This is a genomic window from Mediterranea sp. ET5, assembly GCF_023337025.1.
In the GTDB taxonomy this organism is placed as follows: Bacteria; Bacteroidota; Bacteroidia; order Bacteroidales; family Bacteroidaceae; genus Phocaeicola_A.
The window spans coordinates 1-57,671 of record NZ_JAMBLN010000014.1 but is presented as its reverse complement, the minus strand read 5'-3'; the positions used below and the strand labels follow the sequence as shown (position 1 = coordinate 57,671).

Sequence of the window (57,671 nt, the reverse complement as noted above, 5' to 3'; positions counted from 1 at the left end):
CGTCGGCATAGCCCACGGGGTCAGTCTGGGCAGAAGGCATGTAGGGACCGTACCAGTCGGCACACCACTCCTCGACGTTGCCGCTCATGTCATACAGTCCCCAGGGGTTGGCAGGTGTCTGACCCACTTGCAGCGACACCTGTTTCAAGGTGGTCGCCACTTCCTGGTTCTTCATGTAGGGCTTCAGCAGCTTGTCGCCCATGTAGAAGTTGTAGAGCGTCCCGGCGCGGCAGGCATATTCCCATTCGGCCTCGGTGGGCAGGCGGTAAGTCTTTCCCTCCCGTTCCGAGAGCCAGCGGCAGAATGCCACGGCATCGTCATAGCTCACGAAGACCACCGCTTCGTCGTCCCCCGACGAGAAGCCGCGTTTGCCCCGCAATGCCTTGTGCTCCGGGCGGAACTGTTCATACTGGGCATTGGTCACTTCAGTAATGCCCATACGGAAGGGGCGTGAGATGGTCACGCGGTGCATCGGCGCCTCGTCGTAGTTCTCACCGATGCCCGAACCACCCATGTAGAAGCTTCCGGCGGGAATCTCCACCGTGGGGATGAGCGGCTCCTGCTGTTGCGCATGGAGTCCGGTTGACGCACAGACGACGAGTGCCAGTAAAGGATATTTGATTTGCATGATGATTGTGTTCGTTGGTCAGCGTATCAGTCGAGTGGGTTCCAGGTATCCTGAATGGAGAATACCCGTTCCAGTGTGATTCCGGCAGCCTCCTTGTCGGTGAGCTGACGGCTCCACGGGGCACGTTCTCCGGTAGCGGCACCTGCCCCCGTATTGTGATATTCGGCATAGCGTGCCGTCTGTTCATTGGACGCCTTGCCCCAGTTGTGCCAGCCTTTAGCCACGATGTGCCCGCCCAGTTCGCAGTTCATGAAGAGGGTGTAGGCATACGGACGCCACGGACGTCCGAGGAAGACACGTTTCACCTCCGGCTCAGCCGTCAGCTTGCAATGATTGAACACGTAGCCGTAACGGATTTCCTTCGGGGTGGAGGCAGCCGTGACATAGGAGTCGCGCTTGCTGTGGAGGGTGCAGCGTTCGAACCAGGCGGTCGACGGACCGAAGATGAAGTCGGTAGTCCCGTCGATGTAGCAGTCGGCGAAGTAAAGCCGGGTGCCTGCCACTCCGGTGTAGATGGTGTCCTGATTGCCCAGGATGCGGCAGTTGACGAACTTCAGCCGGTCGCCCTCGGTGTGGAGTGCCACGGCCTGTCCCTTCTGTGCGGCATTGTTCTCGATGGTGATGTTCCTGAAGGTGATGTCACTGCCCTCCACCTTGACCGTGTAGGTACGGAAGGTGCCCATGTTCGTGTCGTGCCCGGCAAGGCGGATGTTGGCGTGGTCGTCATAGGTGATGATGGTCTCGTCGCGGTCCTCGCCGAGTATCTCGATGTTCGTGAGCCAGGACGGTATGATGACTTTCTCCTTGTAGACGCCCTTCTTGACGTAAATCACTTTGTGGTAGTCCATGAAGGCACGGCAGTCCTCGATGGCTTCCCACAGGTTACGGAACTTGCCCGAACCGTCGCGTGCCACGACCAGTGTGTCGGGGGTATCCGTGGCGGCATAACTTGTCACGCCCAGCAGCAGGCCGAGCAATAGCATTCCCAGTTGTTTCATTTTCAGTTGAGGTTTTGAGTTTGTCTTTCTGATTATCTTTTCTCTTTCAGTCTTTCACGTTCCAGGCTGGCGTTGATGAACGGACCTACTGCCTTGGGGTCGTTGGCGCGTACCTTCTCGTGGATGTAGTAGTCATAGTCTCCCGAGCGGTAGGGATTGCCTCCCAGTCCGGCAACGGCACAGGTCTGTGTGAGCGAGACCACTCCGTTCTCGTCGACCTCGATAAAGTGTTTCAGCACACCCTGGTAGCCCTTCTCGGCAACGGCAAGGTAGGTGGGGTCAATCAGTCCCAGACGGACTCCCTTATATAACGTATAGATGAACATGGTCGAGACGGACGACTCCAGGTAGTTGCCTTCGTCGCCGCTGCGGTCGATGACCTGATACCACAAGCCGCTCTCCTTGTCCTGCCAGCGGGCTATCTGGGTCACTACGTTGTCGAGGATGTCCATCACCTCTTCGCGTCCCGGTTCATGCTTGGGGATGAACTCCAGCGCGTCGACCAGTGCCATGGCATACCAGCCCATGGCGCGTCCCCAGGTGTGAGGCGACTGTCCGGTCTTCTTGTCCGCCCAAGGTTGCTTGCGGGCTTCGTCCCAGGCATGGCGGTACAGTCCCGTCGCCGGGTCGTAGGTGTGTCGTGCGCAGACCACAAACTGACGGATGACGTCCTGATAGTCTTCGGGCCGGTTGTTGCGGAACGCATATTCGGCATAGAACGGCGAACCCATGTAGATGCCGTCCAGCCACATCTGGTTCGGGTAGACCAGCTTGTGCCAGAATCCCCCTTCCTTGGTGCGTGGCTGACAGGTGAGCTGTGCACGGAGCATGTCAAGCGCTTTCTTATACTTGATGTCTTTCGTCTGTTCGTAAATACGGAAAAAGATTTTACCAGTGTTGATGCGGTCCAGACTCAGTTCGGAGGGACGGTAGGTCTCGATGCTTCCGTCGTCGTGTACCATCGTGTCGCAGTATTGCAGGGTATAGTCGTAATACCGCTTGTCGCCGTAAGCGTCATACAGGTTGAGAAAAGCCCCCAGCTCCACACCGTGGCAGTAATCCCATTTGAGGCGGGGTTGGAAGTCCAGTTGCCAGGCTTCCGGGCAACGTATCATCTCCGATTCTGCCATACGCACCGACCACGGAGCTTCCGTGTCGACTTTGGGCGATTGGGCAGAAGATGTTAAAGAAAAGAACAGGGCGCAGCCGAGCAGCGCAAATGATTTTAAGTGTTTCATAGTAACGAGTTATGTGATAATAGTTGCAAATTTAGGGATTGCGGCTCATTTCTATGAGAAATCGTATTTAATAAAACAAAAAAGTCGGCATTTTTGTAACCGTTATTCATCAAGAAAATGTACCTTTGGGCGCAAATCTCGAAAAACAATTTAAAACAATAAAACCTAAATTAGTATTATGAGTACATTACGAAATGACAAGATGACCAATTACCGTTGGATCATCTGTGCCATGCTTTTCTTCGCTACGACTGTCAATTACATGGACCGGCAGGTCTTGTCTCTAACGTGGAAGGACTTCATTGCTCCTGAGTTCCACTGGACGGATAGTAACTACGGTGATATCACCGCTATTTTCTCCATCGTATATGCCATTGCCAACTTGTTCGCCGGCCGTTTCATCGACTGGATGGGAACAAAAAAAGGATATTTGTGGGCGATCGGTGTCTGGTCGCTGGGTGCCTGTGCACACGCCCTCTGCGGATGGGCCACGGAACATACCGTAGGCATCCATACCACAACTGAGATGCTTTCCGCTGGCGGCGCTGTCGCTTCGACGATTGCAATTGTCAGTGTTTATTACTTCATTGCCGCACGTATCATCCTGGGTGTGGGTGAAGCCGGAAACTTCCCCGCCGCCATCAAGGTGACTGCCGAATATTTCCCGAAAAAAGACCGTGCCTTCTCTACCTCCATCTTCAATGCAGGTGCCACAGTGGGTGCCCTTGCCGCTCCGGTGAGCATCCCGCCTTTGGCACGTTACTTCCAGGAAATCGGTGTCGGTAACGGTTGGGAGATGGCTTTCATCGTTATCGGTGCGTTGGGCTTCATCTGGATGGGTTTCTGGATGTTCCTCTACAAGAAGCCGCATGAGAACCGCTTCGTCAACAAGGCCGAGCTGGCTTACATCGAGCAGGACCGCGAAGACGAAGAGGCAGCTGCCAAGAGTGCAGCCGAGAACCGCAAGGAAGAGAAGAAGCTCTCTTTCTGGCAGTGCCTGAAGTTCCGTCAGACCTGGGCGTTTGCCGTAGGTAAGTTCATGACCGACGGTGTGTGGTGGTTCTTCCTCTTCTGGACACCGGCTTACATCTCCGACGTATACGGATTCTCATCCGACAGCCCCACGGCACAGTTGCTCATCTTCGTGCTTTATGCCATCACGATGCTCTCCATCTATGGCGGTAAGCTGCCGACCATCATCATCAACCGTACCGGCAAGAATCCATACGCAGCCCGTATGCAGGCGATGTTCATTTTTGCCCTCTTCCCCTTGCTCGCCCTGTTGGCACAACCGTTGGGAAGCTATTCCTACTGGTTCCCGATCATCATTATCGGTATTGCCGGTGCTGCCCACCAGTCCTGGTCGGCTAACATCTTCTCGGTAGTCGGCGACATGTTCCCCAACACTGCCGTGGCTACCATTACCGGTATCGGTGGTATGGCAGGTGGTCTGGGCTCGTTCCTCATCAACAAGTGTTCAGGTACCCTGTTCGACTATTCGGATGCCACCCAGATGGTCTTCATGGGCTTCCAGGGCAAGGAGGCAGGTTACTTCATCATCTTCTGCGTCTGCGCCGTGGCTTACCTCATCGGCTGGTGCATCATGAAGGCACTCGTTCCGAAGTACAGACCGGTTGTTGTGGAATAAGATTCCCTGCAAGCTGAATTGACAGACATTCATTGAATCATAAGAAAGCACCCGATGGAGACGCTCAGCCTTCCATCGGGTGCTTTCTTGTTGTACGAGGTGTCTGCTTCAGAGAATCACATTCAGCAGATTATTTCTCTTTTGCCTGTTGCTTTTTCGCTTTGGCAAGTGCCTTGTCATACTTGGCCCATGCCTTTTCGTTGCCCTGTTTCAGGCGTGCCGTTGCTTCCTGGGCGATGCGCAAGGCTTCGGCTTCAGCTTCAGGAGTGGCATACGCGTGACGATAACCTTTCACATCGTTCCAGTGACCACGTGTGAAGTCGGGGAAGGCGACAGAGGCACAGTTGTTGTCCATCGAGATGCTGCCCAGTTCTGCCAGTGCACACCATTCGGCAAGGTCATACACATCCATGTCGAGGGGAAGGCCATTCTGGAGGCAGTACACGAGCCGGGCATCCATGATGAAGTCCATGCCACCGTGACCACCGACTTCCTTCGCCATTTCACCATATTTCTTCAAGATGGGATGCTGGTATTTGGTTTCGAGAGCCTGACGGTCTTTGTCCGACAGGAAGGAGTGGCTGTTCAGGTTGTCTACCTGCGGCTGTACACCGGCATCCTTCATCTGCGAAGCATCGAGGGCATAGCCTTCAATGGGATATTTGTTGGCGAATCCCCGTGTACCGGTCAGCTGGTAGAGCCGGTTGTAGGGTTGCGGAGTCATCACGTTGTGCTGGATTTCGATGACCTTTCCGTTTTCCGTGCGGATCATGGTGGTCGTGTGGTCTCCGTTGCGGAAGTTCTCACATTTCTCACCCGAATACTTCTCTACGAGTTCCTTACCGTGGACCGACTTCGTGTCCATTGCCACAAGTGTCTTCATGCGGTCTCCGCGGTGGATGTTCAGCACTTGAGCGACGGGTCCCAGGCCGTGCGTGGGGTAGGCATCTCCACGGTGATTCATGTTGTAACGCAGACGCCAGCCGAGTTTGTCATTGGCGTCCGTCTTCCAATAGTAGGGCCAGAAATCATCCAGGTTATGGATGTAAGCTCCCTGCACGCGGAGCACCTCGCCGAAGACACCGTGTTGTGCCATGTTGAGAGAGTTCATTTCAAACCAGTCATAGCAGCAGTTTTCGAGAATCATGCAGTGTTTGCGCGTCTTTTCGCTCAGGTTTACCAGTGCCCAGCATTCCTTGAGGTTCATCGCGGAAGGCACTTCAATCGCTACGTTCTTGCCATTCTCCAGCGCACATTTGGCGATGGGGAAGTGGTGAAGCCAGTCGGCTGCGATGTAGACGAGGTCGATGTCGGGGCGTTTGCACAGTTCCTCGTAGCCTTTTTCACCCGAATAGATGGCAGCGGGAGCGAAATTGGCTTTCCGGAGATAGGACTGACAAGCTTCCGCCCGTGAACGTTCGTAGTCGCAAAGTGCCACGATTTGTGTACCGGGAATATGGGTGAAACGTTCGACGGCACCCGGACCTCTCATGCCGAGTCCGACAAAGCCGACTCTGACTACACCCATCTTGGGGACAGTCAGACCCAGTACGGATTCCTGACCCGCAGGACGTTCAGGTGATTCTACGACGATGGTTCCTTTTTCCCAGTGATAAGGGGTTCCGAATTCCGACACACCCCCGTCGTCCTGCGCGGCGAGGGTCAGGGTGCTGGCACCCATCACAACTCCTAAGAGTACTGATTTCCAATTTTTCATAACAAGGTAGTTTTATAGCATAAAGTAAAAAGTTCTTTTACCGGTACGAAGATGAATTGCCATTCATACGGTCCGGACAAACTTCCATCAAGCTGCGCAGGGCATTGGTGTCCCATGATGTCCGGCATATTGTCCACGAATGTAGGATGATTTTAGGAATAATTCCAACAAACCAGCCTTGTATTTGCTATCTTTTTTCAATCTGATGCGTTTCAATAGAGAATCTTAGTCATTCTTGATGTGGGGTTCTTGTTCGTTTGAAGCGTAAGTTCGGTAGGAAAAGTGTTGTTTTAGGGCAAAAGTTCGGTCGAAAAAATGTGGTTTTGTACAAATATGTAATTTAAATTCCGGACGAGCTGACAAGCATTTCATAAATTCTATCTAGAAATACTGATAAATAATGGTTTTACTGTTTTGTGCGGATGATAAGCCGCAAATTTTGCGGTTAGTTGTCTGCAAAACCGTATATTTGCAAAAAGCAGTGATACCTATGTATATACATGAACATAAAGAATGGCCTTCCTTCTCGTGGAACAAGGAACTTGTAGGTGAGAAACTGAACAAGGTAAACAAGGCTGTCGGTTATCTGATGGGACGCCTCAGTGTAATAGGCTTTAACGACAAGATGTCTGCCGTAGTTGAGTCCATCTCTCATGACATCATTGCATCATCTGAAATTGAAGGAGTGGAATTGAACAGTGAGCAGGTACGTTTATCTGTAGCCCGCAAACTCGGAGTGCAACTACCGAATCCGACCGAATCCTCACGATATATAGACGGAGTCGTTGAAATGGCACTTGACGCAACCGTCAATTTCAACAGTCCGCTTACCCATGAAAGGCTTTTCGGCTGGCACAACTGCCTGTTTCCTACCGGATGGAGTGGTCCAACAAAAATAGATGTAGCCCGATACCGTAGTGGAGAGATGAAAGTTGTTTCTGGAATGTTCGGTCGGGAAAAAGTACATTATGTAGCGCCTGCTCCTGAAAAAATAGGCGAAGAAATGAATCGGTTTCTGGACTGGTTTAATTCAAATGTACATAATGGTTATGTAAAATCAGCGATAGCCCACTTGTGGTTTGTCTGCATTCATCCTTTCGATGATGGAAACGGACGAATCGGACGAGCTATTGCTGATATGGCACTTTCACAGGCTGAAAACTCAAAGATGCGTTTCTTCAGTATTTCCCATCAGATAAACAAGGATAAAAAACAGTATTACAATATACTAGAGAAAACGCAAAAGGGAGATTGCGAGATTACGGAATGGATTATCTGGTATCTTGACTGTTTGCTCCGTTCCATTGAGCAATCCGACGAAACATTGTCGAAGGTTCTTAATAAGGCTATATTCTGGCAAACCCATGCCGAAACAGTTCTGTCTGAACGACAGCGTGAGGTCTTGAATCTATATTTGGACGGTTATCCCGGTAAACTGACGGTTAAGAATTGGGCAAAACGTGTAAAGGTATCACCAGATACAGCAGCACGCGATATAAAAGATCTGGTAGAGAAAGGTATTCTGATACCCCAGCAGGGGCGGGTTCGTGACGTATTCTACGGTATCCGTTGCAGTGAGTCTGTTCTTGTCGTTCCCATGCCTGAAGATTAATAATCATTCATCATACAGGCTTCCATCCTTTTGTCAATTTGTCAAAGTGTCAAACGAATCGCTTGAGAGTGCCCTTCCTTGCACCAAAATAAGGCTTGATGGATTTTTTTGAATTTTCAGGCGATTCGCAAAATGCAGATTGATGCTGATTGGCTTTCTTGAATGTAATTCTGATTGAAATATGGCTTGTGGAATGAAATATTGCTTGTTTGAGATGGATAATATTGGCTGAATGATAGTTCCCACAAGACGTATCCGTCGTACAAACTGGAGGTGAAAGTTTGCAAACAAATGTATTACAAGTATAAAATTGGACTTTGGAGAGGCAAACACAAGTGTTCGGCTGACGAAACAATATTGTTTGGGTCGTCAAACAATATTGTTTCACGTGTCAAACACTTGTGTTTGCTCTCCTCAAACAATATTGTTTGAGTGCATGAATATGCAAGTTTGGGGCTGCTTTGGAATATATATGCGTTCGGAGTTGCATGGATATTCTTAAAATAACCTACTTTGGTCGGTTTTTCAAAAAAGGCGCGTTAGCTGAAAGAGGTACTTTGGGTGATTCTGTCAAGAGAAGAGGCGGGAATGCTGTCATTCTGATATTCTCAGGGTGGGGTGCAGGTATGGTCAATTCAACGGGAATGTCTATTTTTGCGGGAAACAAATACCGACCTTCTATGAAACAAGCAGATGATTCCCGTGCAGCCTTGTGCCTGCAATTCTTACGTGATATAGCCGTACACAACAACCGCGAGTGGTTTCACGAACACCGCGAGGAGTATGATGCCGCCCGTGCAGCCTTCGAGAGTATGGTGGCTGAACTGATTGCCCGCATTACCGTGTTTGACCCGGCTGTGCAATACCTCGGTGTGGGGGATTGTACCTATCGTTTTTACCGTGACACCCGTTTCTCTCCGGACAAGTCTCCCTATAAACGTCATTTTGGCGCTTATATCAATGCCAAGGGGAAGAAGGCGTTCCAGGGTGGCTACTATTTCCACCTGGAGCCTGAAAACTGCATGCTTGCCGGCGGGTCATACTGTCTGCCGTCAGACGTGCTGCGTGCCGTGCGTCAGAGTATCTGTGAGCAGCCCGAGGAATTTCATGCCATCGTCGGGTCTGACCCGTTCCACACGTTGTTCCCCGTCATCGGCGAGACGCATGTGAAAACAGTCCCCAAGGGTTTCCCGAAGGATTTCCCTTATCCGGAGTACATCCGTTGCAAGGACTATTCGTGTTTTCATCCTGTCCCCGAGTCCTTTTTTACTTCTGCGGACTGGCTGGAACGTTCCGCCGAGGTCTTTCAGGTGATGAAGCCCTTCCTGGATTTTGTGAATGCTGCGATTGATGAGGCGGTCTGATGACCGGATAAAAGAAATGACGCAGGACGTCATGGATTTCAGTTCCATGTCATCCTGCGTCAGGTATACAGGGACGGCCCGTCAGTCGGCGAGCCGATGGGAAAGTGTCAGACCTTCTTCGGCGTGTTTGCCAGGGTTGCCACGAGGAAGTCATAGAACTTCTTCACGGTCGGGATCAATACACGTTCGTCGGGTGAGTGGGGTGAACGGAGTGTCGGTCCGAATGAAATCATGTCCAGACCGGGAATGATGGCACCGATGATGCCACACTCCAATCCTGCATGCACGACCTTCACGGCAGGCTCTGCTCCGAACTGCTCTTCGTATGATTTTACCATCGCCTTGAGGATGGGAGACTCTACGTCAGGATTCCAACCGGAGTAGCTTCCGCTCATCTCGACTTTCATGCCTGCCATGGAGAAACAGCTTTCGAGCGAAGTGGCAAGGTATTCCTTCATGGATTCCGAAGAGCTGCGCACCAGGAGGCAGAATTGTGCCTGACCTCCGTCAATGGTAACGATGGAGAGGTTGGACGATGTCTCTACGGTGTCGGGGATGGTCGGAATCATGCGGCAAACACCGTTCTGGCAGGCATAGATGGCATCCACGAGGTTGTCCTGAATCTCTTCGGGCACAACTCCCTTCGGCAATTCTGTACGTTCGGCCTTGAAGGTGATGGGTGTCTCGATGGCATGATATTCTTCGTTGAAGAGTTCTTCATACTCTTTCACCAGCTCCAGCAATTCGTCGACGTTCTCAGCAGGCAGCGTCAGCACGGCATCTGCTTCGCGGGGAATGGCATTGCGCATGTTGCCGCCCTTCCAGCTTGCCAGGCGTGCTTCATATTCAGCGATGGCTTCACGGACGAAACGTACCAGCAACTTGTTGGCATTGGCACGGCCCTGATTGATTTCCAGACCGGAGTGTCCGCCACGCAGCCCTTTGAGGGTCAGTTTGATGGCCACGTCTTCCGGGTCTACCTCAGCTTCCTTGTATTGCAAGGTGGCTGTCACATCCACTCCACCGGCACAACCGATGTAGAGTTCGCCCTCGTCTTCCGAATCCAGGTTCAGGAGAATCTCTCCCTTCAGGCTTCCGGGTTTCAGACCGAATGCACCGAACATGCCGGTTTCCTCATCAGCCGTGATGAGAGCTTCCAACGGACCGTGCTTCAGCGTCTTGTCTTCCATCACGGCCATGATGGCTGCAACACCCATACCGTTGTCCGAACCCAGTGTCGTGCCACGGGCTTTCACCCATTCGCCGTCGATGTAGGTCTCGATCGGGTCTTTCTCAAAATCGTGCACGGTGTCGTTGTTCTTCTGGGGAACCATGTCCATGTGTGCCTGGAGAATCACGCCTTTGCAGTCTTCCATACCGGGAGTGGCAGGCTTGCGCATGATGATGTTGCCGGCTTCATCCTTGACAGCCTCGACACCTGCGCTCTTTGCAAAGTCGAGTAAGAACTGCTGAACCGGTGCTAGGAAACCCGAAGGACGGGGAACACGGGTCAGTCCGTAGAAATGTTTCCACACATTCTGTGGAGCTAATGACAAAATTGTACTCATGTGTTTTAAGGTTTAAATGTATGGCTTGACGAATTGGAGAACTGTCAAAATGATAGCAGACGGTCCTCCTTTCCGCTCGAATTACTTCTTGTTGGTAAACGCAAGTATGGCTAATCCATAAACGCCTAACAAAATTATCAATAAAGTTTGGATTCCATGCACAATCAGTGCAAAAATTCCTGCATTTTCCCAACTTACGCCATAAAGGCTCATCATGGAGATGATGGCAAAGTGCCACGGACCGGCTCCATTGGGGGTAGGTACAAGCACGGCGATACTGCCTGCCACGAACATGGCAAGTCCTGCCACCCAACCCAGGTGGGCGGAAAAGTCGAAACAGTAGAATGCCAGGTAGAAGTGGAGGAAATAGCAGAGCCAGATGGCTGCCGTATAGAAGATGAACAGTGGCAGGTTCTTCACCTTGCGCAGCGAGAGCACTCCCTCCCATACGTTGTACATGATGCCCTTGATGCGTCCGAAGAAAGCCAGCTTGCGCACCAGGAAATAGAGGAGAAGGAGGAAGGCCAGCACCGATACGCCGACTATATATAATATAGGTGAAGAAAGGGCTTCGCTGATGGAGCTGAAGTTGCTGCCCGTCTTGGCAAAGAAGGCATCGAAGATGTGTATGTTGAGCAGCAGGGTAGCCCCGATGATGAGCAGGACGCAGAGCGAGTCGATGAGCCGTTCGGTGACCACTGTCCCCAGGGCTTTGGAGAACGAGACTCCGTCATACTTCGAGAGGATGCCGCAACGCGAAATCTCTCCCAGTCGGGGGATAATCATGTTGCTGGCATAGGACACGAAGATGGCGTTGACACAGTTGTTCATTCGGGCATGTTCCCCCATCGGTTCCAGTGTCTGCCTCCACCGCCATCCGCGCAACACATGGCTCAGGATACCGAAAAGGAGCGAGACTGTCATCCAGAACCAGTCGAGGTTCCACAGGTAATCGCCCACACGGGAAAGGTCAAAGTCGCGGTAAGTACGGTAGAGGATGGCGCCTCCCAGCACGAACGGGAATACAATCTTCAGGCAGGTATTTAGTATCTTTTTCAACAGTTGTTATCTTAATTTTATGTGAATCTATGTACCTTTGCGTGTTGCAAATTGATGCAAAGATATAAGGATAGAGACAAACCACATACAAAACTACCATAAAATAAGGCTATGAGATTGGTGAAACCTAAAAAATTCCTGGGACAGCATTTTCTGAGAGACTTAACCATCGCACAAGATATTGCCGACACGGTCGATGCTTGTCCCGACATTCCCATTCTCGAGGTAGGACCCGGCATGGGCGTGCTGACACAGTTCCTCCTGCCCAAGCAACGACCGGTCAAGGTGGTGGAGCTGGATTATGAGTCGGTGGCTTACCTGCATGAGAACTTTCCGGCGCTGGAGGGCAACATCATCGAGTGTGACTTCCTGAAGATGGATTTGCGGGAACTGTTCGAGGGGCGTCCTTTCGTCCTGACAGGCAACTACCCCTACAACATCTCCAGTCAGATATTTTTCAAGATGCTCGACTACAAGGATCTCATCCCCTGCTGCACAGGCATGATACAGAAAGAGGTCGCAGAGCGCATCGCGGCAGGACCAGGCAGCAAGACCTATGGCATCCTGAGCGTGCTCATCCAGGCATGGTATCGGGTGGAATATCTTTTCACCGTACACGAGCATGTGTTCAATCCGCCTCCCAAGGTGAAGAGTGCCGTCATTCGCATGACGCGCAATGAAACCACCTCGCTGGGATGCGACGAGAGACTCTTCAAACAGATAGTGAAAACGACCTTCAACCAACGCCGCAAGACACTGCGCAACTCCATCAAGCCGATTCTGGGCAAGGACCATCCGCTCTGTGCCGACGAGCTGTTCAACAAGCGTCCCGAGCAGCTGTCCGTAGCCGACTTCATCGGGTTGACCAACCGGGTGGCGCAGGCTTTGGCTGAAACTCCGACGGAGAAAGAAGCATAACCATCATGGAAATAGAGAAAGACTTCATTCACGAAATCAGCGAACTCATCGAGCAGAAAGATGCGGTACAGCTGAAAGAGCGGCTGGCCGACCTTCACCCTGCCGACCTTGCCGAGCTGTGCAGTGAGCTGGATACCGACGAGGCACGTTTCATCTTCCATCAGCTGGACAACGAGAAGGCTGCCGACGTGCTCATCGAGATGGACGAGGACGCCCGTAAGAAATATCTGGACATCCTCCCGTCGGAAACCATTGCCAAGCGTTTCGTCGACTACATGGACTCTGATGATGCCGTCGACATCATCCGCGACATGGACGAAGACAAGCAGGAAGAGGTCCTCTCGCACATTGAGGACATCGAGCAGGCAGGGGACATCGTCGACCTGTTGAAATATGACGAGGACACTGCCGGCGGTCTCATGGGTACGGAGATGGTCACCGTCAACGAGAACTGGAGTATGCCCGAATGTCTGCGTGAGATGAGGCTGCAGGCCGAGGAGATGGACGAGATTTATTATGTCTATGTCATTGACGACGATGAACGCCTGCGCGGTGTGTTCCCACTGAAGAAGATGATTACCAGTCCTTCGGTGTCGAAGGTGAAGCACGTGATGAAGAAGGACCCCGTGTCGGTGCATGTCGACACGCCTGTCGAGGAGGTGGTGCAGATTATCGAGAAGTATGACCTCGTGGCTGTCCCGGTGGTCGACAGCATCGGACGTCTGGTGGGGCGCATCACTGTCGATGACGTCATGGATGAGGTGCGCGAACAGGCGGAACGTGACTACCAGTTGGCTTCCGGTCTCTCGCAGGATGTCGAGACACATGACAGCGTGTTCCGTCAGACTAGTGCCCGTCTTCCCTGGCTGCTCATCGGTATGATTGGAGGTATCTGCAACTCGTTGATACTTGGAAATTTCGACAGCGTGTTTGCTGCCCATCCCGAAATGGCACTTTACATCCCCCTCATCGGTGGTACGGGCGGAAACGTCGGTACACAGTCCTCGGCGCTCGTCGTGCAGGGATTGGCGAACAGTTCGCTCGATGCAGGACGGACATTTGAGCAAATCGCGAAGGAGGCTGTCGTGGCACTGATCAATGCTACCATCATATCCATGCTGGTCTATATCTACAACTTCGTACGGTTCGGAGCCACCAGCACCGTGACCTATTCGGTCTCCATCAGCCTGTTCTGTGTGGTCATGTTCGCCTCCATCTTCGGCACACTTGTCCCCATGACCCTGGAGAAGCTGAAGATTGACCCCGCCATCGCCACCGGGCCCTTCATTTCCATTACAAACGACATCATTGGCATGATGATTTACATGGGAGTGACTGAATTATTGGCCTAAACCGCAAAAAACCTAAGTTTTTGTTATGATATAAAAAGATTATTGCTTTAATTTGTCGTTATTATTCGACTGAAGTTTTGCCTGTGCCCGACAGAGTCGGTTGACAAGCAGCCATCGGACGCTCCAGTTGCCGTCCGTGCAGGTTTGTTGACTGACAGGTTTGAGCACCGGTCAAGCTTAACTAACCACAGTGGGAAGAAGGATCCCGATAACTAAAAACGTTTTTCAACAATGACGGACTCTCTTAATACCAATGCCGCTCTGCAACCAGAGGAATTGGAAGAACACACAAGACAAGCAGCTCCCGAAGAAACTCCCCAAACCGAGAATCTCGACACTGCGGATATGGAAAATGAAAAAGCAGCGACCTATGAACTGAAATCATCCAAAGCCGAAGTGATTGAACGTTTGAAAGAACTGGCTCAGGACATCGAGCATGCCGACAAGGCTGAACTGGACTTCCTGAAACAGAACTTCTACAAACTGCATAAGGCTGAGACTGATGCCGCCCGCAAAGCGTTCGTCGAAAACGGAGGAACGGAAGAGGACTTTGTCCCTGCACCCGACCCCGACGAGGAGACCTACAAGGAGGTGATGAAGGACATCAAGGAGAAACGGAATGCGCTGATGGCACAGCAGGAACAGCTGAAGGAAGAGAACCTTCAGAAGAAGCTTGCCATCATTGAAAAGCTGAAAGAGCTGATAGAGAGTCCTGAAGATGCAAACAAGAGTTATGCAACCTTCAAACAACTGCAACAGGAGTGGAACGACATCAAGCTGGTGCCTGCCAACAAGGTGAATGAACTCTGGCGTAGCTACCAGGTGCAGGTGGAGAAGTTCTATGACATCCTGAAACTGAACAATGAGTTCCGCGAATATGACTTCAAAAAGAATCTCGAAATAAAGACGCACCTCTGTGAGGCTGCCGAACGGCTGGCTGACGAACCGGACGTGGTGTCTGCCTTCCACCAGCTGCAAAAGCTCCATCAGGAGTTCCGCGACACGGGACCTGTGGCGAAAGAGCTGCGGGAGAGTGTCTGGGCACGTTTCAAGGCTGCGTCTACGGCTGTCAACCGTCGGCATCAGCAGCACTTCGAACAGCTGAAGGCCGAAGAACAACACAACCTGGACCAGAAGACGGTCATCTGTGAGATTGTGGAGGCAACGGAGTATGACAAGCTGAAGACTTTCCTCGACTGGGAAAACAAGACCCAGGAAATACTTGCCCTGCAAGCCAAGTGGAAGACCATCGGGTTTGCCCCGCAGAAGATGAACGTCAAAATCTTCGAACGCTTCCGCCGGGCCTGTGATGACTTCTTCAAGCGCAAGGGAGAGTACTTCAAGTTGCTCAAAGAGGAGTTACTCAACAACCTTGCCAAGAAAAAGGCACTCTGCGAACAGGCTGAGGCCTTGAAGGACAGCACTGACTGGAAGGAGACCGGTGACAAGCTGACGCGTCTGCAAAAAGAGTGGAAGACCATCGGTCCCGTACAGAAGAAATATTCGGATGCCGTATGGAAGCGCTTCATCTCTGCCTGTGACTATTTCTTTGAGCAGAAGAAGCGTGCCACCTCGTCCCAGCATTCTGCCGAACTGGATAACCTGGAGACGAAGCGGGGTATCCTGGCACGTCTGAAGGCGCTCGTGGAACAGCCCGATGATGAAAATACGGAAAAGACCGTCCGCGATGCCATCAAGGAATGGAACAATACGGGACATGTGCCTTTCCGTGACAAAGACAAGCTCTACAAGGAGTTCCACAAGCTGGTCGATGAACTGTTTGACCGACTCAACTTGACCGCAGCCCAACGTCGGATGACCAACTTCCGTTCCAACGTGAAGGAAATGGCAGGCAAGGAGGGCAACAGCATGCAGCGCGAGCGCGAGCGGCTGATCCGTCAGTATGAAGCCAAGAAGAGTGAAATACAGACGTATGAAAATAACCTGGGCTTCCTCACGGCAGCGTCCAAGAAGGGCAACAGCCTGGTCAACGAAATCAACCGCAAGGTCGACAAGCTGAAAGCGGACTTGCAGGTACTGGAAGAGCAAATCCGTACCTTGGAAGACTCCATGAACCAATAAGAATCCCATTCGCAATAGTTGTGTCACAGCTCCATCGTTAAGGTGGGGCTGTGTTGCTTTTTTGCTATTCCTCATGAGGGGATGCGCGGTGGTATCGGTGAAAATCCATAACTTTGCACTTCCTAACCAATGAAGGAGGAGATGAGTTATGGACTTTGAATTGGTATCTGATTATCAGCCTACCGGTGACCAGCCGGAGGCTATCGCACAACTGACAGAAGGAGTACTGGAGGGAGCACCTGCACAGACCCTGCTGGGAGTGACCGGCTCGGGCAAGACGTTCACCATTGCCAACGTCATCAAGAATGTCAACAAGCCGACGCTTATCCTGAGTCACAACAAGACCCTTGCCGCACAGCTTTACGGCGAGTTCAAGAACTTCTTCCCGCACAATGCGGTGGAATATTACGTTTCCTATTACGACTATTACCAGCCGGAGGCTTATCTGCCTTCGACGGACACGTATATCGAGAAGGACCTTGCCATCAATGACGAGATAGACAAGTTGCGTCTGGCTGCCACGTCGGCTCTGCTCTCCGGACGGAAGGATGTGGTGGTGGTCTCGTCAGTGTCATGCATCTACGGCATGGGCAACCCGGCAGACTTTTACGACAATGTCATCGATGTACGTCGTGGACAGAAAATCGACCGGAACGTCTTCCTGCGCCGGTTGGTCGACAGCCTCTACGTGCGCAACGACATGGACCTGAACCGCGGCAATTTCCGTGTGAAAGGAGATACGGTAGACATCTTCCTGGCATACAGTGACAACCTGTTGCGGGTCGTATTCTGGGATGATGAGATTGATGCCATCGAGGAAGTAGACCCCGTGAGCGGGCACCGCATCATGGACTATGACGAGTTCCGCATCTATCCGGCAAACCTTTTCATGACAACCAAGGAGAGTACCTTGCGTGCCATCCATCAGATAGAGGACGACCTGACGAAACAGGTGGAATACTTCAAGGAGATAGGCAAGCCTTTCGAAGCCAAACGCCTGTATGAACGTGTGACGTATGACATGGAGATGATTCGTGAGCTGGGTCACTGTTCGGGCATTGAGAACTACTCCCGTTATTTTGACGGACGCGCTGCCGGTACCCGTCCTTACTGTTTGCTGGATTTCTTTCCCGACGACTTCCTCATTGTTATCGATGAGAGCCACGTGAGTGTGCCGCAGATACGTGCCATGTACGGAGGAGACCGTGCCCGTAAGACCAATCTGGTGGATTATGGCTTCCGGCTTCCGGCTGCACTTGACAACCGTCCGCTGAAATTCGAAGAGTTTGAAGAGCTTGCCAAACAAGTCATCTATGTGAGTGCCACTCCGGCAGACTATGAACTGGAGAAGAGCGAGGGCGTCGTGGTGGAGCAGGTAATCCGTCCCACGGGGCTGCTTGACCCGGTCATTGAGGTACGTCCCAGTCTGAACCAGATCGACGACCTGATGGAGGAAATCCAGCAACGCATTGAGAAAAACGAGCGTGTGCTGGTGACCACGCTGACCAAGCGCATGGCGGAGGAACTGACAGACTACCTGGCACGCAACGAGGTACGTTGCAACTATATCCATAGTGATGTCGACACACTGGAACGGGTGAAGATCATGGACGACTTGCGCCAAGGCATCTATGACGTACTTATCGGGGTAAACCTGTTGCGTGAAGGACTGGACCTGCCGGAAGTGTCGCTCGTTGCCATCCTCGATGCGGACAAGGAGGGTTTCCTGCGCAGTCACCGTTCGCTGACGCAGACGGCAGGACGTGCAGCCCGCAATGTCAACGGAAAGGTAATCATGTATGCCGATAAAATCACCGACAGCATGCAACAGACGATTGACGAGACGAATCGTCGGCGTGCCAAGCAGTTGGCATACAATGAGGAACACGGCATCACACCGCAACAAATCAAGAAGGCACGTACCACGGCAGCCCTGTTGGGGGCAGGAGAGGAGACTCAAGCCGATACCCGGGAACCGAAGGCATACGTGGAACCGGACTATGCCAGCATGGCTGCCGACCCTGTGGTGGAGTACATGAGCCGTCCGCAGCTTGAGAAGAGCATCGAGCGTACCCGCAAACTGATGCAGGATGCCGCCAAGAAGCTGGAATTCATCCAGGCAGCCCAATATCGTGACGAACTGCTCAAGCTCGAAGACCTGCTGAAGGAGAAAGCTGACTGAAAGGCCTGAAAACTCCGTCTGCTTCGAAAAAATAGCTTAAAAAAGAAGGGCTTCGTTGGCTTATTCACCGCTTCTCTATAAATTTGCACATTATTTTGAAGTATGATGAAGAAAAGTATAACTGCAATAGCCTTAGTTTCTGCCTGTCTGATGACATCGTGTGGAGATTATAACAAGGTACTCAAGAGCCAGGATTATTCATACCGCTACGAAGCTGCCAAGGAATATTTCTTTAGCGGGCAGTATACCAAAGCCTCTGTGGTGCTGAATGACATGATTGCCATCCTGAAAGGTAGCGGCAAGGCGGAAGAGTCACTCTACATGCTTGCCATGTGTTACTACGGGCAAGGCGACTGGCTGGAGGCTTCTTCAACGTTTAAAAAATACTACACAACGTATCCGCGTGGCGAGTTTGCCGAGCTGGCACGTTTCTACACTTGCAAGTCGCTCTATAATGATACCCCCGAGCCTCGTCTGGACCAGACCAGTACGTTTGAAGCCATCAATGAGATTCAGGTGTTCTGTGAGTATTATCCGAGCAGTGTCTACAAGGATGAGGCACAGCGGATGATGTTCGAGTTGCAGGACAAGCTGGTGGAGAAGGAATATCTCTCGGCGCGTCTGTACTATAACCTGGGCAACTACATGGGCAACAACTACCGTTCGTGTGTCATCACGGCGCAGAATGCCTTGCAGGACTTCCCGTATGCAAAACGTCGCGAGGACCTTTCTTACCTGGTGTTCCTGGCGAAGTACAAAATGGCGAGCGAGAGTGTCGTCGAGAAGCGGGAAGAACGTTATCGCGACGTGGTTGACGAGTATTATGCCTTCAAGAACGAATTCCCTGAAAGCAAGTACCTGAAGGACGTCGACAAGATGTTCAACGAAGCGAACAAACATATCAAAGACTAGTCATTGTATATAATAAGGAATAGAAGAATTATGGATTACAGAAAAACGAATGCGCCCACCACTACGGTGACACGCGACTTGATGGAACTGTGTGAGGACACAGGCAACATTTACGAAACGGTGGTTATCATCGGTAAGCGTGCCAACCAGATTAGTGTTGAAATCAAGAACGACCTTTCGAAGAAGCTTCAGGAGTTTGCTTCTTACAACGACAGCATGGACGAGGTGTCTGAGAACAGGGAGCAGATCGAGATTTCGCGTTACTATGAGAAATTGCCGAAGCCGACGCTGATTGCTACGCAAGAGTATATCGAGGGCAAGGTGTATTTCAGAAATCCTGCTAAGGAGAAAGAGAAACTGCAGTAAGTATGATTCAGCGTATACAAAGTGCTTATCTGTTGCTGGTCGTGGTACTGATGGGTGTGACCATGAGCATGCCGTTGGGGCTTTATGTCGGGCAGGACGGCAGTCTGTCGTCTTTCTATGCTTACGGTCTGGAACTTGCCGGGGCAGGACGTGACGGTTCATGCTGGGGTATCTTTGCCATTGCATTGCTCGCTGCCATCATTGCTTTTGCGACCATCTTTCTGTATAAGAACCGTAAGTTGCAGGTACGTCTGACAATCTTCAACATCTTGGTCACGTTGGGCTGGTATGCGACGTTTGCTGCCTTCCTGATGGCGTACAATGAGCAGTTGGCAGGCGCCACTTTCCATTGTGGTACCGGAGCTGTTCTTCCACTGGTTGCCATTATTCTTGACTTGCTCGCCATCCGTGGCATCCGCAAGGACGAGCGTCTGGTGCGGGCTGCCGACCGTCTGAGGTAATCGGATTATATTAGATAGTATTCAAATAGAGGCTGTGTCACGTTTTTTGTGGCACAGCCTTTTTTGGTTATCGTCCTCTGGACATTTGCGCTTAATCGGACAAATACAAGTCCTTGCCCGATCAAGCTCTTGTGCCTGGCAAATCAATCACTTGTTTTCAATCCGTCGGACAATTGTATTTGCTTGGTGAATGGTCGTCTACCGTGATTTTATATAGTATCGGACGTTTCCGCAAAGATAGTGATTGTCCGGGACCAGGGCATAAAAGAAGCAGGGAAAGAAACCGGGGGTGTCGGCTTCTTTCCCTGCTCAAGTCTCTTACACGTTCACAGAGTAAACCGTATCGGGCTTACCAGATGTTGACCCGCTTGTCCTTCGGGATGTAGAGCGGATCGTTCTCGGTAATGTGGAACGCATCATACCACGCGTCGATGTGCGGCAGCGCACCGTTCACACGCCATTCGCCCAGAGAGTGCGGGTCGCTCTTCGTCAGGTTGCGGATGGCCTCTTCGCGGATGTTGTTCGCCCACAGACGGGCATAAGCCAGGAAGAAACGTTGGTCAGCCGTGAAGCCTTCCTTGTCTGCCAACGGAGCATCCTTCGTTGCATTCTTATAAGCCTGGAAGGCGACGTTCAGACCGCCGTGGTCGGCAATGTTCTCGCCCAATGTCAGCTGTCCGTTTGCCTTCAGGTCGGGGAGGACGTTGATGTTGTTGAAGAAGTCCACCATCACCTGTGCACGGGCATTGAACTTCTCGGCATCACCTTCTGCCCACCAGTCCATGAAGTTGCCGTCCTTGTTGAACTGACGTCCCTGGTCGTCGAACCCGTGAGTCATCTCGTGTCCGATGACTACGCCGATGGCGCCGTAGTTGTAGGCATCGTCGGCTGCCATGTCAAAGAACGGCGGTTGCAGGATGCCGGCAGGGAAACAGATTTCGTTGGTCGTCGGGTTGTAATAGGCATTGATGGTCTGCGGAGTCATCTGCCATTCATCGCGGTCCACCGGTTTGTTATACTTGTCGGCAATCATCTTGCGCCATCCGAACATGCTGGCACGTTGTGCGTTCACCCAGTAGCTGGACGACTTGTCGATGGTCAGGTCGGTGTAGTCCGTCCATTTGTCGGGATAACCAATCTTCACGTAGAAGGCATCGAGCTTCTCGAAAGCACGTGCCTTGGTGCTGTCGCTCATCCACTCCTGGGCCTGGATGCGTTCCTTGAGGGAGGTCTGCAGGTTCTTCACGAGAGCAAGCATGCGCTCTTTGGCTTCCACGGGGAAGTATTTCTTCACGTACATCTGTCCCAAGCCTTCACCCAGACAAGCCTCGACGGTGTTGACCGCACGTTTCCAGCGGGCTGACTGCTCTTGCTGTCCGGACATCGTGCGTCCGAAGAAGTTGAACTGTTCGGCACTGATTTCGTCGCTCAGGCAGTCGGCTGCACTGTTGATGAGCTTCCAGGTCATGTAGGCCTTCTGCTTGTCAAGGTCTACGTTGTTGAGGATGTCTGCCACCTCCTTCAGGAACTTCGGATGGTCGAGGCTCAGCTCTTTCAGTCCCTCGATGCCCAGTGACTTGAAGTGCACGTCCCAGTTGATGCCCGGCACCTCCTTCTTCAGTTCGTCGAGCGTCATCTTGTGGTAGCTGTTGGCAGGGTCGCGGAGTTCGACTGCGCTGAGCGATGCTTTTGCCAGGCGTGTCTCAATCTCCATGACAGCCTCCATCTTCCACTTCGCATTCGCTTCGTCCGTGCCGAAAAGCTTGAAGAGGTTGACGATGTACTGTTTGTATTTCTCCCGGATTTCTTTGGTCTTGTCGTCATTGTCGAGGTAGTATTCCTTCTCGCCCAGTGTGATGCCTCCCTGGCATACGCCCACCAGGTTCATGCTGCTGTTCTTCATGTCAGCACCGATGTAGGTCCCGAAGTATCCCGGTGTACCCTTCATCATCAGCAGGTTCATTGCCGGAAGAATCTGGTCTTTCTCCTTGATGGCAAGGATGGCGCTCATGTCTGAACGGACGGGCTCGATGCCCTCGTTGTTCAGGCGGACGGAGTCCATCACGATGTTGTACAGGTCGCCGATTTTCTGCTCGATGCTTCCCGGCTGGTTCTCTGCTTCAGGAGCAGCGAGGGCGGTGATGATGTCGTGCAGCTGCTTGCGGTTGTTCTCGCGCAGTTCGTTGAACGTGCCGAACTGTGAATACTCTGCCGTGAGCGGATGGTTCTTGATCCAGCCACCGCAGGCATAGTGGTAGAAGTCTGTTCCCGGAGCGATGGTCGTGTCCATGTCGGCGGGATTGATGCCGGCAGTCAGCGGAGCCGGCTTCTTGTCGCAACCGGCCAGGCTCATCATGGCCAGCGTGACGATGGGTAAACAATGTTTTATCTTCATAGCGTAACTAATTGGTTTGTTCTTTCAGTTCGTCCAGTTCCATTGAGGCATTCTCCCATTCCTCGACAGCGGTATCCAGTTCCTTCTTCAGGGCTGTGTGCTGTTCGTAGAGGCTCATGTCCGACGCCCCTTCCGGAGTTGCCATCCGGGTTTCGAGTGCGGCGATGTCCGCTTCCAGCTTTTCGATGCGTGCTTCGCAGTCGGCAACCTGTTTCTCGACCTTGCGGATTTTCTTCGCCAGCTCCTTCTGTGCCTCATAGCTCAGCTTGGCTTCCGAGACTGGAGCCTCTTCCGTCTTGGTGGCAGTCGGTGAAGCCGACAGGGTGGGAGCTGCCAACTGCTGGAGAGAGTCAATCTTCTTCTTTTGCAGGAAGTCGTAGATGCCTCCCAGGTGTTCGCGCACCTGCCCGCCTCCGAACTCATAGACCTTGGTGACCAGTCCGTCGAGGAACTCACGGTCGTGGCTGACGACAATCACCGTGCCGTCAAAGTCGCGGATGGCATCCTTGAGCACATCCTTCGAGCGCATGTCGAGGTGGTTCGTCGGTTCGTCGAGAATCAGGAAGTTCACCGGTTCCAGCAGCAGCTTGATCATGGCGAGGCGGCTGCGTTCACCGCCCGACAGCACCTTCACTTTCTTGTCCGACGCTTCGCCGCCGAACATGAAGGCTCCCAGGATGTCGCGTATCTTCAGACGGACGTCGCCTGTCGCCACGCGGTCTATCGTGTCGAACACGGTGAGGTTCTCATCGAGCAGCTGTGCCTGGTTCTGGGCAAAGTAGCCTATCTGTACGTTGTGTCCGATGGTCAGCTTCCCGTCGAAAGGAATCTCTCCCATGATGCACTTCACGAGCGTAGACTTTCCCTCGCCGTTCTTGCCGACGAACGCCACCTTCTCGCCCCGGTTGATGGTGAGGGTGACATGGTCGAACACCACGTGCTCGCCGTATGCCTTGCGCACATCCTCGCAGATGACGGGGTAGTTGCCGCTGCGCATGGCAGGCGGGAATTTCAGTCTCAGGGCGGAGTTGTCCTCCTCATCCACTTCGATGGGGACAATCTTCTCCAGCTGCTTGATGCGGCTCTGCACCTGTACCGCCTTGGTGGCTTTGTAGCGGAAGCGTTCGATGAATTCTTCGGTGTCCTGTATCTGTTTCTGTTGGTTCTCGTAGGCACGGAGCTGCTGCTCGCGGCGTTCCTTGCGGAGCTTCACGAACTCGTCGTAAGGCACTTTGTAGTCGTAGATGCGTCCGCAGGTGATTTCGATGGTGCGCGTTGTCACGTTGTTGATGAATGCGCGGTCATGACTTACCAGGACGACAGCGTTGCACCGTGTTGCCAGGAAATTCTCCAGCCACTGGATGCTCTCGATGTCGAGGTGGTTCGTCGGCTCGTCGAGCAGGAGCACATCCGGACGGCGCAGCAACAGCTTTGCCAGCTCGATGCGCATCCGCCATCCGCCGCTGAACTCTGACGTCGGACGGTCAAAGTCGGCACGGCTGAAGCCCAGTCCCTGCAAGGTGCGTTCTATTTCTGCCTGATAGTTCGTTCCACCCATCATGAGGAAGCGTTCGTTCTCGCGGGTGAAACGTTCGATGAGTGCGTGGTAACTCTCTGACTCGTAGTCGTTGCGGTCTGCCAGTTCCTGGTTCATCCGTTCCAGGGCTGCCTGCATCTCGGCGATGTGTTCAAATGCCTTTTCCGCCTCTTCCATGACGGTACACTCGTCGCTCAGCACCATGACCTGCGGCAGATAGCCGATGGTTACTTCACGCGGCACGGCAACCACGCCCGATGTGGGTCGTTGCAGCCCTGCCAGAATCTTCAACATGGTGGATTTGCCGGCACCGTTCTTCCCGACCAGGGCGATGCGGTCTTTCTTGTTGATGACGAATGACACGTCGTCGAATAGCGGGGTGACGCCAAACTCCACCTTTAAATTTTCAACTGATATCACTTCTTGGCTGATTCTATAGTTATTAGCAGGGCAAAGATAGCAGTTTGTCATGAACGGACTGCCATCCGCTGCAAGAAATTTCAACAGCAGTACATATACCCCACGGGGAGAGATGAGAGTTCCCACGGCATGGGACTCGCATTCCCAACGGCATGGGACTCGCATTCCCACGGCGTGGAACTCGTATTCCCTACGGCATGGAACTCACATTCCCACGGCGTGGGACTCGCATTCCCACGGCGTGGAACTCACATTTCCACGGCGTGGAACTCGCATTCCCACGGCGTGGAACTCATATTCCCACGGCGTGGGACTTGGATTGCTTCGGTGAGGAATCCGAGAAGAGAGGGATGTCCGTCTGTTTCTCTCTTCCGCTGAAGGAGGTTTCTTCTACGGCAAAGAGGGGTTCCGCCTGGCAGAGGATGGGTACGGAGGAGTGAGGAAATACAAAAACAGGAGGAAAACCAATCTGATTTTCCTCCTGCCTGATTCCTTTGCCACGTGGTCCGCTGCGGCTTGGACGTGTGCAGCGACACTTGCCTTCCTTACTTTCCAAAGGTCGTGTCGATGACCTCGCGTGAGTTGAGCAGCAGTGCGCCCAGCGAGTCGGCATCAAAGGATGCGGCATAGCTGCGCGGCTGCATCTGGAACTCGATGCGTGCAATGCCTTTCTTCAGCTTTTTCAGCACCGACTTCTTGATGTTGTAGTAGGCAAAGCGTTGGTAGGACTGGTAGACGCGGTCCATCTGTACGTCCATGTTCTGCAATACAGCCGTGCCGCCTGATACGCTTTCCAACTCATACTGCTTGCCGTTGGTGAGGGTGAGCACGCACTTGCTGCCGGCAGGGATGGTCACCGAGCTGCCTGAACCCACGACCACTGCCAGTGAATAGAGCACCGTGCCGTCGTAGTTGAAGCCGGCAAGTCCGACATTGACGTCGGTGTCGCCGACAACGCCCAGGTTGATACCTTCACAAATCAGCGTACGTACGCCGTTGCTGCTTGTCTGGTCATAGACTACGGATTGAGCCAGGGCGGGAATCGTGCCCAGCACGAAGGCTACCATGAGCATCCATTTCTTCATCATTGTCATTTCTGTTTTAAGGGTTACACTGTAACAAAGATAGGCAGGTAAAGAGACCGACGATGCTTCGGGTGGCAAATATTTCCTGTTTTTTCAACTTTATTTCAGAATATAATTCTTTCTTTGCAGTGTGACGACGGGCGGACGAGCGTCTGTCCGTGAACGGGAAACATGAAACACCTTATTTATTTATGAAACTGCTCATCATTGAAGACGAAGCCTCCTTGCGCGAACTGATGCAGCGTTCGCTGGAGAAAGAACGATATGTCGTGGAGTGTGCTCCCGACTTCCGGACTGCCATGATGAAAATCGGCACGTACGACTATGACTGTGTCCTGCTGGACATCATGTTGCCGGACGGCAACGGGCTGGCTGTGCTGGAGGAACTGAAGAAGATGCGGAAGAAAGAGAATGTCATCATCATCTCTGCCAAGGACTCCATCGAGGACAAGGTGACGGGACTTGACCTGGGTGCCGACGACTACCTGGCGAAGCCTTTCCATCTGGCGGAGCTGAGTGCACGCATCAAGAGTGTCATCCGCCGGAACCATCATGGGGGAGAGAACCGCATCACCTGCGGCAACATCACCGTGGCACCTGACACCTACCAGGTGTTCGTCGGTGAAAAGGAACTGGAACTGAACCGCAAGGAGTATGACATCCTGCTCTACTTCATGAACCGTCCCGAACGGCTGGTCAACAAGTCCACCCTTGCCGAGTCGGTCTGGGGAGACCACATCGACCAGGTGGATAACTATGACTTCATCTATGCACAAATCAAGAACCTGCGCAAGAAGCTGAAGGCGGCAGGAGCCACTGCCGAAATCAAGGCTGTCTACGGCTTCGGCTATAAATTCACCCGGGAAGCATGAAACTCATATCGCACGTCACACTCCGTCTGTCTGTTGCCGTCACCCTGATACTGTCGGTGTGGGCGGTGCTCTTCTACGTGGCGATGATTGATGAAATCAACGACGAGGTGGACGACTCGCTGGAGGATTACTCGGAGACCATCATCATCCGTGCCTTGAGCGGCGAGCAGCTTCCGTCGAAAGACAATGGCTCGAACAACCAGTACTACCTCGTCCGGGTGGACGGGCACTATGCCATGACACACCCGAGCATCGAGTATGCCGACGAGATGGTCTACATCGAGGAGAAACGGGAGACCGAGCCGGCACGTATCCTGAGGACCATCTTCGAGAATGAGGCGGGGGAATATTTTCAGCTGGTGGTGATGACGCCCACCATCGAGAAGCGTGACGTGATACACTCCATCCTGATATGGACGAGCCTGCTCTATGCCACGTTGCTGGTCATCATCATCGTGCTCAACATCTATGTGTTCTACCGGAGCATGCAGCCGCTCTACCGTCTGCTCGACTGGTTCAGGCATTACCGCGTCGGGCAGAAGAACGAGCCGCTCCCCAACCGGAACACCATCACCGAGTTCCGTACCCTCTATGATGCTGCCAACCTCTATGCCGCCCGCAACGAACAGCTGTTCGAGCAGCAGAAGCGTTTCATCGGCAATGCCTCGCATGAGTTGCAGACGCCGCTTGCCATCTGCCGCAACCGTCTGGAGATGCTGATGGAGGATGAGGACATCACGGAGAGACAGCTGGAGGAGCTGGCAAAGACACACCAGACCCTGGAGCACATCACGAAGCTCAACAAGTCGCTCCTGTTGCTGTCGAAAATCGAGAACGAGCAGTTTGCTGACGTCCGTCCCGTCTGCTTCAACCACATTGTGCGCCGCTACCTGGATGACTACTGCGAGGTCTATGAATACCGGGACATTGCCGTCAGCGTCCGTGAAGAGGCGAGGCTGACGTTTGTCCTCAACGAGACACTCGCCGTGACCCTCGTGACCAACCTGCTGAAGAATGCCTTCGTCCACAACACCGACGGCGGCCGTCTGGTCATCACCCTGACGGCGGATACCTTCTGCATCAGCAACACGGGTGTCCGGCATCCGCTTGACCATACAAAAATCTTCGAACGTTTCTACAAGGGGAGCAAGCAGGAAGGCTCGACCGGACTGGGACTGTCCATTGTCGCCGGTATCTGCAAACTATCGGGGCTGGAGGTGCACTATGAATACCGGGACGAGATGCATCACTTCAGCATCCGTCAGCAGAAGAAGCCCTAGAAAACAATCAACATCCATGCGGGCATAAAGAGAGAGAGGAATGTCATCACGACATCCCTCCCTCAACACAAACACAATCTAAAAAACTATAATCACCTATCAAAAACAGTTTTACTTGTTTTTCCTTCTGACAAAGATAGGATATTTCGATGAAATACAAACGATGTAAGGAAGAAAGTTTGTTTGGTGTGCTGAAAAGTGTGAATGTGGAAACTCACCGGTGTCCGTCTCCGAAAGAGGAAGCTGTCCCTTTTGGTGTTTCTCGGGAAATGATATACTTTTGCTGTGTCAAGTTTTTAAGGAGAATACACATGAACGGATACACTGCCGACTCGTTCAGTCAAATCTATACGAGTCTGTATAAACGGTCTTTCTATTTTACCAAGTCTTACGTGCACGACGATTTGGTGGCGGAAGACATCACCTCGGAGTCGTTGATCGAGTTGTGGGAGAGGCTGAAGGAGAGCCCGGTCGCCCAGGAGGCTGTCCTCCCCTTGTTGCTGACCATCCTGAAGCACAAGTCTCTCGACTATCTGAAACACCGGGAGGTGGAGTTGCGTTCGTGCAGTGAGCTGGAATCCTGGCGGATGCAGGAGCTGTCCATCCGTCTGTCCACCCTCGAAGCCTGCAACCCCGACGAGATTTTCTCCAAAGAGGTGACCCTCATCATCCGCCAGACCTTGTCCTCTCTCCCCGAACAGACCCGTCACATCTTCATGCTCAGCCGCTTTGAGAACCGCAGCAACAAGGAGATCGCCGAAACGGTAGGCCTGTCGGTCAAGAGTGTGGAGTATCATATAGGTAAAGCCCTGAAGGTGCTTCGCGTCAGCTTGAAAGACTATCTGCCGTTGTTCTATTTGTTGTTTTATCATTGAAAGGGGGATTGCCTGCCTTCTTAAACATCAGAGGCGCACTCCTCGCGAGCACGCCTCTGCCTTTTCATGAGCCTTATTTTACCGGAGTGGGTGGTGTGTCGTCCCAACGTCCGGATATACGCAATCTATATAAAACATGATGAGAAATGTCGTTTTTACTTGCGCATCCAAGCCTTGTTCAGGTCCCATGCGCTGTTGTCGGCGCTCACGGCACCACAGTAAGCAGCTGTGGTGAAGAAGGAGTCGGACAAGGTGGCTCCACCGTCGATGACTCCGACGAAGTCATTGGATGCAAACGAGGGAATGTTGGTGGCAGATACGCTGTTGTGGTTGCCCTCGGCAAGGAACATGTCCTGCGTGTAGATGCCTTCAGCCGATGAGAAGTTTTGTCCCAGCACGATGTATTGTAATTTCGAAGTGCCGTCTGCCAATGAACTTTCGGTACCTTCGGTCTCCACAGTCAGACAGTTCGGCTTGCCGGTCACGATGGCATTGTAGATTTCAGCCTGAGTACCCTCACGCAGACGGATGCCGCGGGTGCCTTCCGTGCTGTTGTTGCCAATCAGCGTCAGGTTGGCAAGGATGGGGTGGGCGATAGGAGTGGCAGCGTTGTCGTCTCCGTTGTTGTCCGCCTCGATCAGGCAGTCGCCGTTGTCCTTGGCAGCTGTTGTGCCACGTTGGTCGGCAACGAGGAACTGTGCCTTGCCGTTCCAGCCTTCCGTCCAGTCGAACGAGTCGTCCTCACAGTCGGTCACGATGAGGTATTTCACATTGACGGAGCCTCCGAAGAACTCCACACCGTCGTCCGCACCACGGTATACCTGAATGTGGTCGATGGTCGTGCCATTTCCCACGCCGTAGAGTGTCAGTCCGTTGGCTTCCGTCTCTTCAGAGAATGCATAGCCGGCACACTCCAGGCGGACGTAGCGCATCGTACCCGAATTGTCGTTGTCATTTGCCGTGCTGCTTCCTGAGCCGTAGGGGTAGCCGCCGATTTCAGATTTCGTGCCGGTACCCTTGTTGGTATGTGCCTTTCCACAGATGTGTACCCCACACCAGCCGTTGCCTCCCAGCGAAGCACCTTCGGCAGGATAGTTCTCCACGGTCATCACGATGGGGTTGTCGGCAGTGCCCTGTGCATCGATTTTGCCATCCATGGCGACCATGATATAGTCGGGAGTATCGTCGTCGTTCTGAGCCTTGATGGTCACGCCCGGTTCGATTTTGAGCAGACCGCCGGCCTCCACCAGGTATTCACCGGAGAGCTTGAAGGAGTAGCCTTCTTTGAGGATGACGGTCTGTCCGTTCTTGACACCGCCCGTCAGTGTAGCGCCGTTCTCCATCTCCACGGTGGTTGCGTCGCCTCCGCCGGGGTTCTGGCTGTCGTCATCGCTGTCGCTGCATGCAGTGGCGCAGAGACCCATACTCATTAAGGCTGCCATGGCCCATACGTTTACTTTCATTCCAAAAACATTCAGTTTCATAAGCATTGTAGTTGGTTAGTTTATAGGTTGGTAAGTTTTTAAGTTCATTTCCATGCGGACTCCTACAATGTGTAGCTGATGCCTATTTCGGCATGGGTGCCCGGTTTGTAGGACTCTACGGTGACTTTCTCGCCCGTGTCGGGGACATCCTGACGGAAGCGGGCGGTACTGCCCAGCAGGTCGTTGACTTTCCATTTCAGGGTGAAGTGGTTGTTCATGCGGAAGCTGCCTACGAAGTTGAGCGTGTGGAGTGCATCCTGTTCCACGTCGCCCAGTCCGAAGATGCCGACGGTGTGGATGCGCGGGCCCTGCATGTTGTAGACCAGTGCCAGGCTGAGCTGTTTCTCTTCGCCCCAGCGCGGGGTGTAGCTGACATCGGCATTGAGCAGGTAGGGCGACGCTCCCTGTAACGAACGCTGGTTCTCGGTGTAGATGCCGTCATTGCCCGGCAGCTTTACGTTGGTGTACATGTAGGAGCCGTTGAGTCCCACCCGGAAGCTCTTGAACAGCTCTTTGCGGAACTCCAGTTCGATGCCGGCAGCTATGCCGTTGTCTGCATTGCGGAAGGAGTGGACGGCGTCGCCGCCTTCTGCCTGCTGGATGCGTTCGATAGGGTCCTGGAGATATTTGAAATAGAGCGTGGCGGAGAACATGTCGTTGGAGTTCTTCGGGAAGAAGTCGTAACGGAGGTCCACGTTGTAGTTGTAGCCGTTCTGTATTTCTTCGTTACCGCGCAGGGAGGTGCTCCCATAGCTGGGGCGGTAGAGGAAGGGTGCCATCTCGACGAAGGCAGGACGGGTGACGGTGCGCGAGGCGGAGAAGCGGAAGCTTTGTTCCGGGGTGAGGTCATACTTGACGTTGAGAGCCGGGAAGAAGTCGGTCTTGTTCAGCTCTGCGGTGCGCGGCGTTCCTCCGTCGGTGTAGTAGTCCACACTCTGACGCGAGTTCTCTACGCGCACACCGACGTTGACCATCCAGCTCGTCCACGGGTGCAACTCGATTTCGGCAAATCCGGCAAGGATGTCGTGTGTCGCCTGGTAGGAGTTGCGTGCCTGCATGTTGCGGTCGACCACGATGGAGCCGTTCTGCACGTTGGCATAGTTCAGGTAGCCGTCGGTATCGTAGATGGTGGTGATGTCGGCATCGAGGTTGTCGAGGTTGTAGTAGAAGTTCGCGCTGCGGAAGTCACGTTTCTTGTTCTTGTAGGCAGCTCCGAAGCGCACGAGGTCGTTGTCGTTCCAGCGGTAGCTGCTGCGTACGTCGCCCACCAGCTCGTCTTCTTCCAGTTCACCGAAGTAACGCATGGTCTCCTGTTGGTTGAGCAGGAAGAGGCGTGTCGGTTCATTCGTTTCGGGGTCACGGCGGAACATCACCTGGCGGCGGTCCGGCTCGTCGCTGCGTGTCATGCCATAGGAGGCAGCCCAGTCGAGTGTCCATCGTTCGGCAAAGTCATGATGTCCGGCAAGCTGGTTGTTGAGCAGGCTGTAGGCGTGGAAGACGCTGTTGCTGCCCAGCAGGTCGTTGCCTTCAGAGTCGAAGCCGCTGCGGTTCCGGTATTCGTCTTCGGCATTCCGTGCATAGAGGAAGGTGTAAGACAGGTTGTCCGATTCGCGGAAGGAGTAGCCCAGGCTGAGCAGTCCTGCGAGATTGAGCCTGGAGGTGAAACTGTCGTAGTCGAAGTTGTTCTTGATGTCGCCCTGTTTGTTCATGGTCTTCACGTTGGCATCGTCGAGTATTTGCGACGAGTGGCTGATGCCGAGTGATGCCATCAGGCTGAGAGCATCCCCGCCGACAAAGTCCCATTCCTTGGAGCCGGAGAGTGAGCCGCCGAAGTCGGGCAGTGCTGTCTGACGGTCGATGGCAAAGGAAGTATCGAAGGGGTCTGTGCGCAGCACGTCCGTGTTGAATTCCGTCCGGCTCATGTCCCAGTAGCGGTCGTCGAGCTTGTCGGTAGTGAACATCGTTCCCCGCCGGTCACTCCGATAGAAGTCGCTGCCCAGGGTGTTGAAGGCTCCGCCGACGTTGAAGTCTGCCGTGAGGAAGTCGCGTCCCACACTCTCCTTGGTACCTATATCTATATGTGCTCCCGAGTAGTCGGCGAACGAGCCGACTTCATAAACCTTGCTGACGGTGATGTTCTGCACCGTGGCAGTCGGGAAGATGTCGAGTGGAATAAGCTTGTTGTCCGGGTTGGGCGAGGCGATGGGAAGTCCGTTGAGGGTGGTGGTGCTGTAGCGGTCGCCCAGTCCGCGGACAATCAGCTGTCCGGCATCCGCCACCGATATTCCGGTGATTTTGGTCAGCCCCTCCTGCACGTTGCCAACACCCTTGAGGCTCATCTCCTTGGCACCCATGTTCTCAATGGCGAAGGATGCCTGCTGACGTTCCATCATCAGTGCCTTCTCTCCTTCGAGGTTTTTCCGTGCCGTCACCATGACCTCTCCCAGCTCTTGCGTGTCGGGGTCGAGCTGTATGTCCAGCGAAAGGTCCTTTCCGTCGAGTCGCACGTCGGGCACCTGCAGGGTGCGGTATCCCACATACGTCACTTCCAGGGTATACGTTCCGGCAGGCAGTTGCCGGAGCTGATAGTGTCCGTCGATATCGGTCACTCCGCCCTGGGTCGAGCCTACCACTTTCACGAGTGCTCCGACGAGTGGTTCACCGGTTGTTTTGTCTGAAATTTGTCCTTTGATGTTCTCGGCATGGAGCGCAGTAGCTACGATGCCCATCCCTAAGATACATACACTTCTTGCAAATGTTCTGATTCGCATGTTGTCTCTGTTATACACTAAGATTTTCGCTGCAAAGATGAGGCTATCTTGTGACAGGGACGCTACACCCGTTCTACGTTCCGTTGGCGAAACGGCTACATTTGCGTGACAGGATGTCCTTCTTTTTCTGTTTTACAACAGCTCTTGAACAAAAAGAAAGCAGATTGCTTTGTCATGCGGCAAATACCGCCTAACTTCGGGACATAAACCTTAAAAAGCAGACTTATGGAATTACCTTTTGCTGAATCATGGAAAATCAAGATGGTGGAACCCATCCGTAAAAGCACCCGCGAAGAGCGCGAACAGTGGATTAAGGAAGCGCATTACAACGTGTTCCAGTTGAAAGCCGAACAGGTCTACATAGACCTCATCACCGACTCGGGGACGGGTGCCATGAGCGACCGTCAGTGGGCAGGAATGATGCTGGGCGACGAGAGCTATGCCGGCGCATCTTCTTTCTTCAAACTGAAAGAGACCATCACCCGCCTGACGGGATTTGAATATGTCATCCCGACCCACCAGGGCCGTGCGGCGGAAAATGTGTTGTTTTCTTACCTGGTGCATGAGGGGGACATCGTCCCGGGCAACTCGCACTTCGACACGACAAAGGGACACATCGAGGGACGCAAGGCTACTGCGCTCGACTGTACCATCGACGAGGCAAAGGACACCCAGCTGGAACATCCGTTCAAGGGGAATGTCGACCCGCGCAAACTGGAGCAGGCGTTGCGTGAACATGGCGACCGCATCCCGTTCATCATTGTGACCATCACCAACAACACAGCCGGCGGACAGCCCGTGTCGATGCAGAACCTGCGCGAGGTGCGTGCGTTGGCAGACAAGTATGGCAAGCCGGTCGTGTTCGATTCGGCGCGTTTTGCCGAGAACGCTTATTTTATCAAGACCCGTGAGGAAGGCTATGCCGGGAAGACCATCAAGGAAATCACCCGCGAGATGTTCTCTCTGGCTGACGGCATGACCATGAGTGCGAAGAAGGACGGAATCGTCAACATGGGCGGATTCATCGCTACCCATCGTCAGGACTGGTACGACGGTGCCAAAGGGTACTGCATCCAGTTTGAAGGCTACCTGACGTATGGCGGCATGAACGGACGGGATATGAACGCATTGGCCATCGGTCTGGATGAGAACACGGAGTTTGACAATCTGGAGACGCGCATCAAGCAGGTGCAATACCTTGCTGCCCGTCTCGACGAGTTCGGCATTCCCTACCAGCGTCCTGCCGGTGGACACGCCATCTTCGTCGATGCGACGAAAATCCTCACGCGCGTACCTAAAGAAGAATTCCCCGCTCAGACGTTGACGATTGAGCTTTACCTGGAGGCAGGCATCCGTGGTTGCGAGATCGGTTACATTCTTGCCGACCGTGACCCGGTGACCCGTGAGAACCGTTTCGGCGGTCTGGACCTGTTGCGCCTTGCCATCCCGCGCCGTGTCTATACGAACAACCACATGGACGTGATTGCCGTGGCACTGAAGAATGTCTATGACCGTCGCGAGGAAATCCAGCACGGCGTACGCATCACCTGGGAAGCTCCGCTGATGCGCCACTTCACCGTGCAACTGGAGCGCATCTGAGCCGTATCCGGATGTAAGATATAAGAGAGAAAAAGAACGCGGACTTGCCTCTGCCGACAGCAGGGACAGGTCCGCGTTATCTTGTTATCATCTTGTTCGCTCAGCTCTCCCACGACACATACTCCAGCTTGCCTGCTTCGTCCGTGTTGCCGACAATCAGCTGGTCTGTATATTGCCATCCCGGTGTGTAGTCCCACACGGCGTAGGCATCATCTCCGGGATAAAGCCCGATGCGTTTCAGGGAGAGGAGGGACAGCAACCGTTCTTCGGGTGAGAGGGAGGGAGGCGTCGGAGCCAGCATCTTCTCGAGGATGGAAGAGGGGAGTTCCTTCAGGTGGCAGTCGATGTACTTGCGCACAATGCCCCCTTTTTCAAAATCACGGCGCAGGGCCGTCTCTACCGTCCGTTGGTGCTCTGCCAGATGCGTGATATAATCCTCATAGACTTCTGCCCATCCGGAAGCGTCCGGACGAAGCGTGTAGAAATTCAAGTCAACATACACTTCCTTTCCATCCAACTGGATGCGCGCCCCATAACTTTGTTGGCGGTTTTCTGAATCAATCATTCCTAAATGTGTTACCTGTGTTTTCATGCTTACGATAAATTAGTTGTTTATGTAACAAATATAGCGATTCCCTGAGAAGAAACGAAATTTGGGTTGAAGAATATTTGTGGAACGGCGGAAGAATCCGTCGGGGCGATGTCTCTGCGGTCCGGATTACATCAGGCAGAGCAGGAAAAGCGACATGTAGTCTTTGCCCGTCTTGCGCAGTAGGTCATCGCGCAGCTGCTGGATCATACTTGCCTTCTGCTTCTTGACCGCACTCTCCGACACGTGGAGCAAGGCGGCTATTTCAGCATTTTTCAATCCCTGTTCAAAGCTCATGTCAAACAGCCGACGGTACTTCTCCGGAAGCGAACGGATGGCGTCGAACAACAGGTCGAGCACCTCCTGTTCCAGCAACGAGTGTTGCAGGTCCTCCTCTTCCCGGTTTGCGAGATAGTTCTCTTGCGCCATCTGTTTGCGGAGGATGGAGACGGCGTGGTTGTGGATGCAGGTGTAGAGATAGGACTTGAAGGCTGCGGCATTCTGAAAGGTGCTGCGCATCCGGTAAGTCTTGTAGATGGCGTCCTGCACACAGTCTTCCGACATGAACGAGGCGTCCTCCCCCAAGCAGCGGGAGGCATACGACATCAGTCTCCCGTACAGGATATCATATAGTGAGTCTATCTTGCCTTGTTGGAAATCTATGAAAATCTCGTCCTCTGTCATCGGTCTGCACATTTCGTGTACAAAAATAGGGAAACAGCAACGAATTTTGAAGATTCTTTGAAAAAAATGCACTTTTCAGCTGTCCTTTTTTACACCCTTTGCGTTTTAGGAGTAAAAGCAAAGACCAGATGGACCATGAACAAACACAGCCGGCAGGCTTCGATGCTTCCGTTTGGAACGCGGAGAAGCTGGCGGAGCACCCGCACTGGGTGCATGGAGAGAAAAGACTATGTAATGAATTCATAAACCAAATGACTGACTATGAACAGTAGCAAACGAAAGCTTTTCAGCTTAATTCTGCTGGGTGTCTTGGGTATCCCGGTTTCGGCGCAAGACATCGACACGGTGTATAAGAATACACCCATTGAACAAGTGTTTTCTGACTTGAGGGAGAAAACAAACCACGAGTTTGTCTATCAGAAGCAGATTCTGCAAGGGGTGAAGCCTGTGACCTGTACCCTGAAGGACAAGCGGCTCGAAGAAGTGCTCAACGAAGTGCTGAGGGGCACGGGACTGACGTACGAGATTGTGGACAACACGGTGATTATCCGCAAGGCGGAGACCAACCGCAAGACACAACAGACCCACCGCATCTACGGTACGGTTATCTCCAAGGACGACGGACTGCCCATCATCGGTGCTTCCGTACGCTTGTTGGGAGCGGACAACGAGGAGACGACCTTCGGTACGGCAACCGACATTGACGGACGGTTTGAAATCACGGGCTTCACGTTCGGAGCAAACTATAAGGTGCAAATCTCCTACATCGGCATGAAGACGCAGGTGCTGGCAGCCAATGCCGACATGCACGTGGTCCTGGAGAGCGATGCCCAGAAGTTGCAGGACGTCGTGGTGACCGGTATCTTCAAGAAGGCGAAGGAAAGCTATACGGGTGCCGTCTCGACTGTCACGTCCGAGGAACTGGACATGTTCAAAGGGCAGAACCTGCTCCAGACATTGAAAAACATTGACGCTTCTCTGAACTTTGCCGTGAACAACATAGCGGGTAGTAACCCGAATGCCCTCCCGCAAATCAACATCCGTGGTAATTCGTCGCTGCCGATGAGTGTGCAGGAGTTCAACGAAAGTGCCTCCAATGCCGTGAACACGCCGCTCATCATCATGGATGGCTTTGAAATCTCGCTGGAGAAGCTTATGGACTACAACGACGAGGAAATCGAGTCCATCAATATCCTGAAGGATGCTGCTGCCACTGCCATCTACGGTTCGCGCGGTTCGAACGGCGTCATCGTCGTCGTGACCAAACAACCCGAGCCGGGCAAGCTCCGCGTGAATGCCGAGGTCGGTCTGGACTTCGAAGTGCCCGACCTCACTTCCTACGACATGCTGAATGCACGGGAGAAACTGGAGCTGGAGAACTCCCTGGGGCTCTACACGTCGTCTCTCCCTGACAATACGGTTACTTTCCAGAATATCTATAACCGCCGCTTGCGCAAGGTGCAGCAAGGCGTTGACACTGACTGGCTGAGCAAACCGGTCCGTACCGGAGTGGGTTCGCACTACAACGTTCGTCTGGAAGGTGGTAGCGAAGAGTTCCGTTGGAGTGCTACAGCCAACTACAAGGATGTGGAGGGTGCCATGAAGAACTCCTCGCGCCGCACGTTCAACGGGTCTGTCACCTTGATGTACACCGTGAAGAACTTCATCTTCAAGAACTATACTTCCTACGGCATGAGCCGGAGCACCGAGAGCAACTACGGTTCGTTCAGCGACTACGTGGCACAGCAACCCTACAACACCCCCTTCGATGAGAACGGCGACTACGTGGAGTTCTTCGAGGCATTCCGTGGTTCCAGCTGGGGGCGTGGAGATTTCAACCCGCTCTATGATGCTTCGTTGGGCTCGTTTGACAAGAGCGGTTACGAGGAGCTGACCAACAACTTTGCCGTCGAGTGGAACATCCTGCCGGAGCTGACCCTGCGCGGACAGTTCGGCATCACGAGCACCACGAACCACAGCGACGTGTTCCTCTCGCCGCGTGACTCCTACTTTACATCCGACACGAACACTTCACCGGAATACTCTACCGACGAGGGCTTCTTCCGCCGTGGTTCGTATGCCTACGGCACCGGGAGGGACTACAGCTACAGCGGTAACCTGACGCTTTCCTACTCGAAGACCTTTCTGGACAAGCACCAGCTCTATGTCGGTCTGGATTACTCCATGAACCAGCAGGACGGCTATTCCTATACATTCAATGTCGAGGGATTCTCCGATGAAAACATGAGCTTCCTGGGCAATGCCCGTCAGTATGCCCTGAACGAGCTCCCGACCGGCAGCAAGACCCTGCAACGCATGATGGGCTTCACGGGCAACGTCAACTATACCTACGACGGACGCTACTATGTGGACATGTCGTACCGTATCGATGGTAGCTCCACCTTCGGAACGGACAAGAAGTATGCTCCCTTCTGGAGTGCCGGTATCGGATGGAACCTGCACAACGAGAAGTTCCTTGCCGGCAATCCGACGCTGAACATCCTGCGTCTGAAGGCTTCCTACGGACAGACCGGTTCGCAACAGGGTTCCGGTTCGGGAGCGACCACCATCTTTGCCTACGAGACCGGTAACAAATATATGAACTGGACCGGTGCCACATTGAGCGAGTGGGGTAACCCGCGACTGACGTGGCAGACCACCGACGAGTTTAACGTCGGTCTGGAGTTCGGCCTGTGGCAGGGACGCATCAAGGGTGAATTTGACTTCTACACGAAGACCACTTCGAACCTCCTTTCGCAGATGGATATCCCTCTCTCCATGGGCTTCCCTTCGTACATGGCAAATGTGGGTGAAGTGAAGAATCGCGGCTTTGAAGCTTCGCTGAGTGCCTATATCATCCGTGACCAGGCACGCGAGCTGAACTGGATGGTCAGCGGGCAGCTGGTGTATGACAAGAACTGGGTGTCCAAGCTCTCGGAAGCTATCAAGGAGCAGAACGAGGCGATGCTGGCAGATGAGGACTATGAGGTGGCAAACCTGTTCTATGAAGGACGTCCGCAGAACGGTATCTATGCCGTGCGCTCCATGGGTGTCGACCCCAGTACGGGACGTGAAATCTTCCTCGACCGCGATGGAAACCTGACGACGACCTGGAAGGCGGGAGACAAGGTCTACCTGGGACCGGGCTACCAACCCTACCGCGGTAACTTCGGCACGATGCTGATGTGGAAAGGACTGACGCTGAACGTCTCGTTCAACTACTATTGGGGAGGCAAGGCATACAACAGCACCCTGGTAGACCGTGTGGAGGTGACCACCAGTACGTTGGAGTCTTCCAATGTTGACAAGCGTGTATACACCGACCGTTGGATGCAACCGGGCGACGTGACTTTCTTCAAAGGCTTCAGCAACGATGGGACGCAGGCTACCTCCCGCTTCGTGATGGACGACAATGTGCTGGAACTCTCGTCCGTCAGCCTGCAATACCGCTGGGACAGTGACTGGATACGCCGCTATGCCGGTGTGCAGAGCATCACCTTCGGCGTGAACATGTCCGACCTCTTCCACTGGGGCTCCATCAAGATGGAACGCGGAACGAGCTATCCCTATGCACGCAACATTCAGGGAAGCATCAAATTCTTATTCTAAACTCACTTAAAAACAGCAGAACACTATGAGAAAGATATACATACTAGTCCTCCTCCTGACAGCGTTCGGTGCTTCTTCGTGCAACGACTGGCTGGATGTACGTCCCGAGACCGAGCAGAAGGAAGACGACCAATTCTCCACGTACAACGGTTTTTGCAGTGCCGTGACCGGTCTCTACATGCTCATGGGGAGCCAGGACATCTATGGCGAGCGGTTGAGCATGACCAACATCGAGTCGTTGGCGAATCTGTGGAACATGACGGACAACACGTACCGGTATGAAGACTACTACCTGATGAAGCACGACTATGAGAATGTGACCTATTCACAGGCTGCCATCAAAGCCATCTATGCCCAGCTCTTCAACACCATCGTACAGGCAAACGTTATCATCAAGCATGTGGACGAGCAGGGTGACGTCATTTCGGACCCTGCTGTCCGTGCCACGATTCAGGGCGAGGCGTACGGCATACGCGCTTACTGTCACCTGGATGTGCTGCGCCTCTTCGGTCAGGTGCCGGGAGGAACGGAGCAGGTGTCGCTCCCTTATTCAGAGACAACCAGCATCGACGAGATGCCGGCATACTACACCTTCGATGAGTTTGTCGGCAAGTTGAAACAGGACATTGAGAAGGCAGAATCCCTGCTGAAGGACAATGACCCCGTGTTCCAATACTCCTTTACGGCGTTGAACAGTGGTTCCAGCAGTTCGGTGGACGACTTCATGCTTTACCGTCAGTCGCGCATGAACTATTGGGCAGTGAAAGCGCTGGAGGCACGCATGTACCGCTACCTCGGTGATGATGCCAATGCCTACCGTGCAGCCCGGGAAGTCATCGATGCCACGTTGGACGGCAATCCCGTGATGACCATGAGTGGTACGCAGGACTTTGCATCCGGTTACAAGCTGTGTCCCAATGAATGCCTATTCTATCTGAGCAAGTATGACGTGATGGATTATTCGCAGGAGTTTCTGGTGGGTGGCAGCAGTACCAGTTTTGATGAACGAAACAACCTGGGGCTTACTTCGGCCATGCATACCGAGCTTTTCAGCACCGTCAATCCCAACTCCAACAACCGTGCCGGTAACTGCTGGCGCAACAATGTGCCGAACAGTGGCGGACAGATGATGTCCGTCTGCATGAAGTATTATTGGAATACGGATGTGTCCAACGCCATGCTTTACTACCAGATTGTTCCGATGCTTCGCATGTCGGAGGTCTACCTCATTGCGATGGAGAGCACCACAGACCTGAATGAGGCGAACAGTCTGTACAACATGTACATGCTGGCACACAACGTGCCCAACATGCCGTCGTTTACTTCTGCCGATGACCTGAAGGACTTCATCGTCGACGAATACCGGCGCGAGTTCTATGCCGAAGGACAGATGTTCTACACCTACAAGCGTCTGAACAGCACCTCGATGCTGTGGCGCGACGAACCGGTAGGGGAGAGCGAATACATCCTTCCGTTGCCTACAACCGAATATAATCCCAACCGTTAAACCCTTGTTTTGAAGACTTATGAAAAGACTCATTCATACACTGTCCGCCCTTGCCTGTCTGCTGGCAACGGCTTCCTGTGAGAAGGACCTCACCCCGATTGTCCTAGAGGAGCCACGGCTCAACTTCATCTACTACAACTACAACGGAGAGGTGACCCTTGCCGAAGACATTGAAGAGAATATGCTGGAGACTGCCTACTCATTTGCCTTACGCAGTGCCACCGTCGGTGAAGAGCTGACCATCGACACGGTATGGTTTGAAGTGGGGACCATGGGACGTCTGTTTGACTACGACCGTCCGGTAGAGCTGGAGCAGATATCCACCGGTGAGGCCGATGCTGTTCCGGGCGTACATTTTGTTCCCTTCGACGACCCGCAATTGCTGTCGAAATCCTTTATCCCCGCCAATCAGAACAAGGCGCTCATCCCCATCGTGGTGCTGCGTGATGCTTCGCTGGATGACGGCAATGTCAACTTGCAGTTCACCTTCAAGGACAACGGCTACTTCAAGCCGGGTTACGAAGCCTTCTCCACCCACACGCTGGTCATCAGCAGCCACATGGCCAAACCGGCTAACTGGGATACTTATTATGGCGACAACAACTTTGGTACTTATACTGAGCTGAAACACCAGTTGATGATCGAATGGACCGGAAACAGCTGGGATGAGGATTATCTGGACGAACTGTTTGCCGGCGATTCGAACTACGTCACCTACCTCAGCCAGTGGTTTATCGAAAAGTTGGAGGAAGAAAACCAGAAACGTCTGGATGCCGGACTCGACATCTACAGAGAACCCAACGGCGAACCGGTATCTTTCGACCCTGAACCCTGGTACTAATCATCACTAAAACGCATAGAATCATGAAAAAGATATTCTACCCCTTACTGTTCATGCTCCTCTCGTTTTCCGCCTGTACGGAAGATGACTCCACTCTGGCTACGCTCGACGTCAGCGACATTGTGATTGAAAACCTGGAAGAGGAGTACAGCGTCCGTTCATACGTCGGTGTCAACCTGAAGGATGTCATCAAACCGACGGTCCAGACAGCTTATGCAGCAGACGACCTGACGTATACCTGGTATCTGTTTGATGCTACTGCTGTTAATATCGATTACCGGGATTATCTGATATCGACGGACAAGGAGCCTGATTATGTCGTGGAACTTCCTTCGGGAGACTACCGGGTCGTGCTCGAAGTACGTGCGCAGAGTAATGATTTTGCGCAGTACGCTTCCGTCCTGTTGCACACCTCCACCAGCTATTCGCAAGGTTTTTACATTCTGAAGGAGACGCCGGACGGCAATACGGACCTTGACTGCTACAACGAAGAACTGCTGACGGATGTCATAGAAGTCGGCACGGGTGCCCCCATGAAGGGAAAGCCCTGTAACCTGTCCATCCTCTATAATGGAGAGTATGTCGACCCGGGAAGCAACGAACTGGCTGTGGACAACTTCGTTCATGTCACGACGGAGAGCCGGGATTACAAGGGATTCCGTTCGGAGGACCTGACTGAGGTGTTCAACCGCGACAACCTGTTCTTCAGCGGTCCGATGGATGACAATGAGATTCCCTACGGTTATTTCATGGCTTACTTCTACCAGTGCTACATCTCCAACACCGGCATACGTTCCTACGGGGCAGCCTTCTCCGGTGAGGCTGAGAGTACCGGTAAACTGGGATATCCCTATTGTGCTGGTGGCAGCAAGTTCGTCCAGATTATCGGATGGACCAACGGAATCATGTATTGGAGCAACACTGAACATCGGTTGATGATTGCCGACTTCAATGTGTCCTCTTCCACCGTTGCAACCGATACATCCGGGGAGGATATCCAAAGCGATTATCCGACGGACCTGGAATGCCTGGCTTCCGGGGTGAATTCCACCGGAGGTACCAACATCGGATGGTTTCTGTGCGAGTCGCCGTCCAAGGATGAACGCTACCTGATACAGAGCAATTCGTTGGGAAATGCCATCGAACGGATTGTCACCCTTGACCCCTCTCTCCATCTGGCAAAGAGCGACATCGTGGCGGCTAACGGACGTACGGCTTCCTACATCTACTGTGTGGACGGGAACAAGTTGTATGCCTACAGTCTGACACAGGGTACGGAACTGGAAATTCCGTTGACCGGCATTCCGGCGTCGGAAACCGTGACCTTCGTGACCAACCAGTATCTCGGCTTCCTGGGGATGATAAGCGCGACGTACAATTTCGACGCATTCATTGTCGGAACGCAGGAAGGATACAATTACAAGCTGTATTTCTATGAAGAAGAGCAGATGAACGGCGGACAGCCCATTGCTGCCCCGGGACTGACCTTGGAAGGTACGGGCAAGGTGAAGTCGGTGCGCTATCTCTCTCCGCAAAAGGATATCACCGGAAGTAACCTGGGATTTGAGGAGATGATGGGCAATACGAACACATTCCCCTTCTCGGACTAATCTGACAAACCAGCTGTCAGTTGGCAAGGAGTGGACCTGGCCGTTCGTCTCCTTGCCAACTGTAACCTGCAAAAGTTGAAAACCTAAAATAACCTGTATGAAAAAACAAATTCTCACAGCCCTGGCAGCCCTCCTGGCACTGCCGGGTCTGGCTCAGACCAATTTCCGCTCCATCACGTTTGATGAAGCACTGGCAGCCGCCAAGGCTGAAAACAAGATGGTATTCATTGATTTCTACACCGACTGGTGCGGCCCCTGCAAGGCAATGGCACGCGACGTGTTCCCGCAGAAGGCGGTGGGCGACTACATGAACGAAAAGTTCGTCTGCATCAAGCTTAATGCCGAAAAGGAAGGAAAGGAGTTTGCCGACCTGTACAAGGTGGAATACTTTCCGACGTTCATAGTGCTTGATACGGACAAAAAGGTGATTGTCACTAAGATTGGTTTTGAAGAGGGACAGTCGTTTATTGATGACCTGAACCGTAAGCTTGACCCGGAAATGAGTCCTGAGAAGCTGAAGGCACGCTACGACAGTGGAGAACGTACACCGGATCTGATATCGGCGTATGCCTCACTCAAGATGGCGGAATTGCGTGAAAAGGTGGGCAAGACCATCAAAAGCAAGGAAGTCTTCAAGATTGTCTATGACTATTACAAAGACTTGAGCGATGCTGACCGCCTGTCCCCGAAAAATCTGTTCGTTTACCAGCAGTATGTGGAATCGCCCACCGATGAACCTGCCCGCTTCATGGTGGCTCACCGGGACGAGTTTGATGCCAACACGCGTGTAGAGATAGACAAGGTGCTCTCCAAACTCTATCAGGCACAGGTCTATGGATACTTCTCAGGGACGAAACCCTATGACGCAGCGACCTATGAGCTTATCAAGAATGAAATCAACACCCTCGGTTTCAATGCTGATAAAAAATATGACAACTGTTTCCGCTTCATTGAATGCCATGCCAAGGGAGACCTGAATGCCTACCTTGATTTGTGCGAAAAGGAATATCCGTCGTTGGATGAGCGTCAGCAAAGTTCGCTTGTCGTACATTTTGCCGGACTGATTAAGACCTATGATGCGGCTATCCGTCAGCGTGCTGCAAAGTTCCTTCGCAGTCACGTAGCCGAGATGAGTGCCGGCAACATGTTTTTTGTGGCTGACCAGCTGATGGATCTGGAAGGTCAAAAGCATTAAACCCAAATCGCCTGACTTCGTCACTCAAAAAACCTCAATATTATAATTGATTGATAAACAATATTTTGTAATTTCGTATCACCCATTTTAGGGTGACACGGCACAAAAAATGTTTATACGTAAAAAGAAATACCCATCAGGCAATGTAGGTGTCATAGTCGTTGAAAAGGTCAACGGCAAGATGAAGGAACTTACCACTATAGGTTTAGCGCGTCATCAAGAAGAAATAGATTCTCTGATAACGAAAGGTCGTAAATGGATAGAGGCGGAACAGGAACGCCGCCATCCACGGCTGGATCTCTTCGGTGAGGAACGTAAGAAGTGTGATGCAGAACTTCTGAATGCCGAACAGATGCTTTCGTGCATAACCAACATCTCCATCAATGGAGCGGACCTGATACTTGACCGTGTCTTTGACAACGTGGGCTTCAACAGGATAGATGATGAGGTGTTCCGCCAACTTGTAAAAGCCCGCTTGTCTTATCCTGCAAGCAAATCTGCCACAGTGGAGTATCTGAAGAATCATTTTGATGAAGATGTCAGTCTGTCGAAGATCTATCGTTATTTGGACAAACTGAGCGATAACCAGCATAAGATAGTTCAGGACATAAGCGTCCTTCACACAAAGAAGATTTTAGGCGGCCATATCGGTGTGCTGTTTTATGATGTCACCACACTCTATTTTGAAGCGGACTATGAGGACGAGCTTCGCAAAACGGGTTTCTCCAAGGAAGGGCGTCACCAGAACCCTCAGATTATATTGGGACTGTTGGTCAGCATTGGCGGCTATCCGCTTGCGTATTGCATCCATGAGGGCAACAAGTACGAGGGACACACGATGCTTCCGGTAGTGACGGAATTTGTCCGGAAATATGAGCTGGAAGATTTTATCGTGGTGGCTGACTCAGGGTTGATGAACAACGATAATATAGCCGACCTTGAAGCAAACGGTTACAAGTATATCATCGGTGCGAAAATCAGGAACGAGAGCAGGAAGATACAGGAATGGATACTGGAGCAGCCTAAGACAGACTGCCGGATGGTTGAATACGATAAAGGCAACGGGCAGAGGTTATTTCGGATATACGGAAGACCGTGCCCGAAGGGATGCTTATAACCGGGAGAAAGGGATACGCCGTCTGGAGAAGGCATACCGCAGAGGTACTCTTACCAAAGACAATATCAACAAGCGCGGATACAACAAGTTCCTGAAAATGGAAGGAGATGTGAAAGTGACCATCAATTACGAGAAACTGGAGAAAGATGCGAAATGGGATGGTCTCAAAGGATACCTTACCAATACGAATATACCTGTCAATGACGTATATGCCGCCTACCATAACCTATGGCATGTTGAAAGGGCCTTCCGCATATCAAAATCAAAGATTGAGATAAGACCAATGTTTCACTTCACACGGCGCAGGATAGAAGCCCATGTCTGTATCTGCTTCGTGGCCTTGAAAGTTTACAAGGAATTGGAACGTCTGCTGAAACTATCCGGCATAAATATGAGTGTGGACAAGGTGCTCGAACTTGCTAAAACTATAGTGACTATACAGATTACATTGCCTCAGAACAAGCAGACAATCAACAGAACTATGCTGATGAAACGCCATCAACGCATTGCGCCATTGTTCACAGATGAATTTTGGGTGACACGTTGACGAAGTCAGGGCGGAATAAAGGGATGTCCTCCGGACGATTTTTCATCCCCGCAAACAAATAAGACCCATGCCGCGCACGGCACAGCATGGGTAGTCAGACGCACAAAAAAAGCGGTCTGTCCACCAACAACAGCAGACAGACCGCAGACAAAAGATTGCCATCTCAGGCGCTATTCATAAATCTCCTCCAACTTCTTTTGCAACTGGGCACCCCGCAAACCGGAAGCCACAATCTTTCCATCCGGCCCTATCAAGAGTGTCGCCGGTATGGCACGTATGTCATAGAGCTGGGCAGCTTCACTCTTCCAAGCCTTCAAGTCTGAAAGCTGGGGCCAAGTCATGCCCATCTGCTCCACAGCCTTTGTCCAATCCTCTTTATTGGTATCGAAGGAGACACCTACAATCTCGAATCCTTTCGGATGATATTTCTCATAGAGCGACTTCACCAAGGGCATTTCCTGCCGGCACGGCCCGCACCAGCTGGCCCAGAAATCGACCAGCACGTAATGCCCCTTGCCTGCATAGTCAGACAACTTCCGCGACACCCCCTGCATGTCAGCCAATGCAAAGTCCGTGAAAGCCGCTCCAGCAGCTTTCCGCTTCGCACCCTCAAGCTTGTGGAAGGTCGACTTCAACAATGCATTTTGCTTGTAGGGATAGTCACGCAGATACGTATCCAGAAAATCCATGCCCAAGACATCGTCATAGTTGAAGATGAAATAAGCCGGGATAAGATTGTCCTTGTTGTCCAGGATACCCTGCCGCAGGGCATGCATCTGACGCGCCGAGACATCCTCCCATTCCTTGTCCAAACGTTTCCCGATGGAGTCAGGCAACTGTCCACCATACTTTTCGGCCAGCGTCGTAGCCTCCTGCTGGATGCGGCGTTGGTCCACCCCGCCCTGATTGATGGCGTCCGTGATGGCCGCCATGCAGGCATTGACATCCGAACCTTCGACCTTCACGCCGCGGTCGAGCACCACCTGAAGAGGAGTCTCGTCGAGGACAAATGCTGCCACGACATTATAACCGGTCGCCGTCCCGCAGATGGAGGCCAATTTCGGCAACGTAGCCGTGCCCTTGAGGACATACGTCCCGTTCTCACAAGCGGCGCTGTCCAACACCGCGCGGTCTTCAATCGAAAACAGATAGACCTTCTCCGGCTTAAAGCCGTTAGCCTCCTGCTTGTTGACGAAAGTCACTTGGTAGCCGGTCTGGGCTTTCAGCAAGCAGCCGGCCGCCAAGACCATTGATGTCAATATGCTTCTTTTGATATTCATAGCTTTGAAATGGTATGGTCCTTAATTATTGAAACTGTCACAACCTGGAGAACGGAGTCCTAACTGACGAACATTGAGCACCTTTCCTCCTACATTGCCTTTATACAGCAACCGCGGGAAATCATACGAGGTAATGTCATAGACGAGCACATCGCCATTTTCACAACCAACGAACAGCTGATCGCAGTTATAGACAGCAAGACTAATCGAAGTAATCGGTGAGGTCACTTCCGTCAAAGGCATCGTACGATACTTGACGCCAATCGACAAGCCAGAACCGTCATACAAGAAATAACGGACTTCATTGCCTTTAGTGAAAAATATGGTACGTGCAACCACCTTGCAAGTTGCCGGCGTACGATTACTTCCGCTGGAAAGAATGCACGACGAGGAATCCAGCAACTCGGGAATCGGCATATCAGCATATCCAAAATGAAAAGCACCAGTATTTAATCCAAGCCCTTTCATAAAGACTGCAAAGTGTCTAAGCTGAGTAGTCGCTACGCCCGGTTCATTATAGAGGCAAACGAAAACCATATTTCCACCCAGCAAACTGGGGTAATACCTGTGAGGACCGATGTAAAGGATTTCAGTTCCCTCCGGGAAACAGTTCACTGGAGCACCATAAGCCGGCGTACCTGATAATGGTACAATTATAGGACGGAACACACTCGTATAGTCCTCGCCGACCTGCGTCATCTCCACACTGGCAATCATGACACGACGGTTTTTCTCGTCGTAACAAGGAATCATTTCATTGTAGTTGGTGTTCCAAAATTTCGTAACTTTATAGCCTTTCTCATCCACAAAATACGGTTCAGTCAGGTATTTGCCTCCCAAGTAATTCCCGGACATAAGACGGCAGTAAAGTTGTCCGTCGGCCGTGGCCAGGAACGTTGCAGGCTGGCGATTTTCTGTCGCGTCGTAATCGGCCCGGGCCACGAGCTGGAAGTTGGCAGGCGTGCCATCCAAGAACTCGTCCCCTTCAATCTTGCCATATAAAGACATGTCCTCGGCGTCCAGTTGAAACCCGCCCTCATTGGTAATCACGGTAATGGAACCGTTCTGACCGACATGTCTGTCATACGCCCAATTCATAGTCAGCGGTTTGCCGGGAATGGAACTTCCGTCATTGCTTTCTGCATAAGCATCCTGAACAAGGTCGTACTCAGAGACGAGTTGGCCATTTTCCGACTTCGAGTATTCACGAACGACAGACACACGAGCCTTGCCGTTGTCATCCACCAGCAGAACCCAGTTGCCTTCTGAATATTTCGGATTAAACCACACCAAGATGTTAGCCATGTACTTCACACCGGTGTTCTTTTCCACGATATTGAACGTTCCGAAAGTACCCATAGCACCCGAACACTCCGTAACACCGGCTTTTTCCATCAATTCATACGTGCTCATGGTCACCTGGAGTCCCTCGGCCACAGGTTTTCCATTGAGAATCCACTCGTAGGTCACATTCTCGGCCCGTGTCAATGAATCGGTGTCCCATGTAAAAAGCCCCTTTCCATCCAATGTTACATCATATCCCTGATAGGCATAGTATCGGGATGGTTGTGTATTGTCGACCAGCCAGCGAGGAGGATTCATTTCGCGGTAGTCATAATTGCCTTCATCTTCAAAACAAGCTGTCAAGACCAGCAAGCTTGCCAGCAAACTATATACAAGTTTATTCATAATCTTCATTATCTTTAGTTTGTAACTTATCTTATAGCGGCACATCTATCAAAATGCCATCTTCGTAAGTCGGATTCATAATCAGCCATTCCTTGAATTTCATAACCAACTTGCGCGCCAAGTCGGGCTGCTCTTTGATTACATTTTCATTCAAGTCTTCAGCACCCTCAACATTCTCCAGGAAGAGTTTATACTTCAACGGAGAGTATTTGCCGAGCAGGTAAGTTTCCACCTCCTCATTCCACCACAACGGACGAACCGGCTCTTTGGAAACCCAGATGATGGCCCGTGAGCGTTCATATTGTCCGACTTTCATCTCTTCAGTCGGCACGATTTCCAGCACCAGACGGTAGCCACCGTCCACCTCATCCAAGTGTGGCGTGCGGTTAAACTGAATATGAATGGTGTCCTGCATACTGGTGGCATTGTCCGGCACAGGCATTGCACGGAATATGTACTCATCTTCCAAGGTGTAGTCTTCAGGAAGAGCAGTCGTCAGTTCGTCCACGACGCGCAAACGGAAAGGCGTGTCTTTCTCTACCTTACGCCCGGCCAACACGACAATCAAATCAGCTTGCTGGTGCATGTCGGTCGGATGGTTGAAGTAGAAGGTGATTAATGTGGAGTCGGCTGTTTCCGTTCCCGCGATGGCGTCGCGCCAGAACTTCTCAAAATAGACCATGCGTTCCTCGCCAAACACCATGATATCTTGTTCCTCACAAGCCGTCATCAGGAATCCTCCGATGACAGCTATCAAAAGCGTTAGTTTTCTTATCATGACTTTACAGTTTGTTTATATTACATATTTTGATTATCAGGAATAGGCAACATGTATTCCGATTTGTTCAACTTGCGGCTTGTGTTGCCAATCTTCACTTTTGCTCCCAAACGCTTGTATAGGTAGAACAGCTGTCCCTCCGAAATCCATTCGCGCTGGGCGTCGCGAATCATGTCTTGCAAGAATTGGTCCAAGTCGTTCCTCTCCTGCAATGACGTGTCAAGCCCTCTGGCACTACGGATGGTGTTCAATATGTTGTAGGCTTCGGTAAAATTACCCTGACGCGCATAATGCTCGGCCATGATGTAGCGGATTTCCGTAGCACGAATAATCGGCAATGTCTGTACGTTTTTCGTGCGGATGCTTTCATCTTCGCTGCAATACCACTTGGTGGAAACCCGATAATCACTGTTCCAAGCAAATACATTATAGTCTGGAGCAAACAGCAAGAATCTGGCACGAAAATCTTTATCCCTTTCATCGGTGCCGTCCGTTGATTTGAATATATCTTGCCCTCCCAGGTCAACAACGAACCAGCTGGGATTTCCTCCTTGTTCGTCCGAACGCTTTTGGAAAAACGTTCCCAAGCCGTAATCGATGTAAGCGTCCTCGTTGTACAACGCAAATATCAAGTTGGAGACAATCTTCAAGTCGGTCCTTGATTCATTGTTCTCAGCAGAATTCATTATTGTCCAATCATCAGGAGTAAACATCATATAAAGCATATTGTTGGCTCCAGCAGCCTTGAAGTTCATCACCTGCTCTGCACATTCAAAAGCCAAATCGTCTTCACCCATATATTGATAAACACGAGCCAGCAAGGCAGTTATGGCATAGTAATTCAAACGATAACCCCGCTCCAAGAAGAAGTCGTCCACGCTCGCACCCTCATCTGCAGCGCCTTCCATACCATACTCCAATTGATTATAGAAACGAGCGTTAGCCGTAGCATTGGCACTCAATCCAAGAGCTGTCGTATCGATACGCGCCGTCAAACGTTGTGCTTCCTTGAAGTCAGCCACGACCTTTTCCAAGAATGGTTTTACTTCGATGGCTTCCGGCTGGATGTTGGGATATACATCCACGTAGGGTAAATATTTACCTGTTTCATTTTCGATGGGAGCAGGAGCAAACAGTCTGCACAAGTCAAAGTGCATCAAGGCACGGCAGGCATAAGCCTCTCCCAAAATCATGTCGCGCTCCAGCTCGCCTTCGGCAAACTTGTTCGGGTCCTCATCCTTGATGTTTTGAATCAGATTGTTGGCATTGGCGATGGCATTATAACCGTCCTTCCAGATGGCATCAATCGTCTCACGCAGGTCCACATTATAATAATTAAAATCACGTGCTTCCCGATAAATGGTATTGACACTCGTCCCACTGGAAGACATCCAGTCCCAAGTATATTGCTGAGAGATACAGTCAACAATGCCAAACTGCAATTCTACCCCATAAAGGTTCTTGGAAGTCATTGCCTTGTACACACCGCTCAACATCGTGCGATAGCCGTCGCCTGTTTCAGTCAGCTTGTCATTCGTGGCTTGTCCTTCAGGTTCAATATCCAGCCAGTCGGAACAAGCCGTCATGGCAAACAAGGACAGCAGTAAGTATATGCTTGTATATATTTTCTTCATAAGATGTTATTTTTAAAAGCCGAGGCTCAGAGTAAAACTATAGTTCTTTGCATACGGATAACTTGTACCACGTTCTTCACGGATAGTCGACCAGCGCGCCAAGTCATTGGCGTTAAAACGCAAGCCTAAAGACGAAAGATGTAACCGCGACACAAGCTTCTGATCGAAATCGTAACCAATCGAAAGGCTGCTGAACGACAAATAGTCATTGTCCTGCACGAAACGCGATGTGGGCTGCGTCTCTACATCAGACTTCATATCATAATACGGAGCTAAATCACCAGGACGTTGCCAGCGCTGGGTCAGCACACGGCGGTCAACGTTGCTATTCTCGATGTCAGCTTCTTCCACCTTGGAAAGCAGCGTCTCATTGTAGTCCTGTCCGCCCCACTGGTAAAGGAACGTCGTATTCAGATAGAATCCTTTCCAACCGATATTGATACCAAACGAACCCTGTGCTTTCGGGCTTTTATCACCACACACTACAATGTCGGCCGAGTTCCATGTATGCGTGACAGAGCCATCGCGCTTGCGGAACATTTCCTTACCGGTCGAAGGGTCAATACCCAAAGAAGGAACGGCATAGATGGCAGTCGTCGACGCTCCTACATAATATTGTGTCAGCGGCACAAACTTCAAATCTGCATATTCTTCGTTGTCAGCATTCTCTCCACGGCCGGCATAGAAATCTTGCACTCTTTGATTGTAGGCTGCAGCATCTTGCCCCAATTCTGTGATACGGTTTTTATTTGCAGCCATCATGAAGTTCAAGGCTACTGTCCAATCTTTATCTTGATAAGGCACCACATTCACTTTCACTTCATAGCCCTTGTTGAGGATGGTTCCGGCATTGGTGTAGAACGTTTCAAAACCGGACGAAGTACGGATATTCAACTGAGAAAGCTGGTCGGTAGTCTCCTTGCGGTAGTAGTTTGCCTCAATAGACAAACGACGCTTGAACATCTCCAACGTAATACCAAAATCCCACGTACCAGTCTTCTCCCAAGTCAATGCCGGGTTTCCAAGAGCTATCAACGTATTGGCCGGAGTGGACGTATACCAGTCATCGGATGTCTGGTAAGTGGAAACAGCGGCATAGGAAGGGAAGCTCACATTTCCTGTCACACCGTATGTCCCACGCAAACGCAGCGTGTTGATAATCGGGTTGTTTCTCAGGAACTCATAATTATGGATGTTGATACCAAGTCCGACCGACCAGAACGGAGCAAAACGATCGTCGCGTCCAAACTTGGACGAACCATCCATACGAAACGAGAAGTCGGCCAAATAGATGTCGTCATACGAATAGTTCACCGCACCTAAAAGACCCACCAGACGGTCTTCGCTTTCTGACACTGAAGCCTTGTCCGGCTGGTCAGCGGCATAAGCCGGCGAATGCAAATTGCTCAACTGAAATCCTTTATAAAGGATATTCGTATTGGTACCTTTACTTGCCTGCGCATTCAAACCTGCCGTCGCATTGATGAAGTGCTTTTTGATGGCTTTGTTGTAATAAAACAACGCATTCACGTTCCACGTATAAGAAGTGCTACCCGTTGTCTGGAGCGTTCCTTTCTCCTTACTCGAAACGCTCGCAAAGCTTGGATCTTTAGGGTCTACGTAAGTCTCTGCGTTTGAATCCGTGCGCGTGACGGAAAACGAGCCTTTGAAAAAGAATTCTTTCGTGAAATAAAGATTAATCATCAAATTATCTGTCAAGTCGCTCAGCGTGGTACGTCCCGAATAACTGCCCAAACTACGAACTTGATAGAGCGGATTGGCTATATTGTTTGAAGATTTCAGTGTCTCCAGCAAATTACCATCGTTGTCATATGGAGCGTAATAAGGCTTCAGGAGAGTATACCTGGAAAATTCACCCCAAGGCGAGTTTTCCGACCGTGTTACCGTATAGCTCACAGAGTTCATCACCTGCAACCATTCGTTGTAACGATAGTCCAACGTCAAGCCCACGCCATACACATCACGATAAGAATCCTTCATCGCACCATTGTGCGTATTATAGTTCAAATCAACACTGTAACGGATGGACTCCACACCACCTGACAGGTTCATGCTATGCGTCTGGTTGAACACATTGCGCACGGGCTGGGCCAGCCAGTCCGTCTCCACGCCGCGGCGCACTTCGTTCATCAATTCGTTGTAGCGGATGTCATGCAAAATTTGCTCTCCCGGGTCATCTCCCGTAAAAAGACCCGCAGCCCGTTCCACCTGCAACATCTCCTCGGCATTACAAAGGTTATAGTCCGAAAGGTCAGGAAACTCCATTCCGCCTGTGAAGTTGTATGTCACGCGCAGTTCGCCCGGCTTCGGAGCGACGGTCGTCACCACGATGACGCCATTGGCAGCACGCGAACCGTAAAGGGCCGTAGCGGCAGCATCCTTCAGGATGGTCATGCTCTCGATGCGGTTGATGTCCATATCGTAGATTTTCTGCACGCTCACCTCAAAGCCGTCGAGGATGAAGATGGGAAGGTTCGGGTTGTCCGCCAGATTCGTACGTTGCGAGCGGCGTGCCGACTCCACGTCAAGGCCGCGGTTCATACCGATACTGCTCTCGCCGCGGATGGTAAACTCCGGCAAGTTGTTCGGGTCAGAACCCCAGAGATTGGCTTCCTTCAGACGGAAGGATGGTTCGAAAGCTTGCAGAGCGGCGATGGCATTCTTATTGTTCGTCTTCAGGAGCTGGTCTTTCGTCACCACGGTGGCATTTCCCGTGAAGGCATTCTTCTTCAACTGCTGGTAACCGGTCACGACCACCTCGTCCATCATCTCCGCATTTTCCTCCATCGTCACATTGACGTTGGTGCGTTTGCCCACACGTTCTTCCACGTTTTTCATGCCTATCATGGAAAACAACAAGGTGTGGCCCTCTGCCGGCATATCCAGCGAATAGTTTCCGTCAAGGTCAGTAGCCGTGCCTGTCTTTGTGCCTTTCACCAAGATTGACACGCCGGGAAGCGGATTGCCCGCTGCGTCGACCACCTGGCCGCGGACCGTTTTCTTGCTTTGTTCGGCTGCTGCCGGCACACCTTTCTTGGGCACGATGTAGACGAACTTGCCCTTGATGGAGTACGTCAAGGGCAGTCCCTCCAAAAGTTGCTTCAGCACGGTCTCGATGTCGCCAGCCTGCACCTTGCGGGTCACCTGCAATCCTTTCACGTCGTCATGACTGAACATGAATTTGTAGTCGGTGCTCTTTTCCAACTGGCGGAACACTTGAGACAACGGTTTTTGAGTCACCTCCAGCCGAATCTCTTCTTTTCTCTCTTGCGCCTGCGACTCCGTCGTCGGCAACAGCGTGAGACTGGCCAGCAACAGGAAACTATAACGCAGACGATGTTTCAATGAAATAGGTTTCATGCCTTTTACTTTAATTAAACAAGTTTTCCCAATTAAAAACAAATGTTGTTTTAATTAATAGACGAACAAGCGTTTCAATCGGGCACGGTTGTTTGGAAGAAATTTCAGCAAGAGAGTGAAAAAAGAGCGTATTCGGACAACAAAAGTCGTCCATTGAAGTACAAACCCGGCTATAAAGTGTTAAAAAGAATCTTTTTCACGTCGCCGAAAGGCGAATGAGGATGTACGAGAGGAGATTTTAAACAAAAAGACACGGAGGCACAGAGATTTTATGCTATGAGTTCACGACATATTCTCTCTGTGCCTCCGTGTTTCTGTGTTTTGAAAGACTGCGCTTTGACACAGCGGCACTCAGTCGATATGGACAACACCGTTTTCAAACCGGGCGCGGACTTTCTGCATGAGGTTCAGTTGGTTCAAGGCCGATTCGATGCCGTCGCTGCGCTTGCAGAAATAATGCAGGCGGAGCAACATGGCCTGGGGATTGTCGAACACGACATCGACATTGTACCAACGCCCTATCTGCTGCATGATTTCGGACAAGGGCGTGTCGTCGAAGAAGAAATAACCCTCTTTCCAATAGACATAAATGTCCGTGTCCACCCTGTGGATGTCAAACGAACCGTCGTCATTCAGGCTCACATCTTCACCCGGCTTCACACGCACATAGTCGCCGCCGCCCGTGCCGCACACCTCCACGCTGCCCTTGACGAGCGTCAGGTGGGAGCGTGTGCCGGAATGGTCGCTCAGATTGAATTCCGTCCCCAGCACGCGCACCTGCATACGGTCGGTCTCCACGACGAAGGGGATGCCGCCGGCCTTTCGCGACACCTGGAAATAGGCCTCGCCTCGCAGGCTGACTTTGCGCTCGCCGTTACCGAACCGCGCGGGATATTGCAGGCGGCTGCGCTCGTTGAGCCAGACCACTGTCCCGTCAGCAAGAATCAGCTTGAAGTCCTTTCCCGAAGGCGTGGACAAGGTGTGAAGTTCATCAGGGACGGTCTTGTTGTCAGCAGCATAAGCCAGCGTCATCGTGTCCCGGCGGGATGCCACGCCCTGAAGCGCGGACAGCTGCTTGTCGTCTGTCACGTCAAGAGCCAACGCTCCGTCGCCCGTCTCCAGGATGACATCGCGGGGCGCATCCGTAGACTGGTAGACCATCACGGCTTCCGGCTTGTCCAGATAGCCGGCCCACCACAGTCCGGCCACCACGAGCACCGCGGCAGCGGCCGCACCTGCCAGGCTGCCCAGCCAGAACTGCCGCCGCGGACGTCCTCCACGAGGCCTGTTGCGCTTCTCGAAACGCTCCCACTCCGCCCCGACATCCGGCTTTGCCGCAGCCCGCCGCCCCATCGCGTTCTTATACTTATAGAGGAGCTTGCAGGCTTCCAGCGTCTCAGGGTCGTCCATCTGCCGCTTGATGTCTTCGGGCGACTCGTCCCCCGTCTGTTCCATCAGATGAAGAGCCTTTTCCAACGATTCGGATATTTCTTGTGGTTCTTTTTTATCTCTTGAATCCATAGTCATAGTCGTTTTTCATTTAATAAGACGTTAAGGCAGAAGAAATGGCTACCTCTTTTCTGTTTTTTTAAGCATTCCGTCGCGCAGGACCTTCAAAGCCTTGATGATGTGCTTCTTCACCGTGCTGGTGCTTATCGACTTTTCCTCGGCCACTTCCTTATATTTCTTCTTTTCCAGAAAACACCCTTCCAACACCTGGCGCGTCAACGGCGAGAGCTTGTCCAATATCTTGTAGACCTCGGACATCGTGTCTTCTTCATCACTGTATTCATCCCATTCTTCGGCAAACATGCTGGTGTAAAAGTCCACATATTTTTTCTTCACCTCTTGTTTCCGCAGGCTGTCGATGCATTTGTTGCGCACGGCGGAATACATGTAAGCCTTCCAATTCCTGACATTCTCCTCCCTATGATTGTGCCACACATACTCGAAGCAGTCGCCGACGATGTCCTTGCTCGCTTCTTCGTCTTCCAGCATGTTGTAGGCCAAATAATAGAAGGTCATATAAGACTCCTTGTAGAATTGCTCAAAAGCAACCATATCGTTCAACAATTTTCTCTTTACGGGTTCCGTTCTTTTTCTTTTTGCGGTACAAGATAACACAATTATTTCAAATTTGCCAAAAAGCATGAAAAAACATGTCATTCCAAGCCCCGCGTCCCACGCCTCTTAACAGCGTCCGGGAGCGGAAAGGAGGGTAAGCGACCACGGAGTCCTTTCCGCTCACGGGCGGAAAGGAGGCCGCCCGCGGGCCGGATGAAGGGTGCTCAAGCGAAAGGAAAAGGCCTCGCCGACGGGAAAACAATAGATTGGAGAACAAGGCCTTATCCGAAAAGCATTCCGAGCCATCCGAGACGGCCAAGACGCGGAATGGCGGACAGCCGTTCTTTGGAAATAAGCATACAAATAAAAAAGGCCCGGCACGCACTGCAAAAGCAGCCATGCCGGGCATCCCTAAAAAACAATCATGTAAAAGCTTATATGCTGTTACTTCAACAGTTCAGCCAGTTTCTTGGCCAAAGCCTCGCCGCGCAGGTTCTCACCCGCCATCACGCCCTCGGCGTCGATGAGATACATCGCGGGAATGGAGCTCACCTTGTAGAGGTCAGCCACACTGCCATCGTCGAGGAAGTTATGCCACGGGAGCTGCTCTTCCTGAAGTGTCTTTTCCCAGTCGGCCTTCTTTTTGTCGATGGAGATGCTCACGATGTCCTGACTTCGTCACTCAAAAAACACAAATTTCATAACTGTCTGGCAACCATAGTC

The 57,671-nt window shown here is 52.1% G+C and carries 43 protein-coding genes (1 of these 43 running past the window's edge); 22 read left to right on the top strand and 21 right to left on the bottom strand.

Going from position 1 to position 57,671, the window contains the following annotated elements:
- The 3 genes in view from M3087_RS09530 to M3087_RS09520 are tightly spaced (at most 32 nt apart) and all read right to left on the bottom strand, a layout consistent with a single transcriptional unit that may run on beyond the window.
- Positions 1–628: the 5' end (the start) of an SUMF1/EgtB/PvdO family nonheme iron enzyme gene (locus M3087_RS09530; protein ID WP_249095289.1), read on the bottom strand. The gene continues 1,373 nt to the left of window position 1, outside the view; the window shows 628 of its 2,001 coding nt (coding positions 1–628); it begins with the start codon at positions 626–628; the stop codon falls past the left edge of the window.
- A gap of 26 nt (positions 629–654) precedes the next feature.
- Positions 655–1,626, bottom strand: coding sequence for a pectinesterase family protein (locus tag M3087_RS09525; RefSeq protein WP_022384421.1), 972 nt, complete (start codon positions 1,624–1,626; stop codon positions 655–657).
- Between the two features lie 32 nt (positions 1,627–1,658).
- Positions 1,659–2,756, bottom strand: a complete 1,098-nt coding sequence (locus tag M3087_RS09520; RefSeq protein WP_410797003.1) for a glycoside hydrolase family 105 protein — start codon at positions 2,754–2,756, stop codon at positions 1,659–1,661.
- A 286-nt stretch (positions 2,757–3,042) separates the two neighbouring features.
- Here M3087_RS09520 and M3087_RS09515 point away from each other — a divergent pair, with 286 nt between their 5' ends.
- Complete coding sequence (locus M3087_RS09515) at positions 3,043–4,512, top strand: MFS transporter (RefSeq protein WP_249095287.1); 1,470 nt, start codon at positions 3,043–3,045, stop codon at positions 4,510–4,512.
- 130 nt (positions 4,513–4,642) lie between these two features.
- Here the strand turns inward: M3087_RS09515 and M3087_RS09510 are convergent, their stop codons facing one another.
- On the bottom strand, positions 4,643–6,229 hold the full coding sequence (locus M3087_RS09510; protein WP_249095286.1) for a Gfo/Idh/MocA family protein: 1,587 nt from the start codon (positions 6,227–6,229) through the stop codon (positions 4,643–4,645).
- Positions 6,230–6,629: 400 nt separating this feature from the next.
- Here M3087_RS09510 and M3087_RS09505 point away from each other — a divergent pair, with 400 nt between their 5' ends.
- Positions 6,630–7,841 (top strand): Fic family protein, encoded by a 1,212-nt coding sequence (locus M3087_RS09505; protein ID WP_249095284.1) that lies wholly within the window; start codon positions 6,630–6,632, stop codon positions 7,839–7,841.
- 680 nt (positions 7,842–8,521) lie between these two features.
- Entirely contained in the window at positions 8,522–9,205 is a 684-nt protein-coding gene (locus M3087_RS09500; RefSeq protein WP_249095282.1) for a DUF2461 domain-containing protein, read from the top strand.
- Between the two features lie 107 nt (positions 9,206–9,312).
- Here M3087_RS09500 and M3087_RS09495 read toward each other — a convergent pair whose 3' ends face one another.
- Positions 9,313–10,773, bottom strand: a complete 1,461-nt coding sequence (locus M3087_RS09495; protein WP_022384670.1) for an aminoacyl-histidine dipeptidase — start codon at positions 10,771–10,773, stop codon at positions 9,313–9,315.
- An 81-nt stretch (positions 10,774–10,854) separates the two neighbouring features.
- Complete coding sequence (locus M3087_RS09490) at positions 10,855–11,832, bottom strand: lysylphosphatidylglycerol synthase transmembrane domain-containing protein (protein WP_106625442.1); 978 nt, start codon at positions 11,830–11,832, stop codon at positions 10,855–10,857.
- 111 nt (positions 11,833–11,943) lie between these two features.
- On the opposite strand from M3087_RS09490, the gene rsmA reads away from it, so the two are divergent.
- The 7 genes from rsmA (at position 11,944) to M3087_RS09455 (ending at position 20,105) form a co-directional block, all read left to right on the top strand.
- Entirely contained in the window at positions 11,944–12,750 is an 807-nt protein-coding gene (gene rsmA / locus M3087_RS09485) for a 16S rRNA (adenine(1518)-N(6)/adenine(1519)-N(6))-dimethyltransferase RsmA (RefSeq protein ID WP_249095280.1), read from the top strand.
- A gap of 5 nt (positions 12,751–12,755) precedes the next feature.
- The gene (mgtE, locus tag M3087_RS09480) at positions 12,756–14,102 is read left to right on the top strand and encodes a magnesium transporter (protein WP_022384667.1); all 1,347 of its coding nucleotides are present in this window, start codon (positions 12,756–12,758) and stop codon (positions 14,100–14,102) included.
- Between the two features lie 231 nt (positions 14,103–14,333).
- The gene (locus tag M3087_RS09475) at positions 14,334–16,184 is read left to right on the top strand and encodes a DUF349 domain-containing protein (protein WP_022384666.1); all 1,851 of its coding nucleotides are present in this window, start codon (positions 14,334–14,336) and stop codon (positions 16,182–16,184) included.
- 148 nt (positions 16,185–16,332) lie between these two features.
- A complete protein-coding gene (gene uvrB / locus M3087_RS09470) occupies positions 16,333–18,366 on the top strand; it encodes an excinuclease ABC subunit UvrB (protein ID WP_249095278.1) in 2,034 nt (677 codons plus the stop codon).
- A 105-nt stretch (positions 18,367–18,471) separates the two neighbouring features.
- A complete protein-coding gene (locus M3087_RS09465; protein WP_106625834.1) occupies positions 18,472–19,278 on the top strand; it encodes an outer membrane protein assembly factor BamD in 807 nt (268 codons plus the stop codon).
- A 30-nt stretch (positions 19,279–19,308) separates the two neighbouring features.
- Complete coding sequence (locus tag M3087_RS09460; RefSeq protein WP_022384663.1) at positions 19,309–19,644, top strand: DNA-directed RNA polymerase subunit omega; 336 nt, start codon at positions 19,309–19,311, stop codon at positions 19,642–19,644.
- Between the two features lie 2 nt (positions 19,645–19,646).
- Entirely contained in the window at positions 19,647–20,105 is a 459-nt protein-coding gene (locus M3087_RS09455; RefSeq protein WP_249095275.1) for a DUF4293 domain-containing protein, read from the top strand.
- A gap of 349 nt (positions 20,106–20,454) precedes the next feature.
- On the opposite strand, the gene M3087_RS09450 is transcribed toward M3087_RS09455, so the two are convergent.
- From M3087_RS09450 to M3087_RS09440, 3 genes are all read right to left on the bottom strand, one after another.
- A complete protein-coding gene (locus M3087_RS09450) occupies positions 20,455–22,500 on the bottom strand; it encodes a M13 family metallopeptidase (RefSeq protein ID WP_022384661.1) in 2,046 nt (681 codons plus the stop codon).
- A 7-nt stretch (positions 22,501–22,507) separates the two neighbouring features.
- A complete protein-coding gene (locus M3087_RS09445; protein ID WP_289551396.1) occupies positions 22,508–24,457 on the bottom strand; it encodes an ABC-F family ATP-binding cassette domain-containing protein in 1,950 nt (649 codons plus the stop codon).
- A gap of 545 nt (positions 24,458–25,002) precedes the next feature.
- On the bottom strand, positions 25,003–25,545 hold the full coding sequence (locus M3087_RS09440; RefSeq protein WP_249095270.1) for a hypothetical protein: 543 nt from the start codon (positions 25,543–25,545) through the stop codon (positions 25,003–25,005).
- A gap of 188 nt (positions 25,546–25,733) precedes the next feature.
- On the opposite strand from M3087_RS09440, the gene M3087_RS09435 reads away from it, so the two are divergent.
- The 3 genes from M3087_RS09435 to M3087_RS09425 all read left to right on the top strand — a co-directional run bounded on the left by M3087_RS09435 (position 25,734) and on the right by M3087_RS09425 (position 28,569).
- The gene (locus M3087_RS09435; protein WP_249095269.1) at positions 25,734–26,414 is read left to right on the top strand and encodes a response regulator transcription factor; all 681 of its coding nucleotides are present in this window, start codon (positions 25,734–25,736) and stop codon (positions 26,412–26,414) included.
- Positions 26,411–27,694, top strand: coding sequence for a sensor histidine kinase (locus M3087_RS09430; RefSeq protein ID WP_249095267.1), 1,284 nt, complete (start codon positions 26,411–26,413; stop codon positions 27,692–27,694). Before M3087_RS09435 ends, M3087_RS09430 begins: the two co-directional genes overlap by 4 nt.
- 311 nt (positions 27,695–28,005) lie before the next feature.
- On the top strand, positions 28,006–28,569 hold the full coding sequence (locus M3087_RS09425) for an RNA polymerase sigma-70 factor (protein WP_249095265.1): 564 nt from the start codon (positions 28,006–28,008) through the stop codon (positions 28,567–28,569).
- A gap of 155 nt (positions 28,570–28,724) precedes the next feature.
- On the opposite strand, the gene M3087_RS09420 is transcribed toward M3087_RS09425, so the two are convergent.
- Positions 28,725–30,059, bottom strand: coding sequence for a hypothetical protein (locus M3087_RS09420; protein ID WP_410796995.1), 1,335 nt, complete (start codon positions 30,057–30,059; stop codon positions 28,725–28,727).
- Between the two features lie 56 nt (positions 30,060–30,115).
- On the bottom strand, positions 30,116–32,824 hold the full coding sequence (locus M3087_RS09415; RefSeq protein WP_249095261.1) for a TonB-dependent receptor: 2,709 nt from the start codon (positions 32,822–32,824) through the stop codon (positions 30,116–30,118).
- Positions 32,825–33,049: 225 nt separating this feature from the next.
- Between M3087_RS09415 and M3087_RS09410 the strand changes: the two genes are divergently transcribed.
- Positions 33,050–34,423, top strand: coding sequence for a tryptophanase (locus M3087_RS09410; protein ID WP_106625430.1), 1,374 nt, complete (start codon positions 33,050–33,052; stop codon positions 34,421–34,423).
- 100 nt (positions 34,424–34,523) lie between these two features.
- Here the strand turns inward: M3087_RS09410 and M3087_RS09405 are convergent, their stop codons facing one another.
- Both M3087_RS09405 and M3087_RS09400 read right to left on the bottom strand, forming a co-directional pair.
- Positions 34,524–34,988 (bottom strand): DUF2004 domain-containing protein, encoded by a 465-nt coding sequence (locus M3087_RS09405; protein ID WP_249095259.1) that lies wholly within the window; start codon positions 34,986–34,988, stop codon positions 34,524–34,526.
- A gap of 153 nt (positions 34,989–35,141) precedes the next feature.
- The gene (locus M3087_RS09400; protein ID WP_249095256.1) at positions 35,142–35,696 is read right to left on the bottom strand and encodes an RNA polymerase sigma factor; all 555 of its coding nucleotides are present in this window, start codon (positions 35,694–35,696) and stop codon (positions 35,142–35,144) included.
- A 128-nt stretch (positions 35,697–35,824) separates the two neighbouring features.
- Between M3087_RS09400 and M3087_RS09395 the strand changes: the two genes are divergently transcribed.
- The 8 genes from M3087_RS09395 (at position 35,825) to M3087_RS14370 (ending at position 46,122) form a co-directional block, all read left to right on the top strand.
- A complete protein-coding gene (locus tag M3087_RS09395) occupies positions 35,825–35,968 on the top strand; it encodes a hypothetical protein (protein ID WP_022384650.1) in 144 nt (47 codons plus the stop codon).
- Complete coding sequence (locus M3087_RS09390) at positions 35,958–39,305, top strand: SusC/RagA family TonB-linked outer membrane protein (protein ID WP_249095255.1); 3,348 nt, start codon at positions 35,958–35,960, stop codon at positions 39,303–39,305. The genes M3087_RS09395 and M3087_RS09390 overlap by 11 nt, the downstream gene beginning before the upstream one ends.
- A gap of 25 nt (positions 39,306–39,330) precedes the next feature.
- Positions 39,331–40,812 (top strand): RagB/SusD family nutrient uptake outer membrane protein, encoded by a 1,482-nt coding sequence (locus M3087_RS09385; RefSeq protein WP_249095253.1) that lies wholly within the window; start codon positions 39,331–39,333, stop codon positions 40,810–40,812.
- Positions 40,813–40,831: 19 nt separating this feature from the next.
- A complete protein-coding gene (locus M3087_RS09380; protein ID WP_249095252.1) occupies positions 40,832–41,653 on the top strand; it encodes a DUF4843 domain-containing protein in 822 nt (273 codons plus the stop codon).
- Between the two features lie 23 nt (positions 41,654–41,676).
- Positions 41,677–43,263, top strand: coding sequence for a PKD-like family lipoprotein (locus M3087_RS09375; RefSeq protein ID WP_249095250.1), 1,587 nt, complete (start codon positions 41,677–41,679; stop codon positions 43,261–43,263).
- Positions 43,264–43,360: 97 nt separating this feature from the next.
- A complete protein-coding gene (locus M3087_RS09370; RefSeq protein ID WP_249095247.1) occupies positions 43,361–44,458 on the top strand; it encodes a thioredoxin family protein in 1,098 nt (365 codons plus the stop codon).
- A gap of 109 nt (positions 44,459–44,567) precedes the next feature.
- Positions 44,568–45,575, top strand: coding sequence for an IS1634 family transposase (locus M3087_RS14375; protein ID WP_317236695.1), 1,008 nt, complete (start codon positions 44,568–44,570; stop codon positions 45,573–45,575).
- The gene (locus M3087_RS14370) at positions 45,502–46,122 is read left to right on the top strand and encodes a transposase (protein ID WP_317236694.1); all 621 of its coding nucleotides are present in this window, start codon (positions 45,502–45,504) and stop codon (positions 46,120–46,122) included. Before M3087_RS14375 ends, M3087_RS14370 begins: the two co-directional genes overlap by 74 nt.
- 170 nt (positions 46,123–46,292) lie before the next feature.
- On the opposite strand, the gene M3087_RS09360 is transcribed toward M3087_RS14370, so the two are convergent.
- From M3087_RS09360 to M3087_RS09325, 8 genes are all read right to left on the bottom strand, one after another.
- Entirely contained in the window at positions 46,293–47,402 is a 1,110-nt protein-coding gene (locus M3087_RS09360; RefSeq protein WP_249095245.1) for a TlpA disulfide reductase family protein, read from the bottom strand.
- Between the two features lie 21 nt (positions 47,403–47,423).
- Complete coding sequence (locus M3087_RS09355) at positions 47,424–49,091, bottom strand: PKD-like family lipoprotein (protein ID WP_249095243.1); 1,668 nt, start codon at positions 49,089–49,091, stop codon at positions 47,424–47,426.
- A gap of 31 nt (positions 49,092–49,122) precedes the next feature.
- Positions 49,123–49,869, bottom strand: coding sequence for a DUF4843 domain-containing protein (locus tag M3087_RS09350; protein WP_022384641.1), 747 nt, complete (start codon positions 49,867–49,869; stop codon positions 49,123–49,125).
- A gap of 20 nt (positions 49,870–49,889) precedes the next feature.
- Entirely contained in the window at positions 49,890–51,503 is a 1,614-nt protein-coding gene (locus M3087_RS09345; protein WP_022384640.1) for a RagB/SusD family nutrient uptake outer membrane protein, read from the bottom strand.
- 12 nt (positions 51,504–51,515) lie between these two features.
- Positions 51,516–54,884 carry a SusC/RagA family TonB-linked outer membrane protein gene (locus M3087_RS09340; protein WP_249095240.1) on the bottom strand — a complete coding sequence of 1,123 codons (3,369 nt, stop codon included), beginning with the start codon at positions 54,882–54,884 and terminating at the stop codon, positions 51,516–51,518.
- Positions 54,885–55,235: 351 nt separating this feature from the next.
- The gene (locus M3087_RS09335) at positions 55,236–56,405 is read right to left on the bottom strand and encodes a FecR family protein (RefSeq protein ID WP_249095237.1); all 1,170 of its coding nucleotides are present in this window, start codon (positions 56,403–56,405) and stop codon (positions 55,236–55,238) included.
- A gap of 48 nt (positions 56,406–56,453) precedes the next feature.
- Complete coding sequence (locus tag M3087_RS09330; RefSeq protein WP_262918939.1) at positions 56,454–56,945, bottom strand: sigma-70 family RNA polymerase sigma factor; 492 nt, start codon at positions 56,943–56,945, stop codon at positions 56,454–56,456.
- A gap of 447 nt (positions 56,946–57,392) precedes the next feature.
- Positions 57,393–57,611, bottom strand: coding sequence for a TlpA family protein disulfide reductase (locus tag M3087_RS09325; protein WP_249095234.1), 219 nt, complete (start codon positions 57,609–57,611; stop codon positions 57,393–57,395).
- Positions 57,612–57,671: the final 60 nt, after the last annotated feature.

What these genes read in the sequence shown, in the direction of transcription:
- M3087_RS09525 (WP_022384421.1), bottom strand. Translation starts at nt 1,626, where the DNA reads ATGAAACAACTGGGAATGCTATTGCTCGGCCTGCTGCTGGGCGTGACA.
- M3087_RS09520 (WP_410797003.1), bottom strand. Translation starts at nt 2,756, where the DNA reads ATGGCAGAATCGGAGATGATACGTTGCCCGGAAGCCTGGCAACTGGAC.
- M3087_RS09515 (WP_249095287.1), top strand. Translation starts at nt 3,043, where the DNA reads ATGAGTACATTACGAAATGACAAGATGACCAATTACCGTTGGATCATC.
- M3087_RS09510 (WP_249095286.1), bottom strand. Translation starts at nt 6,229, where the DNA reads ATGAAAAATTGGAAATCAGTACTCTTAGGAGTTGTGATGGGTGCCAGC.
- M3087_RS09505 (WP_249095284.1), top strand. Translation starts at nt 6,630, where the DNA reads ATGGTTTTACTGTTTTGTGCGGATGATAAGCCGCAAATTTTGCGGTTA.
- M3087_RS09500 (WP_249095282.1), top strand. Translation starts at nt 8,522, where the DNA reads ATGAAACAAGCAGATGATTCCCGTGCAGCCTTGTGCCTGCAATTCTTA.
- M3087_RS09495 (WP_022384670.1), bottom strand. Translation starts at nt 10,773, where the DNA reads ATGAGTACAATTTTGTCATTAGCTCCACAGAATGTGTGGAAACATTTC.
- rsmA (WP_249095280.1), top strand. Translation starts at nt 11,944, where the DNA reads ATGAGATTGGTGAAACCTAAAAAATTCCTGGGACAGCATTTTCTGAGA.
- mgtE (WP_022384667.1), top strand. Translation starts at nt 12,756, where the DNA reads ATGGAAATAGAGAAAGACTTCATTCACGAAATCAGCGAACTCATCGAG.
- M3087_RS09475 (WP_022384666.1), top strand. Translation starts at nt 14,334, where the DNA reads ATGACGGACTCTCTTAATACCAATGCCGCTCTGCAACCAGAGGAATTG.
- uvrB (WP_249095278.1), top strand. Translation starts at nt 16,333, where the DNA reads ATGGACTTTGAATTGGTATCTGATTATCAGCCTACCGGTGACCAGCCG.
- M3087_RS09465 (WP_106625834.1), top strand. Translation starts at nt 18,472, where the DNA reads ATGAAGAAAAGTATAACTGCAATAGCCTTAGTTTCTGCCTGTCTGATG.
- M3087_RS09460 (WP_022384663.1), top strand. Translation starts at nt 19,309, where the DNA reads ATGGATTACAGAAAAACGAATGCGCCCACCACTACGGTGACACGCGAC.
- M3087_RS09455 (WP_249095275.1), top strand. Translation starts at nt 19,647, where the DNA reads ATGATTCAGCGTATACAAAGTGCTTATCTGTTGCTGGTCGTGGTACTG.
- M3087_RS09450 (WP_022384661.1), bottom strand. Translation starts at nt 22,500, where the DNA reads ATGAAGATAAAACATTGTTTACCCATCGTCACGCTGGCCATGATGAGC.
- M3087_RS09440 (WP_249095270.1), bottom strand. Translation starts at nt 25,545, where the DNA reads ATGATGAAGAAATGGATGCTCATGGTAGCCTTCGTGCTGGGCACGATT.
- M3087_RS09435 (WP_249095269.1), top strand. Translation starts at nt 25,734, where the DNA reads ATGAAACTGCTCATCATTGAAGACGAAGCCTCCTTGCGCGAACTGATG.
- M3087_RS09430 (WP_249095267.1), top strand. Translation starts at nt 26,411, where the DNA reads ATGAAACTCATATCGCACGTCACACTCCGTCTGTCTGTTGCCGTCACC.
- M3087_RS09425 (WP_249095265.1), top strand. Translation starts at nt 28,006, where the DNA reads ATGAACGGATACACTGCCGACTCGTTCAGTCAAATCTATACGAGTCTG.
- M3087_RS09420 (WP_410796995.1), bottom strand. Translation starts at nt 30,059, where the DNA reads ATGCTTATGAAACTGAATGTTTTTGGAATGAAAGTAAACGTATGGGCC.
- M3087_RS09415 (WP_249095261.1), bottom strand. Translation starts at nt 32,824, where the DNA reads ATGCGAATCAGAACATTTGCAAGAAGTGTATGTATCTTAGGGATGGGC.
- M3087_RS09410 (WP_106625430.1), top strand. Translation starts at nt 33,050, where the DNA reads ATGGAATTACCTTTTGCTGAATCATGGAAAATCAAGATGGTGGAACCC.
- M3087_RS09405 (WP_249095259.1), bottom strand. Translation starts at nt 34,988, where the DNA reads ATGATTGATTCAGAAAACCGCCAACAAAGTTATGGGGCGCGCATCCAG.
- M3087_RS09400 (WP_249095256.1), bottom strand. Translation starts at nt 35,696, where the DNA reads ATGACAGAGGACGAGATTTTCATAGATTTCCAACAAGGCAAGATAGAC.
- M3087_RS09395 (WP_022384650.1), top strand. Translation starts at nt 35,825, where the DNA reads ATGGACCATGAACAAACACAGCCGGCAGGCTTCGATGCTTCCGTTTGG.
- M3087_RS09390 (WP_249095255.1), top strand. Translation starts at nt 35,958, where the DNA reads ATGAACAGTAGCAAACGAAAGCTTTTCAGCTTAATTCTGCTGGGTGTC.
- M3087_RS09385 (WP_249095253.1), top strand. Translation starts at nt 39,331, where the DNA reads ATGAGAAAGATATACATACTAGTCCTCCTCCTGACAGCGTTCGGTGCT.
- M3087_RS09380 (WP_249095252.1), top strand. Translation starts at nt 40,832, where the DNA reads ATGAAAAGACTCATTCATACACTGTCCGCCCTTGCCTGTCTGCTGGCA.
- M3087_RS09375 (WP_249095250.1), top strand. Translation starts at nt 41,677, where the DNA reads ATGAAAAAGATATTCTACCCCTTACTGTTCATGCTCCTCTCGTTTTCC.
- M3087_RS09370 (WP_249095247.1), top strand. Translation starts at nt 43,361, where the DNA reads ATGAAAAAACAAATTCTCACAGCCCTGGCAGCCCTCCTGGCACTGCCG.
- M3087_RS14375 (WP_317236695.1), top strand. Translation starts at nt 44,568, where the DNA reads ATGTTTATACGTAAAAAGAAATACCCATCAGGCAATGTAGGTGTCATA.
- M3087_RS09360 (WP_249095245.1), bottom strand. Translation starts at nt 47,402, where the DNA reads ATGAATATCAAAAGAAGCATATTGACATCAATGGTCTTGGCGGCCGGC.
- M3087_RS09355 (WP_249095243.1), bottom strand. Translation starts at nt 49,091, where the DNA reads ATGAATAAACTTGTATATAGTTTGCTGGCAAGCTTGCTGGTCTTGACA.
- M3087_RS09350 (WP_022384641.1), bottom strand. Translation starts at nt 49,869, where the DNA reads ATGATAAGAAAACTAACGCTTTTGATAGCTGTCATCGGAGGATTCCTG.
- M3087_RS09345 (WP_022384640.1), bottom strand. Translation starts at nt 51,503, where the DNA reads ATGAAGAAAATATATACAAGCATATACTTACTGCTGTCCTTGTTTGCC.
- M3087_RS09340 (WP_249095240.1), bottom strand. Translation starts at nt 54,884, where the DNA reads ATGAAACCTATTTCATTGAAACATCGTCTGCGTTATAGTTTCCTGTTG.
- M3087_RS09335 (WP_249095237.1), bottom strand. Translation starts at nt 56,405, where the DNA reads ATGGATTCAAGAGATAAAAAAGAACCACAAGAAATATCCGAATCGTTG.
- M3087_RS09330 (WP_262918939.1), bottom strand. Translation starts at nt 56,945, where the DNA reads ATGGTTGCTTTTGAGCAATTCTACAAGGAGTCTTATATGACCTTCTAT.